Annotated in this window: 75 protein-coding genes and 4 pseudogenes (1 of these 79 only partly in view); 63 read left to right on the top strand and 16 right to left on the bottom strand. The window is 45.4% G+C overall.

The annotated features are described in order from the left end of the window. From PAV_RS10435 to PAV_RS10475, 8 genes are all read left to right on the top strand, one after another. Positions 1-414, top strand: a 414-nt coding sequence (locus PAV_RS10435) for a hypothetical protein (RefSeq protein WP_040735784.1), incomplete at its 5' end; no start/stop codon positions are given. A gap of 11 nt (positions 415-425) precedes the next feature. Then, positions 426-1,277 carry a distal tail protein Dit gene (locus tag PAV_RS10440; RefSeq protein ID WP_005545855.1) on the top strand — a complete coding sequence of 284 codons (852 nt, stop codon included), beginning with the start codon at positions 426-428 and terminating at the stop codon, positions 1,275-1,277. Between the two features lie 10 nt (positions 1,278-1,287). Further along, entirely contained in the window at positions 1,288-1,950 is a 663-nt protein-coding gene (locus tag PAV_RS10445; protein WP_005545857.1) for a hypothetical protein, read from the top strand. 1 nt (position 1,951) lies between these two features. After that, positions 1,952-4,093: a siphovirus ReqiPepy6 Gp37-like family protein gene (locus PAV_RS35630; protein ID WP_005545858.1), complete on the top strand. Its 2,142-nt coding sequence runs from the start codon at positions 1,952-1,954 to the stop codon at positions 4,091-4,093. A 13-nt stretch (positions 4,094-4,106) separates the two neighbouring features. Continuing rightward, positions 4,107-4,796, top strand: a complete 690-nt coding sequence (locus PAV_RS10460; RefSeq protein ID WP_005545860.1) for a hypothetical protein — start codon at positions 4,107-4,109, stop codon at positions 4,794-4,796. Between the two features lie 46 nt (positions 4,797-4,842). Next, positions 4,843-5,307 carry a phage holin family protein gene (locus tag PAV_RS10465; RefSeq protein ID WP_040735786.1) on the top strand — a complete coding sequence of 155 codons (465 nt, stop codon included), beginning with the start codon at positions 4,843-4,845 and terminating at the stop codon, positions 5,305-5,307. Continuing rightward, positions 5,300-6,529, top strand: coding sequence for a glucosaminidase domain-containing protein (locus PAV_RS37200; protein ID WP_005545865.1), 1,230 nt, complete (start codon positions 5,300-5,302; stop codon positions 6,527-6,529). The genes PAV_RS10465 and PAV_RS37200 overlap by 8 nt, the downstream gene beginning before the upstream one ends. 63 nt (positions 6,530-6,592) lie before the next feature. Next, on the top strand, positions 6,593-7,261 hold the full coding sequence (locus PAV_RS10475; protein WP_040735787.1) for a DNA-methyltransferase: 669 nt from the start codon (positions 6,593-6,595) through the stop codon (positions 7,259-7,261). An 86-nt stretch (positions 7,262-7,347) separates the two neighbouring features. On the opposite strand, the gene PAV_RS10480 is transcribed toward PAV_RS10475, so the two are convergent. The 5 genes from PAV_RS10480 to PAV_RS10500 form a co-directional block, all read right to left on the bottom strand. Further along, positions 7,348-7,902 (bottom strand): hypothetical protein, encoded by a 555-nt coding sequence (locus PAV_RS10480; RefSeq protein WP_005545869.1) that lies wholly within the window; start codon positions 7,900-7,902, stop codon positions 7,348-7,350. A gap of 22 nt (positions 7,903-7,924) precedes the next feature. Continuing rightward, the gene (locus tag PAV_RS10485) at positions 7,925-8,140 is read right to left on the bottom strand and encodes a hypothetical protein (RefSeq protein WP_005545870.1); all 216 of its coding nucleotides are present in this window, start codon (positions 8,138-8,140) and stop codon (positions 7,925-7,927) included. Positions 8,141-8,251: 111 nt separating this feature from the next. Further along, positions 8,252-8,569 carry a hypothetical protein gene (locus PAV_RS10490; protein ID WP_040735788.1) on the bottom strand — a complete coding sequence of 106 codons (318 nt, stop codon included), beginning with the start codon at positions 8,567-8,569 and terminating at the stop codon, positions 8,252-8,254. A gap of 53 nt (positions 8,570-8,622) precedes the next feature. Further along, complete coding sequence (locus PAV_RS10495) at positions 8,623-8,880, bottom strand: hypothetical protein (protein ID WP_005545873.1); 258 nt, start codon at positions 8,878-8,880, stop codon at positions 8,623-8,625. Between the two features lie 172 nt (positions 8,881-9,052). After that, positions 9,053-9,199 (bottom strand): hypothetical protein, encoded by a 147-nt coding sequence (locus tag PAV_RS10500; RefSeq protein WP_157266767.1) that lies wholly within the window; start codon positions 9,197-9,199, stop codon positions 9,053-9,055. Positions 9,200-9,342: 143 nt separating this feature from the next. On the opposite strand from PAV_RS10500, the gene PAV_RS10505 reads away from it, so the two are divergent. From PAV_RS10505 to PAV_RS10515, 3 genes are all read left to right on the top strand, one after another. Beyond that, complete coding sequence (locus PAV_RS10505; protein ID WP_005545875.1) at positions 9,343-9,567, top strand: helix-turn-helix domain-containing protein; 225 nt, start codon at positions 9,343-9,345, stop codon at positions 9,565-9,567. 21 nt (positions 9,568-9,588) lie between these two features. Next, positions 9,589-9,912: a hypothetical protein gene (locus PAV_RS10510; protein ID WP_005545877.1), complete on the top strand. Its 324-nt coding sequence runs from the start codon at positions 9,589-9,591 to the stop codon at positions 9,910-9,912. Between the two features lie 104 nt (positions 9,913-10,016). Then, complete coding sequence (locus PAV_RS10515; protein WP_005545879.1) at positions 10,017-10,598, top strand: hypothetical protein; 582 nt, start codon at positions 10,017-10,019, stop codon at positions 10,596-10,598. A gap of 41 nt (positions 10,599-10,639) precedes the next feature. Here the strand turns inward: PAV_RS10515 and PAV_RS10520 are convergent, their stop codons facing one another. From PAV_RS10520 to PAV_RS35535, 3 genes are all read right to left on the bottom strand, one after another. After that, on the bottom strand, positions 10,640-10,957 hold the full coding sequence (locus tag PAV_RS10520) for a hypothetical protein (RefSeq protein ID WP_005545881.1): 318 nt from the start codon (positions 10,955-10,957) through the stop codon (positions 10,640-10,642). Between the two features lie 4 nt (positions 10,958-10,961). After that, complete coding sequence (locus tag PAV_RS10525) at positions 10,962-11,552, bottom strand: ImmA/IrrE family metallo-endopeptidase (protein WP_005545883.1); 591 nt, start codon at positions 11,550-11,552, stop codon at positions 10,962-10,964. 93 nt (positions 11,553-11,645) lie between these two features. Then, positions 11,646-12,380, bottom strand: coding sequence for a helix-turn-helix domain-containing protein (locus PAV_RS35535; RefSeq protein ID WP_274517668.1), 735 nt, complete (start codon positions 12,378-12,380; stop codon positions 11,646-11,648). A gap of 243 nt (positions 12,381-12,623) precedes the next feature. On the opposite strand from PAV_RS35535, the pseudogene PAV_RS37205 reads away from it, so the two are divergent. The 29 genes and pseudogenes from PAV_RS37205 to PAV_RS10665 form a co-directional block, all read left to right on the top strand. Continuing rightward, positions 12,624-12,761: pseudogene (locus tag PAV_RS37205) on the top strand (helix-turn-helix domain-containing protein); the annotation flags it as partial. An 81-nt stretch (positions 12,762-12,842) separates the two neighbouring features. Further along, complete coding sequence (locus PAV_RS33305; protein ID WP_040735846.1) at positions 12,843-13,655, top strand: phage antirepressor KilAC domain-containing protein; 813 nt, start codon at positions 12,843-12,845, stop codon at positions 13,653-13,655. A gap of 102 nt (positions 13,656-13,757) precedes the next feature. Continuing rightward, complete coding sequence (locus PAV_RS10540; RefSeq protein ID WP_005545890.1) at positions 13,758-13,949, top strand: hypothetical protein; 192 nt, start codon at positions 13,758-13,760, stop codon at positions 13,947-13,949. Next, positions 13,946-14,188, top strand: coding sequence for an AbrB/MazE/SpoVT family DNA-binding domain-containing protein (locus PAV_RS10545; protein WP_005545891.1), 243 nt, complete (start codon positions 13,946-13,948; stop codon positions 14,186-14,188). Before PAV_RS10540 ends, PAV_RS10545 begins: the two co-directional genes overlap by 4 nt. Before the next feature lie 16 nt (positions 14,189-14,204). Continuing rightward, the gene (locus PAV_RS10550; RefSeq protein WP_157266769.1) at positions 14,205-14,456 is read left to right on the top strand and encodes an AbrB/MazE/SpoVT family DNA-binding domain-containing protein; all 252 of its coding nucleotides are present in this window, start codon (positions 14,205-14,207) and stop codon (positions 14,454-14,456) included. A gap of 3 nt (positions 14,457-14,459) precedes the next feature. After that, on the top strand, positions 14,460-15,965 hold the full coding sequence (locus tag PAV_RS34180; RefSeq protein WP_005545896.1) for an AAA family ATPase: 1,506 nt from the start codon (positions 14,460-14,462) through the stop codon (positions 15,963-15,965). Positions 15,966-15,968: 3 nt separating this feature from the next. Then, on the top strand, positions 15,969-16,436 hold the full coding sequence (locus tag PAV_RS10560; RefSeq protein WP_005545898.1) for a hypothetical protein: 468 nt from the start codon (positions 15,969-15,971) through the stop codon (positions 16,434-16,436). Between the two features lie 33 nt (positions 16,437-16,469). Beyond that, the gene (locus tag PAV_RS10565) at positions 16,470-16,664 is read left to right on the top strand and encodes a hypothetical protein (protein ID WP_005545900.1); all 195 of its coding nucleotides are present in this window, start codon (positions 16,470-16,472) and stop codon (positions 16,662-16,664) included. 105 nt (positions 16,665-16,769) lie between these two features. Further along, entirely contained in the window at positions 16,770-17,027 is a 258-nt protein-coding gene (locus PAV_RS10570) for a hypothetical protein (RefSeq protein ID WP_157266771.1), read from the top strand. A 58-nt stretch (positions 17,028-17,085) separates the two neighbouring features. Next, on the top strand, positions 17,086-17,244 hold the full coding sequence (locus PAV_RS35255) for a DUF6906 family protein (RefSeq protein ID WP_005545904.1): 159 nt from the start codon (positions 17,086-17,088) through the stop codon (positions 17,242-17,244). Positions 17,245-17,248: 4 nt separating this feature from the next. Next, positions 17,249-18,169, top strand: coding sequence for a RecT family recombinase (locus PAV_RS10575; RefSeq protein WP_005545906.1), 921 nt, complete (start codon positions 17,249-17,251; stop codon positions 18,167-18,169). Continuing rightward, the gene (locus tag PAV_RS10580; RefSeq protein ID WP_005545908.1) at positions 18,166-18,915 is read left to right on the top strand and encodes an MBL fold metallo-hydrolase; all 750 of its coding nucleotides are present in this window, start codon (positions 18,166-18,168) and stop codon (positions 18,913-18,915) included. Before PAV_RS10575 ends, PAV_RS10580 begins: the two co-directional genes overlap by 4 nt. 16 nt (positions 18,916-18,931) lie before the next feature. Continuing rightward, a complete protein-coding gene (locus PAV_RS32295) occupies positions 18,932-19,765 on the top strand; it encodes a hypothetical protein (protein ID WP_005545910.1) in 834 nt (277 codons plus the stop codon). After that, positions 19,737-21,053 carry a replicative DNA helicase gene (locus tag PAV_RS10595; RefSeq protein WP_005545912.1) on the top strand — a complete coding sequence of 439 codons (1,317 nt, stop codon included), beginning with the start codon at positions 19,737-19,739 and terminating at the stop codon, positions 21,051-21,053. Before PAV_RS32295 ends, PAV_RS10595 begins: the two co-directional genes overlap by 29 nt. Further along, positions 21,050-21,283 (top strand): hypothetical protein, encoded by a 234-nt coding sequence (locus PAV_RS10600; protein ID WP_040735791.1) that lies wholly within the window; start codon positions 21,050-21,052, stop codon positions 21,281-21,283. Before PAV_RS10595 ends, PAV_RS10600 begins: the two co-directional genes overlap by 4 nt. A gap of 5 nt (positions 21,284-21,288) precedes the next feature. Beyond that, complete coding sequence (locus PAV_RS35260) at positions 21,289-21,429, top strand: hypothetical protein (protein WP_005545916.1); 141 nt, start codon at positions 21,289-21,291, stop codon at positions 21,427-21,429. After that, the gene (locus PAV_RS10605; RefSeq protein WP_005545918.1) at positions 21,426-21,662 is read left to right on the top strand and encodes a hypothetical protein; all 237 of its coding nucleotides are present in this window, start codon (positions 21,426-21,428) and stop codon (positions 21,660-21,662) included. Before PAV_RS35260 ends, PAV_RS10605 begins: the two co-directional genes overlap by 4 nt. Positions 21,663-21,664: 2 nt before the next feature. Further along, a complete protein-coding gene (locus tag PAV_RS10610) occupies positions 21,665-21,847 on the top strand; it encodes a DUF6877 family protein (protein ID WP_005545921.1) in 183 nt (60 codons plus the stop codon). 1 nt (position 21,848) lies between these two features. Then, on the top strand, positions 21,849-22,274 hold the full coding sequence (locus tag PAV_RS10615; RefSeq protein WP_005545923.1) for a hypothetical protein: 426 nt from the start codon (positions 21,849-21,851) through the stop codon (positions 22,272-22,274). A 36-nt stretch (positions 22,275-22,310) separates the two neighbouring features. Next, the gene (locus PAV_RS10620; RefSeq protein ID WP_005545925.1) at positions 22,311-22,565 is read left to right on the top strand and encodes a hypothetical protein; all 255 of its coding nucleotides are present in this window, start codon (positions 22,311-22,313) and stop codon (positions 22,563-22,565) included. Then, positions 22,546-23,157, top strand: coding sequence for a hypothetical protein (locus tag PAV_RS10625; protein WP_005545927.1), 612 nt, complete (start codon positions 22,546-22,548; stop codon positions 23,155-23,157). The genes PAV_RS10620 and PAV_RS10625 overlap by 20 nt, the downstream gene beginning before the upstream one ends. A 58-nt stretch (positions 23,158-23,215) precedes the next feature. Next, entirely contained in the window at positions 23,216-24,280 is a 1,065-nt protein-coding gene (locus PAV_RS10630; protein ID WP_005545929.1) for a phosphoadenosine phosphosulfate reductase domain-containing protein, read from the top strand. Beyond that, the gene (locus tag PAV_RS10635; RefSeq protein WP_040735852.1) at positions 24,277-25,050 is read left to right on the top strand and encodes a DNA cytosine methyltransferase; all 774 of its coding nucleotides are present in this window, start codon (positions 24,277-24,279) and stop codon (positions 25,048-25,050) included. The genes PAV_RS10630 and PAV_RS10635 overlap by 4 nt, the downstream gene beginning before the upstream one ends. 3 nt (positions 25,051-25,053) lie before the next feature. Continuing rightward, positions 25,054-25,668, top strand: a complete 615-nt coding sequence (locus PAV_RS10640; protein WP_005545933.1) for a hypothetical protein — start codon at positions 25,054-25,056, stop codon at positions 25,666-25,668. Positions 25,669-25,729: 61 nt separating this feature from the next. Next, complete coding sequence (locus PAV_RS10645) at positions 25,730-26,194, top strand: ArpU family phage packaging/lysis transcriptional regulator (protein ID WP_040735792.1); 465 nt, start codon at positions 25,730-25,732, stop codon at positions 26,192-26,194. Then, a complete protein-coding gene (locus PAV_RS10650) occupies positions 26,181-26,390 on the top strand; it encodes a helix-turn-helix domain-containing protein (RefSeq protein WP_005545936.1) in 210 nt (69 codons plus the stop codon). The genes PAV_RS10645 and PAV_RS10650 overlap by 14 nt, the downstream gene beginning before the upstream one ends. 112 nt (positions 26,391-26,502) lie before the next feature. Beyond that, entirely contained in the window at positions 26,503-26,745 is a 243-nt protein-coding gene (locus PAV_RS10655; protein ID WP_005545938.1) for a hypothetical protein, read from the top strand. A 5-nt stretch (positions 26,746-26,750) separates the two neighbouring features. Next, positions 26,751-27,869 (top strand): site-specific integrase, encoded by a 1,119-nt coding sequence (locus PAV_RS10660; protein ID WP_005545940.1) that lies wholly within the window; start codon positions 26,751-26,753, stop codon positions 27,867-27,869. Between the two features lie 395 nt (positions 27,870-28,264). Continuing rightward, positions 28,265-28,847 (top strand): annotated as a pseudogene (locus tag PAV_RS10665) (alpha/beta hydrolase). A gap of 285 nt (positions 28,848-29,132) precedes the next feature. On the opposite strand, the gene PAV_RS10670 reads toward PAV_RS10665, so the two are convergent. The 3 genes from PAV_RS10670 to PAV_RS10680 all read right to left on the bottom strand — a co-directional run bounded on the left by PAV_RS10670 (position 29,133) and on the right by PAV_RS10680 (position 31,232). After that, positions 29,133-29,753 carry a hypothetical protein gene (locus PAV_RS10670; protein ID WP_005545946.1) on the bottom strand — a complete coding sequence of 207 codons (621 nt, stop codon included), beginning with the start codon at positions 29,751-29,753 and terminating at the stop codon, positions 29,133-29,135. Positions 29,754-29,857: 104 nt separating this feature from the next. Further along, positions 29,858-30,649 (bottom strand): tetratricopeptide repeat protein, encoded by a 792-nt coding sequence (locus PAV_RS10675; RefSeq protein WP_005545948.1) that lies wholly within the window; start codon positions 30,647-30,649, stop codon positions 29,858-29,860. Then, the gene (locus PAV_RS10680; protein ID WP_005545950.1) at positions 30,636-31,232 is read right to left on the bottom strand and encodes a hypothetical protein; all 597 of its coding nucleotides are present in this window, start codon (positions 31,230-31,232) and stop codon (positions 30,636-30,638) included. Before PAV_RS10680 ends, PAV_RS10675 begins: the two co-directional genes overlap by 14 nt. 300 nt (positions 31,233-31,532) lie before the next feature. Between PAV_RS10680 and PAV_RS10685 the strand changes: the two genes are divergently transcribed. From PAV_RS10685 to PAV_RS10705, 5 genes and pseudogenes are all read left to right on the top strand, one after another. Then, complete coding sequence (locus tag PAV_RS10685) at positions 31,533-32,876, top strand: phenylacetate--CoA ligase family protein (protein WP_005545952.1); 1,344 nt, start codon at positions 31,533-31,535, stop codon at positions 32,874-32,876. Between the two features lie 77 nt (positions 32,877-32,953). Further along, on the top strand, positions 32,954-34,195 hold the full coding sequence (locus tag PAV_RS10690) for a phenylacetate--CoA ligase family protein (RefSeq protein WP_005545953.1): 1,242 nt from the start codon (positions 32,954-32,956) through the stop codon (positions 34,193-34,195). Between the two features lie 53 nt (positions 34,196-34,248). Continuing rightward, a pseudogene (locus PAV_RS10695) lies at positions 34,249-35,258 on the top strand (bifunctional 3-deoxy-7-phosphoheptulonate synthase/chorismate mutase). A gap of 81 nt (positions 35,259-35,339) precedes the next feature. Next, positions 35,340-35,954 (top strand): chorismate pyruvate-lyase family protein, encoded by a 615-nt coding sequence (locus PAV_RS10700; RefSeq protein ID WP_005545958.1) that lies wholly within the window; start codon positions 35,340-35,342, stop codon positions 35,952-35,954. After that, positions 35,947-36,231 carry a hypothetical protein gene (locus PAV_RS10705; protein ID WP_005545961.1) on the top strand — a complete coding sequence of 95 codons (285 nt, stop codon included), beginning with the start codon at positions 35,947-35,949 and terminating at the stop codon, positions 36,229-36,231. The genes PAV_RS10700 and PAV_RS10705 overlap by 8 nt, the downstream gene beginning before the upstream one ends. Positions 36,232-36,458: 227 nt before the next feature. Here the strand turns inward: PAV_RS10705 and PAV_RS10710 are convergent, their stop codons facing one another. Continuing rightward, on the bottom strand, positions 36,459-36,737 hold the full coding sequence (locus PAV_RS10710; protein WP_005545963.1) for a hypothetical protein: 279 nt from the start codon (positions 36,735-36,737) through the stop codon (positions 36,459-36,461). 27 nt (positions 36,738-36,764) lie between these two features. Then, positions 36,765-37,037 carry a hypothetical protein gene (locus PAV_RS10715; RefSeq protein WP_005545965.1) on the bottom strand — a complete coding sequence of 91 codons (273 nt, stop codon included), beginning with the start codon at positions 37,035-37,037 and terminating at the stop codon, positions 36,765-36,767. Positions 37,038-37,157: 120 nt separating this feature from the next. Between PAV_RS10715 and PAV_RS10720 the strand changes: the two genes are divergently transcribed. From PAV_RS10720 to PAV_RS10750, 9 genes are all read left to right on the top strand, one after another. Then, on the top strand, positions 37,158-37,940 hold the full coding sequence (locus tag PAV_RS10720) for a CPBP family intramembrane glutamic endopeptidase (protein ID WP_005545967.1): 783 nt from the start codon (positions 37,158-37,160) through the stop codon (positions 37,938-37,940). A 226-nt stretch (positions 37,941-38,166) separates the two neighbouring features. Then, positions 38,167-38,331, top strand: coding sequence for a hypothetical protein (locus PAV_RS37210; RefSeq protein WP_157266773.1), 165 nt, complete (start codon positions 38,167-38,169; stop codon positions 38,329-38,331). A 284-nt stretch (positions 38,332-38,615) separates the two neighbouring features. Then, positions 38,616-38,780 (top strand): hypothetical protein, encoded by a 165-nt coding sequence (locus tag PAV_RS34590; RefSeq protein ID WP_005545969.1) that lies wholly within the window; start codon positions 38,616-38,618, stop codon positions 38,778-38,780. 69 nt (positions 38,781-38,849) lie between these two features. Continuing rightward, complete coding sequence (locus tag PAV_RS10725; protein WP_005545971.1) at positions 38,850-39,746, top strand: helix-turn-helix domain-containing protein; 897 nt, start codon at positions 38,850-38,852, stop codon at positions 39,744-39,746. A 173-nt stretch (positions 39,747-39,919) separates the two neighbouring features. Continuing rightward, a complete protein-coding gene (locus PAV_RS10730; RefSeq protein ID WP_005545973.1) occupies positions 39,920-40,297 on the top strand; it encodes a cupredoxin domain-containing protein in 378 nt (125 codons plus the stop codon). Between the two features lie 176 nt (positions 40,298-40,473). After that, positions 40,474-40,902, top strand: a complete 429-nt coding sequence (locus PAV_RS10735) for a DUF86 domain-containing protein (RefSeq protein ID WP_005545974.1) — start codon at positions 40,474-40,476, stop codon at positions 40,900-40,902. A 91-nt stretch (positions 40,903-40,993) separates the two neighbouring features. After that, on the top strand, positions 40,994-41,635 hold the full coding sequence (locus PAV_RS10740; protein ID WP_005545979.1) for a helix-turn-helix transcriptional regulator: 642 nt from the start codon (positions 40,994-40,996) through the stop codon (positions 41,633-41,635). 310 nt (positions 41,636-41,945) lie between these two features. Continuing rightward, positions 41,946-42,386, top strand: coding sequence for a hypothetical protein (locus PAV_RS32300; RefSeq protein WP_005545981.1), 441 nt, complete (start codon positions 41,946-41,948; stop codon positions 42,384-42,386). Between the two features lie 15 nt (positions 42,387-42,401). Next, complete coding sequence (locus tag PAV_RS10750; RefSeq protein ID WP_005545983.1) at positions 42,402-42,773, top strand: YtxH domain-containing protein; 372 nt, start codon at positions 42,402-42,404, stop codon at positions 42,771-42,773. A 98-nt stretch (positions 42,774-42,871) separates the two neighbouring features. On the opposite strand, the gene PAV_RS10755 is transcribed toward PAV_RS10750, so the two are convergent. Further along, positions 42,872-43,819 (bottom strand): phosphodiester glycosidase family protein, encoded by a 948-nt coding sequence (locus PAV_RS10755; RefSeq protein ID WP_005545984.1) that lies wholly within the window; start codon positions 43,817-43,819, stop codon positions 42,872-42,874. 428 nt (positions 43,820-44,247) lie between these two features. On the opposite strand from PAV_RS10755, the gene racE reads away from it, so the two are divergent. The 6 genes and pseudogenes from racE to PAV_RS10785 form a co-directional block, all read left to right on the top strand. Next, positions 44,248-45,060, top strand: coding sequence for a glutamate racemase (racE, locus tag PAV_RS10760; protein WP_005545987.1), 813 nt, complete (start codon positions 44,248-44,250; stop codon positions 45,058-45,060). 195 nt (positions 45,061-45,255) lie between these two features. Further along, on the top strand, positions 45,256-46,461 hold the full coding sequence (locus tag PAV_RS10765; RefSeq protein WP_005545989.1) for a M14 family zinc carboxypeptidase: 1,206 nt from the start codon (positions 45,256-45,258) through the stop codon (positions 46,459-46,461). 96 nt (positions 46,462-46,557) lie between these two features. After that, positions 46,558-46,836, top strand: coding sequence for a YkvA family protein (locus tag PAV_RS10770; RefSeq protein WP_005545991.1), 279 nt, complete (start codon positions 46,558-46,560; stop codon positions 46,834-46,836). Positions 46,837-46,961: 125 nt separating this feature from the next. Further along, positions 46,962-47,186 (top strand): YuzB family protein, encoded by a 225-nt coding sequence (locus tag PAV_RS10775; protein WP_005545993.1) that lies wholly within the window; start codon positions 46,962-46,964, stop codon positions 47,184-47,186. Between the two features lie 104 nt (positions 47,187-47,290). Continuing rightward, positions 47,291-47,572: a hypothetical protein gene (locus PAV_RS10780; protein ID WP_005545996.1), complete on the top strand. Its 282-nt coding sequence runs from the start codon at positions 47,291-47,293 to the stop codon at positions 47,570-47,572. Positions 47,573-47,782: 210 nt separating this feature from the next. Beyond that, a pseudogene (locus PAV_RS10785) lies at positions 47,783-49,081 on the top strand (glycine betaine uptake BCCT transporter); the annotation flags it as partial. On the opposite strand, the gene PAV_RS10790 reads toward PAV_RS10785, so the two are convergent. Further along, on the bottom strand, positions 49,071-51,290 hold the full coding sequence (locus tag PAV_RS10790; protein WP_005546000.1) for an LTA synthase family protein: 2,220 nt from the start codon (positions 51,288-51,290) through the stop codon (positions 49,071-49,073). The pseudogene PAV_RS10785 and the gene PAV_RS10790 sit on opposite strands and share 11 nt — an antisense overlap. A gap of 372 nt (positions 51,291-51,662) precedes the next feature. After that, the gene (locus tag PAV_RS10795; RefSeq protein ID WP_040735794.1) at positions 51,663-52,826 is read right to left on the bottom strand and encodes a THUMP domain-containing class I SAM-dependent RNA methyltransferase; all 1,164 of its coding nucleotides are present in this window, start codon (positions 52,824-52,826) and stop codon (positions 51,663-51,665) included. An 82-nt stretch (positions 52,827-52,908) separates the two neighbouring features. Here PAV_RS10795 and PAV_RS10800 point away from each other — a divergent pair, with 82 nt between their 5' ends. The 3 genes from PAV_RS10800 to PAV_RS10810 all read left to right on the top strand — a co-directional run. Next, on the top strand, positions 52,909-53,544 hold the full coding sequence (locus tag PAV_RS10800) for an O-methyltransferase (RefSeq protein ID WP_005546003.1): 636 nt from the start codon (positions 52,909-52,911) through the stop codon (positions 53,542-53,544). Positions 53,545-53,655: 111 nt separating this feature from the next. After that, a complete protein-coding gene (locus tag PAV_RS10805) occupies positions 53,656-55,002 on the top strand; it encodes a sodium-dependent transporter (RefSeq protein WP_005546005.1) in 1,347 nt (448 codons plus the stop codon). 77 nt (positions 55,003-55,079) lie between these two features. Continuing rightward, positions 55,080-55,416: the start of a sodium-dependent transporter gene (locus PAV_RS10810; RefSeq protein ID WP_005546007.1), read on the top strand. The gene runs 1,004 nt beyond the window's last position; only the first 337 of its 1,341 coding nucleotides appear in the window; it begins with the start codon at positions 55,080-55,082; its stop codon lies off the right edge, out of view.

Below are 55,416 nucleotides of genomic sequence, written 5' to 3' on the forward strand. Positions count from 1 at the left end.
CATTACAACCAACTGTTATCGGCCAAGAATTTGCAGGCTGAAGCTGAGAAGATGATTGTCCAGAATCAGCAAGAGGACATTATTGAATTGCTAAAGGGTTTCGGCGACTCGTACAACATCACGGGGCAAACGCTCGGGGAAAAAATGTACAAAGGGTTCGCAGATAAAGTAAGTCAGATCCAGACGCTGATCGATAACATCAACCGACAAATCGATTCAGCAAGAAGTGCAGCTGTATCAGCTCTTAGCTCGGTATCTTCGGGGAGATCGTCAGGGAGCGGATCATCTGGCAGCAAGTCAGATCCCGAACCAGTTCGCGGTACTGTTTTTTCGGTCACGAACAACTTCAATACTCCTGTTACAAGTCCTAGCGACATTTCACGGGCTAACCGCAAGCTTGCACAGATGCTTTAGGGGGTGATTCCGTGCAGATACTCAAGTACACAAACGACCGAGGCGAGAGCATCACCTTCGGATCGTCAGGGCCATTCATTCTGACAACCGTTGAGGGATTAGGTGGAGCGGATGCCGAAATCTACAAGACTCGAAGCCCGTATCAAGACGGTTCCAGCGTTTCCCGCGTTGCGATCAATGACCGCATGATCACCCTTCGCGGGGCGATCATCGCTAAAAATCAAGAGGAAATGTACATGCTACGTCGCCAGCTGTCACGGGTGCTAAATCCGCAGGCTGGCGGTAAATTGGTGTACAAGAATGACTTTAAAAGTTATACGATCGGCGCAATAGCCGACGAAGGTCCAATATGGGGAGAAAGGCACGTGAGCCACCAGTTGTTCAACGTGTCTTTTTTATGCCCAGATCCATTCCTATTGGACGAATTCGAGGAAAGCCAAGTCATTGCGACCTGGATCGGTGGCATGACATTTCCGCTCGTACTCCCCACGATCTTTGCGGAGAGTGGGCCAAAAACGATAAACATAGTGAATAACGGGGATGTGGATACTCCTATCCGTTGCGAGTTTAGAGGGCCAGCCGGAAACCCGCGCCTAACGAATCGAACAACAGGTGAGTATATCCAGATTAACCGTCGACTGCTCGCATCCGATAAGTTGATAGTCACAACGGAATTCGGCAATAAGCGGGTAGAAGTGGAGGATGCAGCTGGCAATCGTACCAACGTGCTGTATTGGATCGACTACGGCAGCAGCTTCTGGTGGTTGCGGGTAGGAGACAACATAGTTTCATATACGAGTGATGACGAAGTGGAGCCTGCATCCGTCATAATCAGTTATCGTAATAGATACAACGGGGCATAGGAGGGGGATTATGGAGAAATATAGGTTTTTCAACTCGACGGCAGATGATCGGCGGGAGTATCTGGCGAGCGACTTCGCCGAATACTTCAACCGATTTCTATCAGATGGATTGTATACAGAGAATGGGAATGTAGGGTTGCGAGTCGTGCCGGGATCCGGGCTTGGTATCGTCGTCCACACGGGTTACGCCTTCATCCGGGGGTATATGTATCACAATGATGCAGAACTTCCGAAAGCGTTAGCTCAATCTGACACAATGTTAGATCGAATCGATAGGATTGTTTTACGCTGGGACGAACCAGCGCGGAAAATTAGTGTAGTTGTAAAAAAGGGCGAATTTTCGAGTACGCCAGTCGTTCCAGGTTTGGAAATCACAAAGACTGTTAAGGAGTTAGGGCTTGCGCAGGTTCGCATCCGAAAAGGGGCGACGAGCATCGCGGCAGGAGACATTACGGACGAGCGTCTGACAGCAGCGTGTGGGCTTGTATCGAGCCTTATTGATATTCCCGTCCAAGAAATGTGGCGGGTTTGGAACGGCTCCCTCGATCAAATAAAGGATGCGTGGGACAAATGGTTCGGGAGCATTCAAAACAAAACGGGGCTACGCGTTATGATCGGCCCGACAGAGCCGCCGGACATCGTTGCCGGTGATCTATGGCTAAAGGTGATGTGATATGCAAGCCATACGAATAATCGACACAAGCTTTAATCTCTTGGGGGAGATCGACAACTATGAAAGCCTTCAATTCATAAGGAGGTTTTTTGGAACCGGCGAGTTCGAGCTGCATATTAGTGTGGGCAAGCAATATGCCGATACCCTGCAAAAAGGCAACGTGATTATGCTGGTCGGCCATGCGCACAAGTCAGGAATTATAACAAGCCGTCAAATAACACTCGGGGAGGACGGGACGCAGACTGTTGTCGCAAAGGGAACCACCCTTGAAGGTGTATTGGATCGCCGTGTAACGGTCACGCAAGATTATGACCGAGTGCGCGGAGCTGCTGAAACTGTTATAAAGCACTATGTCAATCAGCATATATCAAATGCAAGTGATCCGGATCGCAAGATCCCCTATTTTATTTGTGCGCCGGATCAGAAGCGCGGCAAAGAAACACCTTGGCAATCACGCTTTGAACCTTTACACGAAGTTGTCGAGAAGATCGCGAAATTCTGCGACATTGGGTACTATGCTTACGTTGATATCCCCAGTCGTAAATGGGTATTCGATGTAATGACAGGCCGTGATCTTACTACTGGTCAAAAGGTAAACCCTCCTGTTATTTTCTCGACCCAATTCAACAATGTGCAGAGTCAGGAGTTTGTGGAGGCGGATTCCTCATATAAAAATGTCGGCTACGCTGGCGGCAAAGGCGAGGAAGAAGAACGGCTTATACAGGTCGTGGGGAATGTGTCCGGTCTGGAGCGACGGGAGGTATTCATGGACTGTTCCAGCGCCGAGGACGCAGTAGAGCTGTCGGAAATGGGAGCACAGAAGCTCGCAGAGTACGGTCAGATCATCACCTTCGATGGGCGCGTGTTGGATACACGCAGTTTCCAGTACGAACATGATTGGGATCTCGGGGATATTGTTACACTTCGAGATGACGAGTGGGGCGTAGAGCTTAATTCCCGCATCACGGAGGTTCGGGAAATTTACGAGCAAGATTCCAAGATCGAAATCCAGTTCGGGGATGAGATACCGACCGTCACCAAAGCTGTAAAATCGATGCAAAATCAAATCGACCGTCTACAGACGAATAGTGGATTGGCCGAGGTAGTAAAGCGGCTCGACAGCGGCGTGCTGTTGCGGGACAACTATTTTAATATCGCTACGATCCATACGATTCGCAGCGGGGTTGAAGTACAGGAGTTTTGGCTTTTGATTAACGCTAGATACGACCATGCTACAAAGCGTTTCAAGCGGATCAATCTCGATAACTTTAGTTTTGGTTGGCAAATGCAGGCCAACGGCACATACCCCGGCGAGGAAAACATCGGTGATTTTGTTAATCAAGGCATGAACTTATGGAAAGCCAACGGTAAAAAGGCGTACGCCGTAGGTGATCCAGCGCGTGAGCAAACGGGTGAGGACATCGGAGCTTATCAACCGGACGGCAGTTGGCGAGAGTTCGGCATTATGCTGGGGTGGAACAACCACTTTATGTGTGACGCATACGGCGGTATGACCATCGGCGGCGCTGGCTTCGAGATCGATGGAGCGGGTACATCGCCATTCTGTCGCTTGTCACTTGGCAAATTTAGCGGCGGCAGCTCAGTGCCGAATCGTCCGGTTCAGGATTACATGTTTACGTACAATGGGACGTGCTGGAACACTCAACACGGGTTATGGAACAAAGACGTGGACGACATAAGCGGATTCTTCTATGGACTGAAAGCACCGGTAAACTTTTACGACACACCGGATGGAAGCTTCAACCCGTGGTCAAACCGCGCGGACATGGACAAGGCCGAATTTGTTGTGATGAAGCTGCCAGGTGGCAAGTCGCACCACGTTGAAAACTGGGAGCATCTTGTTCAGATCACGAGCAGCGGGAAGGCAAAGATTCACGGCCATGACGTACCGATTAGCAGCGCAATTACTGTAGAACTCAACGAGAGCAATGCCGCGAACGTATTTTATCCGTCAGGATGGACAAAGGACAATACGTTTATTACATCAATCAAAGGCATAGCTGCTGATGGTGCTATGAAGCCCGTAAACAACTATGATGCGACATACCTGGACTATGGGGTCTACTTAGGCATGCCAGCAGGTTATAAAAAGGCAGTCGTGCTCTTATCAAAAGCTGGTTAAGGAGGGAAAGATATTGGCAAAGAAAATTGAATTGAATCAAAAGCGAACTGATGGCGGGTATGACATATTGCACCCAGTCACGAGTGTTGAGTATGTAATTGGTGCGGAAACGCCCGCAGGTGCCCAAGCAAAGGCGAACCAAGCGGAAAACAACGCCAAGGGGCATGCTAATTGGCTTGTAGGGGATCTCGGGCAATTGCAAACGTCCAATAAGTCCAACGCGGTTGGCGCAATAAACGAGGTTTTTCAATCTGGCGTTGACGCAAAAAGTAGAGTGGTTGCCGAGCTTAACGCCAAGAAGATACCGGCAACCATGAACGACCCGTGGGCTACTTTAGCATCGAAAATAGGCCAAATTAGAACAGATATAAAAATGGCAACCGATGGAGGAGTAGCAGAAAAAACGTTAGACGTGAATAATTTAAATTTCGAACCAATTATTGTTTACGTAAGAATGGGCTTGAGTGGACAAGGTGAAGGATACTGGATTACGAGTTCACAGGGGTTACTTTTCGTTAAGGATAACTCTTCTCTTTCGCAAGAATATGGGGAAGTAAAAGCATATATCCGCATGGAACATTATCTTAATGGATCAGCTCGAGTTACATGGAAATCAAATGGTTTTTCGTTGGATGCGTCTGTATCAGGATCACATGATATACAAAATTTCGGGATCAGCAGATGGTGCGCATTTGGTATTTAGCCTCACGGCAGCGTGGGGCTATTTTTATTTCAAAGGGGGAAATGAAGTGGAAGTTAAAAGCTTGAATTGGTTTTCAGGTATCGGCGTACTTGTAGTGCCTCCTCTTCAATTTTTGTATGGCAGTGGTCAAGTTGTTGCTGGGGCAATGTACGCATTGTTATTTTTCATCGCGATGGACTGGTTGTCCGGAATCAGCGCCTCTCGAAAAGATGGTTCGTATGCGAGCAATTACGGTTTGGCAGGGATTCCGCGAACTTTCTTTATCTTATTACTCCCTTCTGGGGGTCATTTGCTGGATGTCGCTTTAGGCATTCCAGATATCATCTTTGGGCTATTCGTATTTGGCGTGTTATATCACACGATCCAATCCATGACTGCGAACGCACTTAGGGCTGGCTGGGGCGGATATTTCCCTGATTGGCTCGTTACTAAGTTAATGGAATGGGCTAAGTCGGAACTTGAAAATAAATTAGCGCGTGCAACCAGCAGAAAGGATGCGAAGAATGGTTAAATGGAGCGATTATGGTTTCACCGTAACAAGTCCATTCGGGAGTCGACGAGATCCCATTAATGGCAAAACAGCAGAACATACCGGTATCGATCTTGTAAAGGCGCATAAAGCGCCTATTTTTGCGTTTATGGCCGGCGAGGTTGTCCATGCCCGAGAAGGTCAATCAGGTACGGGGTTCGGCGGTTTTGGTGTTGTGGTAGCCATAAAGGACGAGCACGGCGCGTTACACTGCTATGCCCATTTAAATAGTTGTAGCGTATCCGTAGGGCAACGCGTGAAGGCTGGGCAGGAGATAGGTAAGCAAGGAAACACAGGCAGAACAAACGGTAATGGCGCTTCTAATGGAAAGGGATCACACCTTCACTATGAAGTACGGACAAAGGCCACGCCATCATATGGATTCGGTAGCCATACCGATCCAGATACTTATCTATCCAAATACTTAGAACAGGGAAAGGGGACAAGCAAGATGAAGCCAACAGATTTCATTGCAAAGATCGCACCTGCGGCCGTGGAGGATATGAAGAAAACAGGCGTACCGGCCTCCTTGACGATTGCGCAAGCTGCACTCGAAAGCGGGTGGGGAGGTAGTGGACTGACGGTAAAAGCAAACAACCTATTCGGTGTAAAGGGAAGTGGACCGGCTGGAAGCGTAAAGATGCCGACAACCGAATACCGTCCGGACGGAACATCGTATCAAATACTTGCTAATTTCAGGGTGTATCACAACTGGGCTGAGAGCATTGAGGATCATTCCAAGTTACTTGTAAACGGAACAACGGACGATCCAAAGAGATATCACAAGGTTCTAAATGCGGACTACAAAACCGCATGCGTTGAGGTATGGAAAGCAGAATATGCAACTGAACCTGACTATCCAAAATTGTTAATCGATATAATTGAGCAACACAAGCTAGATAAGTACGATCAAATGGGCAAGGTTGAAAAAGCTACAGTAGAGCTTAACGGCAAGAAAATTGCCGAGGGTACATTCCTGAACGGGCTTGTCACAGTGCCGATACGAGACATGGCCGAAGCACTAGGTGCTAAACTTGTATGGGACAACATCAAGAAAATAGCAACGGTAAACGGGAAGAAGATTGTTGGGACACAGGTAGTAAATGAACGAGCCATTGCGCCTGTCCGTGAGGTTGCAGAGGCAGCGGGTTACCGCGTAACGGGATGGGATAGTAAGCAGCTAAAGGTGACTATTCAGAAGTAATATTGATCTACTGAGCCGCAAGGGATGCTTGCGGCTCTTATACTTTTTAAGGGAGATGACATCATGATCTACAACATGGACTGTATTAAAGGGGCACAAAAATATATCGCGGACGAATCGCTAGATCTCATTATTTGTGATCCACCGTACAATCTTGGATTCGGTGGTACGAACATGACCAAGCACAAAAAAGCACGATTCGCCATTATCGCTAATGACAACCTTTCGCGACAAGAGTACCAGCGGTTTACATTCCAGTGGCTGCACGAAGCATATAGAACTTTGAAAACAGGCAGGCATATCTATATTTTCATCGATTGGCGTATGTATCCGCTTATGGCTCTTTGGGTTCAAATGGCAGGATTCGTTATCAAGAATTGCATTGTATGGGATAAAGAACGCATGGGTATGGGGTGGCAGTACCGCTATCGCCATGAACTAATCATCATGGCCGTGAAAGGAAAGCAAAAGGTGCGCCGTATCTCGACTCGTTCGGATACAGACGTATGGCGTATTCCACGCATTCCTGGCGCGAAGACGATCCACCCGACAGAAAAGCCAGTTGCACTCATGGAACGTATTATCCTGAATAGCAGTGAGGAAGGGGAACTAATAGGGGACTTCTTCCTTGGCTCGGGACCGGTAATAGAGGCGGCGCATCTGCATGGCCGACTCGTCACCGGATTCGAGTTAGATACAGTACATTTCCAAAATGCTATAAAGCGTGTATAATGGAGGCGTGTTAGGCTATGCCTACGCAAAAGAGAGCTGTATGGGAGGGCATCCCTGCAGCTCTCTTGTTATTTTCATTTCTAATCTTAGTAGACAATATGTATCGACCCATCTTTGAAAATTTCAATATGCGTAGAATCTCTAAGAAGTCGATCCATCTCCATAAAATCCTCTGTAGTCAAATAACCACCGTCAGGGAGTGGTTCTTCCCTATACGTCCTCTTTTTAAACTCGAAGTATCGAACCGGATTGTTAACGAAGTAGTATGCTTCCCAATCACATTCTGGATCAGGATCATGGTGAAAGCCTGCCTCGAACATTTCATAGCCGTTGCGTTTGAACCAATTAATTATATTGGCACGGGTTTTGTATTTGGACAAAATGTACTCAACCACGAATCTATCCGTCGCAAGGTTTCCGATCCGGAAATCAGGAAAACATAATTTGCAAATACCTAACAGTTTCGGGGGAGTAAAGAAAGAGAACTCCATTTCGTGCTCTTCTCGAACTTTGCCGCAATAATAGCAGTTCGCCTCTGGGTGCTGATCCATCCATTCGAAAATGTTTACGTACTCATTCTTTACGTATCTGAAATCCTTTGGAGGAACGTAATTCTTCATGTCGGAACTTGCCCATTTCATATACAAAAATCTCCTTTCAATATTATTTATACGACCCAGAAGAAGCCTTTCCTTCCACAATAACGCGATATGCGTAATCAAGAGCAGTAATTTTTTTCAGCTGTTCTGAATCGGACAAGTCTGTCCACCCAAGGATGATTCCCACCTGGCTTACATAGAATTCACGCGACATGTGCTCCAATTCTTCCGGATCTAAGGCTGAAGCATAAAAGGCAAATACTTGTTCATATACGTTCAAGCACCCATCCTCCTTCGAATTTATGCTGCACATGCTCGGAACATGTACAATGGATATCCGCGACCATCGCCCCGTAGGACTAGGTTTCGGCTGGTATCCCTCCAGCCATCTTCAGGCGGTCTTCCGATTCTTGTTCAATCCTTTGACGACTATCCTGCACTTACGTATGAAATCCTCTGCAAGATCTTTATCAATAATCTCGAAGTACGCGATACAATCATGGTACAAATGCTTGCCGAACTCTCCGCATTCCTCCGCCGGACACCCAGCTACATCAAGTTCTAGCCCTTCCGTCTCCAGTTCACTAACGGTTTTGAAGAATTCGGCTTCGTCTCTGCACTCCAGGCCAACGCTGATGCCAATTCTTTTATTTACCCACTTAGCGCCGCGATATTCTTCGACCGTGTCGTAATCTACTAAGATTCTCATAATCTTTACACCTCGCGTATGCCCGCCGGCTATTTGAGAGGGGCAACAGCCCCTCATGCTGCCAATCTAAGAGCCATATCAACTATTCGCTCATTGAAATCATGATGTGTCCAGTTCTTTTTGAGAACCTCAATGTCTTCTTTCTTCATAGCTCTCGTTTGTTCTACGACCTCGAACATCCAATTCACTAGTGCCATTTCAGCTTGTACATATGGTTCAGCTAATTCATCTGCAAGCTCCCATTTCTTTTCCTTCATTGCCGTTTCATGTGCTGCTCTTGCCTTGATGTAATCTTTTTGAAGTTGATTCATTGTTTACTTTGCCTCCCGTGTTCATTTATTTTTAAGTACACGTATCAAACCAATAATGGTCAAAATTAACGCTACAAGTGATAACCAGGTGATCAGCTGCTCCATGCTTGTCCAACCTCCCGTATATTGTTGCGAGGTGAAAGCTGTGATAAGATTGGGGTGAAGGAGGCCGTCATGCCGGACGACCTCCCAAGGTACTAACGTTTACGCTGCCCGCGTCGATTAGTACCTTTTTCTTTTTACGGCAATTTTGCTTCAAGATGATTAATGCTGTAATGCTCTGGATAAGTGCCGTAATAAGTTGAACCCAATCCTTCACGCCTTCACCCCTTTTCGGAAGCTTATGTTTCACTTCCTGAATATAATATATCATGAACGGAATGTGATTGCAATAGAAATCGGAATAATGTATTCTAAAAACAGAAAAAATATTCAGGAAGTTGAATATTATGGAGGTGCGCCATGGGTTTTTCATACAAACCGTTGTTCAAGTTGCTAGTGGATAAAGAAATGACCAAAGAGGATTTGCGCGTTGCATTGGGGTTCGGCAGAAATACCATAGCTAAGATGGGGAAAGGTGAATACGTATCATTAGAGGTCTTAGACAAGATATGTACTCATTTTGGCTGCACACCAAATGATGTAATCGAACATGTGACAGTAAATGAAGAAGAGCCAGAGGAATAGGGAGATGATCGAGGTTGGTTTATGCCAGTACATAAAAGTGAGCATCTTAGTGAAAGCCTTGTAAAAGTAATCGTCCGCCACATGCAGGTGTCGAAGATATGGGAAAACTGTACGGAAGACGATATCTTTGAAGCAGCAGACAGTATAGGGCAATTAATCACATGGAGCTTTGATGCTCAAGCTTACCTAAAAGAGGGGGACTTCGTGGACAGCTTAGATGATATCCCTAATCCAACAAACGGACAGCGTGCTAATATACGAGAGGTCGATGGCGTGCTAAGATATGAGTGGCGTAATGGACAATGGTGGGATATCGGGGATTTGCCTGATAAAACTTTCTATTAGGTCTTCGCAAATAGCGGAGGCCTTTTTTTATTAGTTTGAACTTCATTTTCGTCTCCGAAAACAAATATGTGGTAACATATACCTAAAACAATGGAGGTGCAGAAATGAAGTATTTTCGATTATTTTTACCCCTATTTGCAATGATCATATTAGTAGCATGCGGTAGTGAATTTAAACCAGATACATTGTCTAAAAAAGATATAGGGATTGTGAAAATAGATGATTCAAATGCATCTGTTTACCACGGAATGAAACAAGCTGAAGCAGAAAAGATATTAGGACAAGGAAAAGGGGACTTAAAGTCAATTATAAAATACGATTACGGTGTATCGGTAATCTATAGGGAGCTTGACGGTAATGCAACAGTTGCGGCCATATACCTAGATAAGGATGCAGAAAAAGTATATAAAACTGCTAGAGGTATAAAGATAGGTGATACAAAATCAGATGTACATAAGGCGTACGGGGAGAAATATCCCATTCCAACTAATCAGATTAACAGAGATATTTCTTATGTGTATGATCTGACGAATAAGATGTTCATGGGGCAAGTTTCGATTGAAACAGAAGTAAAGGACAAGAATGAGTTATATGATCAAATTGGTGTAGATTTTATTTTCAATGATGATGGATTTGTAGACCGGGTAATGCTCTATGATAGATATGCCGGAATGTATTTCAACTAACACTACACAGAAAAAGCCCCGGCTGGGGCTTTTTCTTCTTGTTATGCCATAATAAGAATGTCTTCGACATCTGACAATTGTATGTATAACTGCTCGATCTCATTAAATCCGGATCGGAATGCAATTTGTGGCAGATTGATCCCAAACTGTCCAGGTGCATTTCGATTTATAATCAAATCTTCAAGCAACACTGAAGCTCCTATAACATCTCCGAGATCAAATGGTTCAATCTGTTCAAATGGCTGAACAGGATACACGAACAGTGGCTGTGTCCAGTCCTCAGTTCCATCTAGTTTTATTAGCAAAGTTAACGGTTTTATGTCGTCTGTATAAAAGTCCGATATAACTCCTATCCGCATACTTTCATCCTCCGAATTGTTGTTGTAGTTGCCTTAAAATCCGCAATGTTTCTGGTGTCCATTTATTTTCATTAATTTTAGTCGGCATTAATGTTTTGCAATTCTCTTCCCACAGCATACTGTCAAATATTCGGCGTTGAATTTGATGAATCCGTTCCTTTGCAAACTTATGTGAAACTCTAAATTCTTGTGCTAAAACATCAACAGCTTCCCGCTGAGTTTCCGGCAGATTTATTGTCTCGATCATGTAGAATGGCATAGCTGCATAATTCTGAAACCAACCCGATTCCATCTCCTGTCTTTGCTCAAATAACTTGGGCATTTTTCGCTGATCACCAGCGTGGCGTAGAACATGGCACAGTTCATGAAAAAATACATCACGTTGCTCTATAGGATCCAAAGTCTTATTTAAAAAAATTACCTTGGATACATTGCATGAAAATGAATTGTGATCGCAGTAAACTAGGTCGACACCAAACGCTGAAGCTATACAATCAATATCACTTAAGTCAGAAGGATTCATGAATCCATTTTTACGGTACTTCATATAAATCCACTGTTCTAATTCTGTTTCTTTATATAGCGTGAAATCCACAAAAGCTCCCCCTAAAGTGCGAATATATGTTCTGTTTATGGGTAAAAATAAAGCCCGAATTGGGCTATTAGTAATCAACATATATTTGGGCTGTTACATTTTATTTAAAAACTTCTTCTTCTGCTCGCGGTAAGCTTTTAGAGCAGCTTCCATAACCTCGATTTCATCCTGGGTATATTGTTCGGATCCTCCATAGAAGTTCATTCCTGTTTCTCTTACGGATGTAATGTTCGTCTTGTCAGTTACATATGATGGGAAATGCGTTTTCGCTAAATCCTCTAACTTCCACAATAAGCGTTCTCTTGTTTCAGACCCTAAATGTTTCAAAGCACGTTTTATAGCAGAGTAGTTGTACATTTTATTAAATCCTTTGAATGCGTGCTCCTCATCGTATGAAGATACGTCTTCTTTGTCGGTTTGTAAATATTGTTTATAGAAATGATCAAAGTCTACTTCTTCACCAGTAAATGAAATATATGAGTAAAAAATATTAAAGATATCGTTACGGTATTCTTCAAGAATAAAGCCTTCGTCATCCGTGAACTGCTTTATCGATTTAAGTATTGAGTTATTGATTTCTTCATCTGAGACATAATAACTAGCCAGTCTGTTCGCTTCTTCTAACCCGACGTCCTCAACCACGCCAGCTTTTTCGAGCATCGTAGCAATTGGCACATTTAGAACCTTAGCTAGTTTAACTAGTGTTGGCATTTTCGGTGGATTTCTATCTCCGCTCTCCACACGGGAAAGATGGGAATGATTAATTCCAACTTGCTCGGCAACGGAGGTGACGGACATAGACTTAGATTCTCTTGCTTTTTTATAAATTGACCAAAATCACTCATTCTTTTCCCATCCTTTCTATCGTAATTTTGCCCTTTGACACAGCAATTATACATATAATCTTGTCAAAATGCAAGGAATCATAAGGATCGCATGTGTCAAATGACACAAAAGAGAAAATACGTTCGTATAAGCTTGAAAATCGGTAAATACGGGACTTTGTCATTTGTCACAAATGGAGTAAGATAAATGTGTCAAATGACACGATAGATTGAAGGGGTTGAAGGTATGAAAAGAGCTGTTATTGACACAGATAAACTCGTTCTATACTTGGATGAAAAGGGGATGAATATGACCTCATTCGCCAAAAAGATTGGGGTATCTCCATCTTGCGTTTCGCGACTATTGAACAACAAAAGAGAAGCAAGTGGACCTGTATGGAGTGGATTATTCGGGCTTATGGGCAAAAAGGCTTTTGAATATATTTTTTTGAAACGGTTGTGTCAAATGACACGAAAGGCGGTGAGTCCAAAGGTGACAAATAGATTGAGAGTAATCGAGCACAACAATCAGTGTGTACTGATGACAGTTCAATTGGCTGAGTCATTCGGCACAACGCCGCAAATCATCACGAATAACTTTAACCGCAACAAGGAGCGTTACACGGAAGGTAAGCACTATTTTGGATTATCAGGTCAAGAGAAACGCAATTTTCTCAACCAACATCAAAATGATTTAAGTTTAAAAAACGCCGCTGTTCTCTATCTATGGACTGAAAAAGGGGCATGGATGCATGCCAAGTCACTCAATACAGATCAAGCATGGGATGCTTACGAAATGTTGGTTGATGAATATTACCGCCAAAAAGAGAACGTCCAGATGATCCCACGTTCTTTTCCTGAGGCGCTCAGATTGGCGGCGGAACTTGCCGAGAAGAACGAAGCTCTCTCGTTACAAAATGCTCAGAAGGAACAGATCATTTCAGAACTAAAACCAAAAGCTACATATTACGATTTGGTGCTTCAGACTAAATCGGTGCTTGCCATCAGCAAGATCGCCAAAGATTACGGCATGAGCGCAACGGCGATGAACCGATTACTGCATGAACTCGGTGTCCAGTACAAGCAAGGTGAATGTTGGCTCCTCTATCAAAAACATGCTGATAAAGGTTATACGCAAAGTAAGACGCAAGTGATAGATGAAGAACGGAGCAAGCTTCATACTTACTGGACACAGAAAGGCCGGCTTTTCATCTATGAATTGTTGAAGCGCGAAAGAGGGCTGCTGCCAATTATCGAACGGGAAGGAGTAACAGAATGACATACAAAGAGAAGATGGAGTTTATCCGCCTTATGTTTACATTCATCGTTGGATTGGTACTCGGTGCAGGCATCACAAATATTCTGATTGGAGGTTGATGGTATGGATCGTTTCGAGCGTGGTCTTCCGGATCCACAGGAAGCAAAAGTAGTTGATGAGTGTTTGGAATGTGGGGCAGAAATCTTCCAAGGTCAAGGTGCAGTCAAAGCTGGTGATGGCTACTGCTGTAACTTTAAATGTTTCGCTTTGGCGCTTGGTGCGATTGAAATCACAGTTGGGGAGGAAGGCGAATGAAATCGACAGGTATTGTAAGACGAATCGATGAGCTTGGTCGTGTGGTAATTCCGAGTGAGCTTCGCCGTACGATGGGTATTGGCGAAAAGGAGCAGATGGAAATCTTCACTGATGGAAACCGAATCATCATTCAGAAATACGAGACATGCTGCACATTCTGCGGAACATCGGAAGAGGTGAAAGAGTTTCGCAAAAAGACAGTGTGTACTCGGTGCATTAAGGAATTGCACGAAGTGTAGGAAAGGGGTAATGGGATTGACTAAGATGACAGGCTTTGTCCGTAACCTCGATCCGGTTGGGCGTGTCGTTATTCCTTCGGAAATGCGTGAAACGCTCCATTTAGACAAGGGTGTTCCATTGTCTATTACATCGGATGGCGTAAGCATCACGATCCGAAAACACGTTCTAAGCTGTACTTTTTGCGAAGGGTTAGAACACTTGGAATCATTCATGGACAAGAAGGTTTGCCGCAAATGCAAGGACAAGCTCATGGGAGGATGTGAATAGAAGTTGCATATTAAACTCAAGCAGTTGCGCCTCTTTTGCTTCAAGAATCATAGAAAATTGAACGTAGATTTCTCGGAAATCACACGCATCTTGGGGCAGAACGGCGAAGGGAAATCAACTATCGGTGAAGCTGTTACTTGGCTGTTGTACGGTGTTGACACATTCGGCAGTAAAACGGATCCGTCACCAACTACATATGAGTTCGATCAAGTAGTAGTTCATTTGCTTCTGACGGTTGATGACAAGCAGGTACTTTTAAGCAAGGAGCTTCCAAAAGGAAAGGCGGCCAAGTACTACATTAACGAAGTTCCTAAGAAAGCAAAAGAATATGAATTATTCGTTGAGCAATTGTTCGATAAGCATTTATTCCTTTCATTGTTTACGCCAACCTATTTTTTCACGCAGCATTGGGAGGAACAGCGGGCACAGCTGCTGCGGTATGTTCTGCCGCCAAGCAACAAGGAAGTGATAGCACAATTACCGGAGCCGCAGGCAGAAAAGTTGGCAGCACTGGTCAAGAAGAAGCTGCTTGATGATCTGCAGGCGCAGCATGCGGAGAATCGCCGCAAACAGGACAAGGCGCTAATTGCTGCAAAATCTCGCACGAAAACGCTAGAAGAACAGATTCAATCCATGCCGGACATCGATGGTAATGATGGAGTGGAGATTGCAGAAAAACTGAGCGAAATCACAGGGAAAATCAGCGTTCATGCAAACGAAGTGGCAGCAGCTCGGGAGAGTAATGGCAGGCTTGAGCGACTGAAAACGCAGATTCGCGCCACATATGATACCGCAAATCAAGTGCGAAACGATTATACCAGCTTGAAAGAAGCGCCAATCAAGGATACATGTGACGCTTGTGGTCAGATGTTGACGGGTGAAGCCCTTGAACATACAAAGCAGCATCGGCAAAGGCATTTAGACGAACTTAAATACAAGTACAAAACAATGTCGGAGCAATACAGTCGGATGAAAGAAGAATTCGAAGAGTTGCGAGTGGTCGAGATCAGTGACATATCAGATATGCTTCAACAGCGTGTCGAAATCGAAGCACAGCTCAAAGCGATAGAATCGCTGGATCGTCTGGCTATCGCTATCGAAGAGGCCAAGCAAAACGAGCGGGATATCCATGAAAGCTATACGGAGTCGGTGTTCATCCTTGACGCTATCAAAGCATTTCGTTCCAAGGAAGCGGAAATGATGGCCGAGAAGGTTGGTGGTTTGTTCGAGAGACTAACACTGAAGCTCTTCATTGAGAACAAAGGTGATGGGGAACAGAAGCCGAACTTCGAAATTGAAATGGATGGGAAGCCCTACAGGAAGTTATCTACGGCAGAAAAGATCCTTGCAGGGCTCGAACTTATCAGCGTTCTCTCAGAGCAAAGCGGTGTTACAGCACCGACATTCATTGACAACGCTGAATCTATTATCAAGTATCAAGCACCGTCCGGTCAACTTATTGAGTGCCGCGTGGCGGATATGCCGCTGACGGTTCAGGAGGTGCAATAGCCAGTGCAAGACATAAAGAGTTGCGTTGCCTGCGGTTGGGGTAGAAGCTTTACACCGCAACAAGAAATAGATCAACAGGAACAGAAGCACGGCGAATACATCTGTGTGAATTGCGAGGAAGTATTCGAAAGCATTCTGAATGCTCCAAAAGGTGAGAAATTCACGATTAACAAGGGGTATGGATTTCCTTGTGAGACTCTTATTACAGATACAAACATCTATTATTTCGAGGGATCGAGAGTGGCCGATCCAAATAGCAGCTTCCTTGGATTCGGAGGATGTTGGTTTTTAGTCACCAAGACATATCCAAATGAAAACGGGGAGTACCGTCAGATGATGGTCACAAATAACCTTTGGCATAGCAGGAGAGTACCTGTGAGCTATCGTGAGCGACTACGGCAGGCAAACAAGATTGATTCGACAGTTGTCGGTATCGAACGCAAGCGGTTAATGGAATTAAAAAATCGCTGAATGATATTCCGTATCTCAAGGACGGTGAATGACATGAAAGCCAAGGAAATCACAGTTGGATATACGTTCACCAAGAATCTCGGAAACTATCAATCGGTGAAAGTAGACGCAAGCGTGACAATGGCTGTAGATGAAGGGGAATCCCCCGAAGTGGTTGCAGCTACTGGATATAAATACTGCCGTGAACAAGTCAAGAAAGGCATTTCTGAATTTGGAAATGGGGTGTGACCAATGATTAAAACCGCTGATGGGTCGTACACACCGTCAGAACGAGATAGTAGTGAGCCACCACCTCTCAATCAAATTGCTCATAAACTGTTTAGTTTGGTGGAAATGGGTAGGACTACTGAGGAGTTAATCGAGATTGGGGCATATTTCGGAACGTATGCATACAACATCGCCTCCGGATGGAGAGAAAAGTCAGAGTATAAAGCAGATCCCGATAGTGAGCTGCCTAATATGAATGCATTTTTCGCTGCCAGACATCTTTACCATATGGTAGCAGAAGGTAAGACAACTGATGATCTACTAGAGATCGGTCGGCTGATTAAAGGGATCGCCAAGGAAAAAGAACGTGCCCTTCAACCATAGTCACATGACGATTGTGAACTGGCACGACCATTACAGCTGAAGAACGGGGGAGAACGCTTTGAAAAACGGAAAGAATCCAACGCGCCGCCAGAAGATCGCAATTAAGGCAGCGGGGCTGACACCTGAAAACTGGCTTGTTATGAAGGTGGTAGGCGGCATGCTCCACCTTGTTCACCGCCATGCAAATACACAAAAGCAAATTCCAATGGGGGAATAAAAATATGAGCACAGCAGTTCAAAACATAAATACACAAGCCGTTGTAGGCAGCTTCACACAGTCTGAGCTTGACACTTTGAAGTCTACTATTGCGAAAGGGACATCCAACGAACAATTCGCACTATTCGTTCAAACATGTGCTCGTTCCGGACTTAATCCATTCCTGAATCAGATTTACTGCATTGTGTACAACGGTAAGAACGGCCCAGTGATGAGCATCCAGATCGCCGTAGAAGGTATCGTTGCCTTGGCTAAAAAACATCCACAATACAAGGGATTTATCGCCGCTGAAATTCGCCAAAACGACCATTTCAAGGCAAAGATTCATACCGGAGAAGTAGAGCACGAACCGGATGTAATGAATCCAGGGGAAACGATTGGCGCGTACTGTGTTGCATATCGAGAAAATGCACCAAATGTATTGGTCATTGTACGGAGGGATCAGGTCGAACATCTGCTTAAAGGACGTAACAGCGATATGTGGCGGGATTACTTTGACGACATGATTGTTAAACACGCTATAAAAAGGGCGTTTAAACGTCAGTTTGGGATTGAGGTATCGGAAGATGAATACGTGCAACCGAATTCTATAGATAACACTGCATCATACGAGACACGAAAAGACATTACAGCGGATGTGGAGAGTGGTACACCTCAATTGCAGCAACCATTACAAAATAGCCAGAACGGTGAAAATGGCGAAATCAAGAAGGTACGCCGCGATATTAGCGCTGCTTTTAAGAAGCTTGGCATTACTACTGAGAAGGCCATGACTGAGTATACAATGGCGCGTATGAAGCAAAAAGGTGATAAACCTACGCTTCAAGAGCTCACTGGCCTCCTGAAAGTGATGCAGCTTGAAATTGAAGAGAAGGAAGTGTTTGCAGACGGGGCGAGCGAAGCAGGCTTGGAGCCGCTGGAATGATTGAGGTCAAAGTCCTTGCATCCGGCTCTACTGGAAACTGCGTCTGGCTCGGAAACGGAGGGGTCAGCATCCTAGTGGATGTCGGCCTCGCCAAAACAAAACTTGAAAAAATCTTGCTGCAGCAGGGGATTGATCCATCAAAGCTGGATGCCATCTTTATTACCCACGAACACGGGGATCACGTTAAGGGCATCGGCCTGGCTGACAAGTACAAGATTCCGGTTCGTGCAAGTGAGGGGACATTGAAGGATTTAAAACTGGAGACGGCAACCCCAATGAAGCAGGATACACTAATCGGTTTCAATGTATTCGAGGATTCAATTATGAACGTTCAAGCTTTTCCGGTGTCACATGACGCATATGAACCGTATGGATTCACATTCAGGGACAAGGATACAAAGGTCAGCGTCATGATGGATACCGGAATCGTGAACAGTGAAATGTTGAAGGCCATGGAGGGCAGCGACATTTATATATTTGAGTCGAATCATGACGTGGACATGCTGCAGAGTGGCGATTATCCAGAGATTACGAAATCTAGGATTCTATCAGATAGTGGACATTTATCGAACCATGATGCAGCGGCTGCGCTTGCTCGGCTGGTCAGGGGTAAAGGCGAGCATATCTATTTAACTCACATGTCAGCAAGTAACAACATGCCAGCATTGGCAGAAATGACGGTCAAGCGGGCGCTGATGAAAAAGGGATTCAAAGCGGGAGTACATTATCATTTACACGTTGTTTAGATGGGAGGGGTGAGCGGTGCAAGGCTGGATCAAGATACATAGGAAGATAGGCGACAACCAGATATTCAAAGATCCATTCTTCCTGAAATTATGGATGATGTGCCTATTAAAAGCCGCTCACAAGCCCTATCGCCAGTTGGTAGGACGAAAGATGGTTCCTGTTGGAATAGGGCAATTCATTACTGGTGTAGGCTCAATTACGGATGAATTTAACGATGGGATAGTTGAGAAAAAGCATAAAAAGAGTAGTTCGACTGTCTGGCGCATGCTGCATGTGTTGGAGCAGGAGCAGATGATCCAGATCACTAGCTATACAAGATTCAGCATTGTGACAGTAGTCAATTGGTCGGAATACCAAACGGAAGAAGCGGAAAGCAAGCCGCAGCAGCAAGCACCACCTCCACCGCCTACCGAGCCGCCTAAGAAGAAGCCGAAGAAGTTTGCGGAGGACAGCACTTATTACAAGATGGCTGTTTACTTCAGGGGCAAGGTGGATGCCATGGCAGCAGATCATGGGCTGCATAATGTTACGAAGCGAGCCAACATGCAAAGCTGGGCGAAGGATTTCCAGTTGCTTGTTGAACGTGATGGTCAAAAGGACAAACATCTCATTTTAGCGGTGATGGAATGGGTTGTACAGGATGATTTTTGGATGGATAAGGTTTTGTCTGCAAAGAAATTTAGGGAGCAGTTTCCCAAGCTTGTACTAGCTATGCGTAAGCAGAAAAAGAAGCCTAATATGCCGACCACAGAGGAACGGCAGAAAAAGCAGGATTTCGATGATAAATTACGGGAATGGGTGATGGAGGGTGGAAACCCCGATGATTTCAGATATGACGATTCTTCATGATTTGCAAGCAGAACAAGCGGTGATCGGATCTATATTCCTTGATCCAGCAGCAATCAATGACGTGATGTTCCTGTCAGATAGAGACTTTGCAAATGCACAGCACAGGTTGATTTTCCAAGTCATGCTCAACCTATCAAAAAGGGAAATTCCCATCGACATCATAACCGTCACTGAAGAGTTCAAAAAATTCAACCGTGTTCAGGATATGGGTAGTGTTTCATATCTTTCACATCTAGCAAATTCAGCTCCAACCGCTGCCAACATTCAGTATTATGGTCAGATCGTTCGCTCCAAGGCTATCAGACGACGGGCAGTGGAGTATGGGAACAAGCTTATTAATATGGCAGGTGAAGACTTCGAAACGGACGAGGACTTTCTTGCTGCGGTAGAAGAAGAGGTTCTCGAGCTTCGACCGATATCATTCTCACGTATGCGCAGCATGAAGGAATCGAAGAAGGATTATTTCGAACATCTGAAAACGAAGGCTGCCAAACTTCAAACTGGATTGTTCAATCAGTTCGACGAATGGGCGCAATTGTGGCGGGGATGGCTTTATGTATTAGCAGGGCGTCCTGGTGTTGGGAAGACGGCCAAGGCTTTGATGCTCGGATACGGTATAGCAAAAAATAACCCTGGTGCGGGCACAGTAATGATTTGGTCACAAGAAATGGACGAAAACGAGGTCAAGGATCGATTGGTATCGATGATCGCAGGAGTCAATTATCCGCGACTAATTCGAAAAGGCGGGGACGATGGCTTTACTCCAGAAGAGTGGAAGAAAATAGACGCAGCTTATTCAGAAATTGAAAAGCTTCCGTTGTACATCCAGGACAGTGCCGGAGTAACCATTGATGAAATACGAGCAACAGTGAAGCAGTTCAAGAAGCGTCATGGTAAGGTGGCAGCTGTCATTGTAGATTATCTTCAGATCATGGAGATACCACAGAAGAAAAACGAGACACGCGCCCAGGCAATCGGCAAAGTAACCCGTACAGCGAAGACACTGGCACGCCGAAACAAGATGGTTTTCATTCTTCTGAGCCAGCTGGATCGCAGTGTAGACAATGAGGAGCCGAAGCTTCGCCACCTGAAAGAATCCGGTTCTATTGAGCAGGATGCTGACGTTGTGGAGTTCCTTTGGTACAACCACAACGACCAGCCTGAGAGAAACAAAAAGATAATAGATTCTATCTTCGCGAAAGGACGGAACGTTGGAACCAATCGCTTTAGGCTCGACTTCCAATGGTGGTATCAAAAATTCGTAGAGATACCGAAGAAGACGCCATGAAGATACAAACCGAAGAGGAATATCAGCAGACGATTGAACGGATTATCAAAGGCGCGGAGATGATAGACCACCCTTTGACCACGCCCGAAAAACGCGAGAAATACATGCAATTATACGATACATTGGTCGCCGCGGCACGAGAATACCTGATGCGTGAATGTGCCGAGAAATTCCCGTATTTGAAGCAGATTTATAGTGAACATGGGCTGCTTCCGAATGAAGGGGTGTAAACGGAATGAGTGATTATTATCTGATCGGAGAAGTCGAAAAGTGTACTGCATGTAATGGAAGAGGATATACATCTTCGGAGAACCATCCTGATTGTCCAGTGTGCAGCGGTGCAGGATATGTAGAGATTGAGGAGGGGACGGATTGAAAGAGATAAAGATCAAGCTTAATCCTGAACAACGGTTTTTGATAGAGTCGCAGAACGATTGTGCCATTTTGCTTGCCGATGAAATTGAAATAAGCCCTAGTCATTCACAAGTGATCTTGTCCGGTGCTTGGGTAGATTATGACCCTGAAAAAGTGGAGTTCAAACCAGGCAAACGTCACAAGATGCTGCTGGATGTCAAAGAGAGCGACGTTTGGCCAGAGGACGACGAATAGAAATGACCAGTCCACTCCATGAAATCATGATGATATCTCATTTGCTGCCGACAGAAGTCCTGGCTGACATTAATCAACGCATTGGTGACTGGCTGGCAATGGGCGGGAATGAATCAGATACGTACATCGAGCAGCAGTTGAACTTCGCAAAAAGATTTTTACCATCACAAAAAGGAGATGTTTGAAATGCAAATGCAAAAATATATCGTTGTGGCACTTCCAGTAATCGATTATCCGGTGAAAGGTTACGCTCCGAATGATCAGCGTCTGAAGCTTCATGAAGAAATTCAGGAGCTTTGGAACGAAGCTGAAGCTGGCAAGATGGATATCCGCAAGCTGCTTTCGGAATATATCGATGTCGGTCAGATGATCGCCGGATTGATTCGCAGCCAGGCGAAAGATACGCTCGCCGGACAAGCCATTGAGGATGTTGTTCATGATGTCTTCCGGAAAGCAAATATCGACCATATGAAGAAGATGGAAAGATACGCCGAGGAACGGGGATGGGCTATCTTGTCTGGAAATCACGCTCAACCTAGCTTTTCTACAGGCGGTAAGCTTGTGATGGATAAATCCATTCACCCATTATCTAATAGTCCGATTTATCGCTAGAAACGCCAAAAAATCAGCAATGATAGGGGTGATAGCATGGCGTATCCGAGAGATGAACAGGAAACGTCAGCAGTATACGATCCAGTAACAGACCAGTGGACGGTGTACAGCACATTGAAAAGGCACATTACACGACTGCAGAAAGTCGGGGGTGAGCCGGTTCAGAAAGAAGTCGAGGACGGCAGGATCATAGCTGGCAAGTGGGTGCTTGGCGGGAAGCAAGTTAGATTTGCAAAGCCGTATGAGCCCAAGGAAAAGGACGGTGACGGCGATGCGGTATGTGGGGATTGACCCGAGTACTAAAACCGGATTCGTTGCACTTGATCAAGCGGGGAATGTATTGGTTGAGAAAGAGTTGACCGGAATCGGGAAAGAGGACCCAAAGAGAATGGCTTCCATGATCCGCGAGGTGATTGCTTATCTTCGGCGTGACGACGTGGTGTGCATAGAAGGATTCGGCTTTGCATCTCAGCAAGCTGTCCAGCTCGGTGGCATCGGTTGGGGAATTCGGATAGCAATGTACTGTCGGGGCATGGAATACATCGAAGCTGCCCCAAGCCAGTTGAAGAAATTCGCAAGCGGTAAGGGCACGACGAAGAAGGACGAACTTGGCATTCATATATACAAGCGTTGGGGATACGAGCACAGAAGCGATAACGTTCGGGATGCTTACGTACTCGCGCGGATTGCAATGGAAATCGACGAAGCTCAAAAAACGGGGTACATCAAGAAAGTACCAATCCATCAAGGCGAAGTTGTTCAAGCAATATTGCATCCACCAGAAAAGAAAAAGAAGAAAAACGAGCATAGCCCGGTCATGCAGGCGCGGGATGGGATACTCCTGCGCCTAAAACAGAACATGTATTCGCAAAAATCAATATAAGGCGGATGCCCTGTGCGGGTGGGTAATGGACGTCCGCCCAGGGAAGCGAGGGGATAGAATGAACAACACAGTTAACGTCATGAACATATCTTTCGGCAAGGATAGCACGGCCATGTGGATTTACGCGCTGGAGCAAGGCGTGGATATCATGCCGGTGTTTTGTGACACGGGAAACGAGCATCCATTGGTATATGAGTATGGGGAGTATTTAGAAAAGCAGCTCGGGCCCATTCGGCGGATCAAAGCTGATTTCTCAGAACAAATAGCACGAAAGCGTGAATATGTACAAAAGCACTGGCCCCAAAAGCTTACTACCGACGTTCCCGGGCACTGGCACTATATCGGACCAGTGGGAGAGCGAGAGGCTGCTGAAGAGCCCCCGGAAAAACCGGATGATCCGAGTAGGCAAATAGAGATTGGTCACTGGAGATGGTACCCGGAGCAAAAAGGCATGTCGGACAAGGAGGCAGCCGAGGTTATTGAGACGGCGTTGAGCGTACTGCATCCAACCGGAAATCCGTTTTTAGACCTTTGCTTGTGGAAAGGGCGCTTCCCATCAACTCGACGGCGATTTTGTACGGTTGAACTGAAAGTAAGGCCGACGGAGGAACAGGTTTATTTCCCACTGCTTGAGGCGGGGCACGAGGTTGTGAGCTGGCAAGGCGTACGAGCGCAGGAGAGCGCGGCCCGGGCAAAGCTGCCGGAACGGGAGAACACGCCAGAAGGATACGAGATATACCGACCGCTACTCCGTTGGGCAGTGGATGATGTTTTCGCAATACATCGCAAGCATGGGATTGAGCCGAATCCTTTGTACAAGCTCGGAATGGGAAGAGTAGGTTGCATGCCATGTATCAACTGTAATAAGTCCGAGTTGTTTGAGATAGCCCGCCGATTCCCTTCCGAAATCGAAAGGGTTGCAAAATGGGAGCAGCTTGTAAAAATGGCAAGCAAAAGACAGGGTGCATCATTTTTCCCAACAGCGAACGGGAATGGAGACGGAATTCAAGAGGTTGTCGAGTGGTCTAAAACGGCATACGGCGGTAAGCAATACGACCTTATCAAAGCATTGGAATGGGAAGACGTACCGCAATGTTCAAGCGTTTATGGGTTATGCGAATGAGGAAGCTTAGTTTATTCAGTGGAATCGGCGGAATCGACCTTGCTGCGGAATGGGCAGGCATGACAACAGTCGCCTTCTGCGAACGCGAACCATTCCCGCAAAAGGTGCTCCGTAAACACTGGCCTAATGTCCCAATATACGACGATGTATGCACGCTAACAGCTGAGAAGCTAAAGGAGGATGGAATCATTGGCCCAGGTAGAACAATTGACATTGTTTCAGCCGGATACCCTTGCCAGCCTGAGAGTGTTGCCGGGAAGCGACGAGGCAAAGAAGATGACCGCTGGCTCTGGCCGCAAGTTGCTCGCTTATTACAAGAACTCAGACCCCGTTGGTTTGTTGGTGAGAATGTTGCTGGGCACGCAACGATGGGGCTCGACAAAGTGCTTACTGACTTGGAGAACCTATCATACACCTTCCAAACGTTTGATATTCCAGCTGCAGCCGTTGACGCGGACCATGAGAGAAGAAGGTTATTCATTGTTGCCCACTCCAACGGCGAGCGATCACAAGGGGGGGCGTTCTCCAGAAGCAGCGGCGAAATGTGGAAGAGGGCCCAGAAACAATTTTCGAGACTACTGCCGGCAAGTCCACAACCTAAAGTATCCACCGCCGACTTTAGTAGAGAAGGTTATGGGCTTTCCAGAAGATTGGACGAAGATCGAATAAAAGCATTGGGAAATGCGGTATATCCGTATCAGATATTCCCGATTCTAGCAGCAATAAAAGCAATAGATGACTATATGGGCAAAGCCCAAGGGGAGAGGTAAACAATGATCCAATTGAACGTACTTTTCAAGAAAATGCAGAAAGACGACAAAAAAGAGGTGCTTGTATATGAGGTTAAGGGTGATGACCTTCCGCAAGCACATACCCTCGTAGAAATGGCCGGAACTATCGTTATTTTGGCAGCAAGTGCGGCAGGTAACAAAACCAGTGAGATTCAGGCAGAGTTCGCGACGCTTCAACGTGATTCGAAAAAAACAGCTCTCAAATTCAACATCAAAGGTGACAATGAGAAAGCTTCTGCAGAGTTCTATCGAATGGCTGGTATGAACGTGACGCTATCATTGCAGGCTTCGCAAATGAGCATCGATGAATTTTACGATGATGACCACGAGGGTGTGCAGTACACAATTAATCCAGACGGAACGGTAGACATGGATCCGAATCAAATGACCATAGATGAGGCTGCTGCAGCTGCAGAACACCAGCAGGAGGAAGAAACGGAACCGGACAAGGAGCCTGAATCTGAGAAGGTGGCTGACATCACAACAGCTCGCAAGCGTCGTGGTCGTCAGAAGAAAGAAGAACAACCTGCAGCACCAGAATCATCCGGCGAAGACGAATTGCCACCGCTCGCATCAGATGATGATCTTCCGTTCTAATCTCACAGCGCCCCGGTTCGCCGGGGCAATCCTATTACAGTGAGGTGAGGGGATGCAGCAGATGTCATTCGAATTACCAGAATTGGATCGTAAGAAAACGCAGGCGGCAGTTGAAGCGACGTTGGAGAAATATCGTATTTTCAAGTATGTAGCGTTCGAGGAAAGGGAAGCAAGCATAACCGCATCATATAGTGACATGCCACGGGGAAATACAAATGTCACGAGCGATCAGACGGGGAACATTGCTACTTACAACGTCGACACGCAAGCGGCAAGGAAAACTTACTGTGATCGGATTGAACGGGCGGTACGGCGATTACCGAGGATGGAACGGTTCCTTATCGAAGAACGTTACATGAGCGATGATGCGGAGTATATGACCGATCTCAAAATGTACAGCTTCAAGTTTCAACCGCCAATCAGTGAGCGAACATATTCAAAAATACGCTGGAAGGCTTTTTATAAATTTGCATTGGCGATGGACATAGCAGTCGAAAAGGAAGTGAAAAACGATGACACAGACTAGTGAAAACTCTACTTTAGAATCGCTTCCAGAAGTCCTCACCCCTGAACACGTCAAAGTTTATTTAGACATTGGCAGGGATAATGCATATGAACTGTTTAATTCAAATGCGTTCCATGTTGTCAAAGTCGGAAGACGGAAGTTTGTTCATAAGGATGTATTTGTAAAATGGTTGTTAGGTAATGAGATGGGGGACTAGGTTCCTCATCTTTTTTTTATGGTTTACTATCGTCAATCTGAAATGTATAATGGATTATCAAGGAGGTGACAGTTTAAGTTGTTAATTCTATCTGCAACGGAGTTGATGCCCAGTGAAATTAAACTTTGAATCAAAAGAAGAGATATCGAAATTTATAGCCGATGAAGTGTTGTCAACCAATGAAGCGTTACAACTCCTTGGCGGGACACGTCAAAATTTACATAAATCAATAAAGCTAGGGAAGATACGTCCAATTAAAGCAACTGAGAGAGAACGATGGTTCTTCAAAGAGGATATCTTAAGCCGTAAAGCCGAAATCGAGAAGTATCATGATAAGAGAAATAAGGATGTGTGATACTGATGACAGTTTTCAAGGATGAAAGTTTGAAGAAAAACCAGTGGTACTACGTCATTGAGGTGCGCGAGAACGGGAAAAGAAAACGTGTTAAGAAACGAGGATTCAAAACAAGAAAAGAGGCAGAAAAGGCCGAAAACGAAGCACAAAACAGATATAACAACGGATTAAATATTAATGCATCCAACGTCACTCTAAAGGAGTTACTTGAAACCTGGCTTCAGTCTAAGGAATACTCAATCAAGAAGGTTACCTATAACTCATACGAGTCACATATAGTAAATCACATCGTGCCATGTATCGGAAAAGTTCAGATATCTAAATTAACGATCATCCACTGTCAAAAATTAATTAAACATTTGCATGAGGAAAAAGGTCTATCAATCAGAAGTGTGCGTGACATCTTCAAAACATTGAAGTGTGCATTAGATAAAGCAGTAGAGTGGGATATGGTTACTAAGAATGTGGCTGCTCTTGTGGATCTTCCTAAAGAGCAGAAGAAAGAAATACAGGTTTGGACTGCAGAGCAATTACGGGAATTTGACTCTTTGATCAAAAATCACCGCGAGTATGTTGCTTTTCTGCTGGCATACACAACAGGGATGCGAAAAGGGGAAATACTTGGCCTTAGATGGAAAGATGTTGATTTAGATGCACGAACGATATCAGTGGTTCAAACACTTGAATCAGATGGGAAAACGTTAGCTGCTGGAGCTAAAACAGCTGCAGGTAATAGATTAATTTCCATTGATGATCGTACGGTTGCTGAATTAAAAAAGCGTAAAATAATGATGTCAAAAGAAAAGCTAAGTGCTGGGGCGGTGTATCAAGACAATGACCTAGTAATAGGGACTTCAGTTGGCACACCTATAAGCCCGCGAAACCTGCTAAGAACGTTTGAACGGTTTTTAAAGAAGAGTGAGCTTCCAGTAATAACGATTCATGATCTTCGCCATACTCATGCTAGTTTGCTTCTAAAACAAGGTGTTCACCCTAAGATTGTTTCTGAACGACTTGGTCATTCAAGCATCAAGATTACGCTGGACTTATATAGTCACTTGCTGCCGAATATGCAGAAGGAAACAGCGGATCAATTTGGTGCAATGCTGTTTGGAACTAAATAAAATTGGTGCCCTTTTTGGTGCCCGAATAGATATAATTACTTAGAATTAGGCAGGAATACTATACGTATATGATGGCTGAAAACCCCTATTATCAAGGGTTTGTCAGGTGAACTCAGTAATACTCAGGAATGCTGCATATAACTGGCAGCGAAGAGGTCAGGGGTTCGATCCCCCTTGGCTCCACCAAAATCAACAAACGTACACGATCCTATGGGTCGTGTTTTTTGCATTGGTGGAGTATAACAGGGGGGAGCGAACCCGGGTTCGCCCGCGCGCAGGGAGCCAAAGGCGAGAGAGCACGGCATCTCATTCAACTAGTAAGGTAGTCATCGTCGAACGAGCTTCGACAGCAAGATCAATCAAGAATGGGAAATTTCTGTACTTATTTATCTGGAATGATCGGTTCAGAAATGTTATCACAATTTCCAGGGTTTCAATTGGAAGAAAATTTAGAGTGGAGCAGAAATTTAGTGTCGGTTCCTCCTGTGAGAAGGTCAGAGCAAGTAAACACGACCAGTCGAAAAATTTGAGGTGCTGCAGGAGAGACTGGTAAAAATTTATGAACCTGGCAGGAGATATGATGACAAGCTTCCAGCCATGTTGTGGATTCACGGGGGTGGATATGTGCTGGGACATCCTGATATGGACGACGAGTTGTATGAACGCTTCGTTCAGACGGCTCGATGTGGTGTCGTGGAGAACCATTCCAGCGGGATATCACCCTATGCAGTACCGACGATAGCGGAGAACTTGGCAGGGCTGCCGCCAACCTATACATGTGTAGGTCAGCTCGATCTGTTCCGAGATGAAACGATCGAATATGTAACAAGACTTGCACAAGCAGGTGTAAATGTCGAATTTCACTTATATCCCGGATGCTTCCACCTTTTCGAATTTTTTGTTCCAGAAGCGGAGGTAAGTCAACGCGCCGCTCAGAGCTATATGGAGGCGATGGCCCGGGCACTTCATTTCCCTTAATTTTTATAAAAGGATTAGACATATGAGTGCAAGCTGACATGCATAACTAATTGTTGATTTTTTATCTTGGTAAATGGAGTTAACCGTAAGAATATGAAAAAGCCCTAAGCCTTCTGGGGCTGTTGACAAACATAAGGTTTTTGCAAAGACTTCGCTGGACTGGGGACTAGATCCTCAACCCATTGTCAACAACTCCTCCAAGACTTGGGGCTATTTGCGTGAAACTCCTATCAAATACCTCTGTCTATTTGTGTGAAATATAGGGGGAATCCCATATGTTTCAAGTTAATTCTTAAGCTGATCAAGTTGAGCTCGCAATACTTCTTGGCCAGTTGCTACGGCACCACTCTTAAGGGCAGTTGCGATTCTCCCTAAAATAATTTCAGCGGGTTGGTTTTCATCATTTACTGCATTTAGAAGTTGTCTGCCGAAATTGTTAGCGCCGCTTTTTAAAGCTGTTTCAAGGAAACTCTTGAAAAATTCGCTGTGTTTGTCAGACATGTATCTCACCTCCTTCCGAAAGTACGCTAATCCCCCCTTGAAGTAAAGTCTAATATGAATTCGACTTATCGCTAGCACTGACCAACTAACATCAAGGGGGGTTAGAAGGAGAACATGTTTCTTATCTAATGGCTGTACGGTAGGCCTTGTTTTTTGATTTCGTCTTGATTTTGGTTTTACTACTTCTTTAGCTTTAGGTTTTGACTTAGCAAGCGGTTTACCTTTTCGCTTTGTGATCAGTTTAGTTTTTGGTTTAGCTTTTTCTTTTGATTTCTTTAAGGCCATTTTCCTTAGTTCCTCTATTGCCACTTGTCTTTCTTTCTCTAAAGCCATTTCTCTTTCTTTCTCTAGTGCCATTTGTCTTTCTTTCTCTAAAATCAATTCTCTTTCTTTTTCTAAGGCCATTTCCTCAGCCTTTTTCTTCGCACGTTCTTTCGCTTTTTCAATCGCTTCTTCTTTCGCTTTTTGTAAAGCCCGTTTTTTAGCCCGTTCTTTTGCTTTTTGTTGGGCTATCTGTTTCTTTTTTCATTATTAATCCAGATAAGGAGGGCATTCCCTACAGTCCGAGTAGCTTCAATCAATAGGGTAGTGGGAATGTTGTTTGGTATTTTCTCAAAAGCCGGTTTTCCTTCTAGCGCTTGCAGTTTTTGCTTGGATAGCTGCTGCCATGCCGAATTTTGTGTTTGACTCTGCAATCTTCTAAAGTGCGCAGCCGCATCTTGGTTTCGACCTATCCTGGTGCAAGCCTCACCCAGTTCATAGATGAGTTCTAATTGTGTATCAGTATCAAGCGTATCAGATTGTGTATTGAGGAGGAGGGTGAAGTCTTCAATCACCGTCTTCGTCCGATGAAAATATTTCTCTGGGAGATTGTAAGAGGACTTGCCGCGAAGCAGTCGAATCGTACTGTCGTGTGGGTCGGCGGCTACCGCATCATCGAGTATTTTCAATCCTTGATTTGACCATTTCAATTTATCAGAAGCCTCTGTTTTATCCCTTGCAATCAATATCATTGTGCTGCCATAGTAAGCATCAACAAGAGGATTATCTGGATAATCAACACGCAGTTGTTCTAAAATCTGATGTGCTTCTTGAACAGCCGCTGCATTGCCAGCTATGCCATCCTTATGAAGTTGGACAGCTAGGGTGAATCTCTCATTAAAGGGGTCAGGTGGAGTAGACACCGGAACTGACACGGAATTTAGGTTGCTTTCGGTCAATGAATTCGGATGATCATCGCTTGATATAGAAGTTTCAATCAAACTTGATCCTTCCATATCACTGGGGTTAAGGTTTGTCACTAAATTCATCCTCTCTGTATTCATGCATGATCACATCGATCGCTTGCATGGTTCTAATCATCTTTTTCTTCGGATGCATGGAGGCAAGAAGCTGTAAGATTTCATTCGATTTGACCTGATTTCCGATATTTAGGTAGGCTTTACTCAGCTTTCGAAGTACTTCTCTGACTTGTTTTTGGGTTAGGTAATTTGAACCTTGTTGATAACGGTCAAGGAGGAACGTGAAGTCCTCGATCGCTATTTTCGAACAATAGAAATAAGACTCCGGCAGATGCAGGCAGACGCTTCCGCGTAAAAAGCGAATTTCTTTTTCATTTGGATCCCATATAACTGCTTGATTCAATGCCTCCAAACTCTCTAGTGCTTTTTCTTCTTTCTCAACAAGGTTAACGGCATCACGTGATAAGAGGGCTAATGAACTACCGTAATAGGCTTCAATAAGCGCATTATGAGGCTGGGTCTCACGTAGTTTTACAAGCTTCTCATTCGCTCTTTTCGCTGCCTTTTTGTCTCCTTCAACCCCATCTTGAAGGAGCTTTTTTGCGATCTTGAATTGTTTATCAGGATTGCTGTCAGATGACAAGTTTACCTCACCTCCAATTTGCTTCGCCGTTATTTGAAAGCCGAGTTTCTCTACGTCAACTTCTCATGATTTCAAGGGCTATATACTTGTTACGATATGTGAATCCCTACTGCAATGATTGGATGAAAAAATCACTTTTCAGAAGATATACGGCTGTCCGAGTCAAGGCTGACTTTGCTTGCATTTCATATTAGGGTGACTAGGAGGGCGAGCAGATCAACTACTTACAAATAATCATGAGAGAACGCTAGATGAATGACATGCCGAAGGATTGGATTGAAAATGGTTAGGAGGATCTTTATGAAAGCGCAAACCCATAAAATGAAGGTATCCGTGGACGAACATACATCCCATTTAGAACAATTCAAAGCTTTTTTTGAACAATTGGATGAAAATGGAATCACCATTGAGAAGCTGCCTCGGCAAAAAATTGAAGATTATCAGTTAAAAGCGATTAACGCAACACTTACTCATATTTGGAACCGCAATGAATATTATCGTTCAAAGCTGGAAGAGGCAGGCTTTACAGTGCCAGAAATTGAAAGTCTGGAGCAATTAACAAAGGTACCGTTTTTGAATAAAGACGTCATCCGAGGCGATAAGCAGAAAATCTTATGCTTGGATCCAAAGGAAATCGGTCAGGTTCACCTCACGAGCGGTACTTCGGGCAAACCTATTTATACCTCGTACTCCTTAGCTGATCAGTATGTCTATGATTTGCTGCCTAAATATTTGGAATTGTTTAAGGAAACGGATGTTGATGTGGTGGCTGTCGCCTTGCCTTATGAATTTGCTTTGCCTGGACTTGGATTTCAGCGGTTGTTTCAATTTGCTTTTGGAACAGCGGTGCTGTCACTTGGCAAAGGCGGTTACATGGCTCCCGTCGATAAGTCATTAGAGTTGATGAAGGAGTTCCAAGCTACAGTTCTGACTACGACCCCCTCCTATGCGGCGCTTTTGGCCGAAGAAAGCGAGCGGTTCGGCATCAAAATAGGTGAAGATATACGGTTGAAAAAAATAGTGCTTACAGGTGAAGGCTGCTCCTATAAATTCCGTGAGCGTTTGGAAAAATGGTGGGGATGTGAAGTGTCCTTCTTCTACGGATCGACCGAATGCGGCGTCGTTGCGGTTGAATGCAGTGAGCACAAAGGTTATCACGTGATGGAGGGACATGTAAAAGTAGAAATTATTAATCCAATTACGCTGGAAAAGCTCCCTTACGGCAAGACGGGAGAAATCGTTGTCACGACGTTGTTGCGCGAGGCCATGCCAATGGTGCGTTACCGCAGTGGGGATATCGGGTATTTACAGAAATCCAAATGTGATTGTGGTCTCACAATGGACGTTCTTCATTTGAGAGGAAGAATGGAGAACATGATTCGATTAGGGGATGAAGACTACTCACCGTTCATACTAGAACAATTTTTGATGGAAATTCCAGATGTGGGTATGTGGTATCACTTCAAATTGAATCAGGGATCTTTCAAAATTGAAGCCGAACCGTTCCGGACGGAATTAACAGACGAGCAATTGGCAACGAAAATTCGAAAGCATATGGCAGATCGGATCGGGATTGATTGCGAAGTGGAAATCAGACACGATATTCCTCGTACTTTTGGCAAAGCAACGCGAATCATCACGTAAGGCGGCTAGGAGCATGGGGCCAAGGATTTGCATTAGCCATCCCAAAGCGCCGTGTAACGCCGAAAGGAGGTGCCCTGATGACCGATATTCAGAGGGAGCGGGAGGAGAAGTTCAAGAATTTATTACTACGCCTAACGAAATCCCCTCTATATAAGGATCGATTAGCGAAATATAACATCGATAATATGGGAATGAAACACATTCAAACACTGCCATTGACAACGAAAGAAGATCTCCGGAATGCCGGCGCTTTCGGACACCTAGCTGTCGAAATAAGTAAGATTGCCCAATACCACGAATCTACGGGTACAACCGGAGAACCTTCCGCTTCTTGGTTCACGCAAGAAGACATCCGAGTTGGCGGAAGACAGCTGCAGGAGTGTGGAGTCCGATTGACAGCGGATGATCTTGTATTGATTCGATTCCCGTATGCCTTGGCGCTGCCCGCCTTCTTAATGCAGCAAGCTGCCTGGCACACAGGAGCGGGGGTTGTACCTGCAAGCGGACGTACGGTAGTTACGCCATACCCGAAAGTATTAAGTCTAATGAAGCGCCTGCAAGTCACAGTATTGGCAGGACTTCCGCGCGAGATGGAGCTTCTGGCCGAGGCGGCGCGTCTCATTGGTTTGGATGTGAACGAGGATTTTCCAGCGCTGAGGGCCATTTGCGTTGCCGGTGAGTTATTGAGCGATAAACGCAAAGAGCATATCGAAAGGCTGTGGGGTGTACCTGTTTTTAATATGTATGGTTCGACGGAAACTGCGAATATTGCAACCATGTGTGAGTATGGCTCGATGCATATCGTGGAACGGGATTTTTACGTAGAAGTGCTGCATGAAGACGGTTCGGGCCCTGTTACTCAAGGAGAAAGAGGGTTTGCGGCAATCACAACACTCTCTCATCAAGCTTCTCCGTTGTTGCGTTACTTTAATGACGATATTATCTCCCTTGAACCTTCCAGGTGTGCTTGTGGGCGAGTAACGGGCAAGTTGGTGCATTACGGCAGAAGTAAGGATCGAATCGTGATCGGTGATACCATTCTAGATGCTTATGATATCCAAGAGGCCGTCTATTCGTTGACACCTGCCCCAGATGCATGGAAGGTATTGGAGCAAGAAGATGGTTTGTATGTTCTTCTTGATTCGCACGATGCTGGACAATGGAGTAGGGAGGACATCCAAACTCAATTATCTGAAAAGCTTCATTTGCCTGTCACCCTTCAAATCATTACCGACGCAACGCTTCTTGATCGAGTGGAGCTCGTGAATAACGTGCCATCGACCAAACCGGTATATATCCAGAAGCGAAATAAAGTGTAAGTCTGGTGAAGGAAAGGCTGCAGTCAATTGTGAAAAAGAGGGGTGTGCTCGTTGTGAGCGACAGATGGAAACAATTAATCACGCAATGGGATGGAATTAACCAACAATTGCTCGATCTGATGAACGAACGTGCACGAATGGCTGCGGAAATCGTTCAAGAAAAGAATAAGCAGGGTATTTCACAAGCGGAGCCAGTTGGCAACCAACAACTACTGAATGAGCTTGCTACCCTTACTTTTGCGTCCGAAATAAAAAAGAGGCTCCAGCCGAGCGCAAGCTTCTTGTTAGCCGCCGGCATAAGAGCGAGGATACGATTATTCAAGTCAAGCATGCCGAAATCGGCGGTTCTTCGCCTGTCATCGTCGCTGGACCCTGCTCAATTGAAAGCAGAGATCAACTGCTAACGGTTGCTACTGCGATGAGGAATGCCGGCATTACCGTCTTACGAGGAGGCGCGTACAAACCGAGAACATCACCGTATGATTTTCAAGGCCTTGGCGAAGCAGGGTTGAAAATCATGAAGGAAGTGGCTGATGAAACGGGGATGGTGACGATAAGTGAAATCATGAGCCCTATGCATATCGACATGGCAGCTCGTTACATTGACATCTTTCAGATTGGTGCCCGCAACATGCATAACTTCGATCTGTTGAAAGCCGTTGGCCAAACCCAGAAGCCTGTCCTGCTGAAACGAGGCCTTTCCGCTACACTCGAGGAATTTGTGTTTGCGGCTGAATATTTGCTATCCAGCGGGAATAACCAAGTCATGTTAATCGAGCGCGGAATTCGCACCTATGAAAGATGGACGCGCAATACACTCGATATTTCTGCTGTTCCGATATTGACTCATCTTCCGGTTCTCGTAGATGTTACCCATGCCACTGGTCGAAAGGACATTATGCTTCCATGTGCGAAAGCAGCACTAGCGGCTGGCGCAGACGGTATTATGGTCGAGGTGCATCCGAATCCGCGGGTTGCACTTTCTGATGCGAAGCAGCAGTTGAATATTGATGAATTTCACAAATTTTTGCAGGGGATCCGCGATTCCGGTCTCTATCGTTAACAGCAGGTTATCATAACAGAAGTTCCTGTACACAGGTTATAATTCAACACGAGCTGACATACGGCTAATGGAGGAAACTGTATGACAGATACCAATGGCAAGGGCTCGCGGCATGCGGGAGAGGCATTGGACTTTTTGCAGAAACTAATATTCGATTTGTTGCTAGTGACAGACGGAAGGACGACAGATTTGCTAGAAACCTTGTTGAACGAAAAGATGTGTGTAACGGTCATTCGGCAAGAGCAATTGAAAGAAGAACATGCGGATCATCAAGCGGAGTCCTCCGGCGCTCCTTTATATGTGAGAGAATCGATTTTGATAAGCGACAAAAGTGATTTTATCGTTTCTCACAATATTGCCATTGTGAACTCAAAGTACGTACCAGAATCTTTATTTGAGAAAATTGCTCACAAACAAGAGGGAATTGGCAAATCAATCAGCTCGATGGGGTTACAATCCTACAGAAAAGTGGTTGACTCTGGGCTTAAGGGTCAAGAAGAGGCTGTTGATCTGTTCCAAAAGCCAATCAATCTTCGTATCCCTGAACGGCACAGTAAAATTCCTTACAAGAGATACGATATTTTTTTTCAGTCAGTGCCAGGAATTCATATGCTTGAATATTTTAATCCAGAAGTTGTCAGATACCGTTTAAACAAGGTTAACCAATTCCAAAATGGAGGGATAAAAGATGAGTGAAGAAATGAAAGAGCATAAACCAAGTAAAAAAGAGGTAAAGGAACAAGCGAAAGAGCAAGCTAGACTTGAGAAACAAGCGAAAAAAGTAGAAAAAGAGAAACGGAAAGAAAAGAAGGAACTTGAGGAACTAGCAAAGAAAAAAGAAAAAGAGCAAGCGGAAGAGAAAGCAAAAGAACAAAAAGAGCTTAAGGAACAGCAAGAAAAAGAACAAAAAGAGCTTGAAAAACAGCAAGAAAAAGAACAGAAAGCAAAAGCAAAAGAAAAAGACAAGGAATAATAAAAGAGTTATAAATAAAATGAAAAAGGGACTCCTTCCTTATTTTGTTAAAGGGAGTGGTCCTCCGTTTTTTCAATCATTCAAACTGTACTCAACAGCGCAAATGCGCGCCCAACTCAAAAAAACCTCTGGTCAATAACGTAAGTTCATCAACCAAGAGGAGAAAACATGAAACAGAAAACCTTTTTATTTAATTGTATTAAAATGATGGATGTTAATTTCTCTCCTTATTGCTTTTTTTGACTGTTTTTCATGTGTTCAACGAATTCCGTACCTGAATTCACCATATGTTCACTGGCATGTTGTACGCCAATTTTAACGGCTGCGATCAGCTTTCCAGCAGAAATATCAGATGGCTGATTCAATTCCTCCATCGCTTCAATAATTTGCTTTCCTGCCACATTCGCGCCACTTTTTACTGCTACAGAATAGGTATTTGCGAAATGTAGAAATCCATTCTTCATATGACTAAAGAACTTTGACATTCCTTGATTACTCGTTGCCAAATGCGTCATCTCCTCTCTAAAAATTACCTAATTCGGTGGTCTTTCTTGCTCATTATTAACCTGCAATACTTTATCTTCAGATAAATGCTTAGGCGTCGAAACGCTTTCCAAAGGTGGCCTAGGATCATCTTTTAGCATTGGATCTGGTTGAACCTGAATGGCTCGTTCCTTTTTGTCCATATAAAATTTTAATACTGCAACAATGACTCCGACCAGAAGGACAAATGTCAGTACACCGGCTAAGGTTAATCCGAGAATAAAGATTACGCGATCTGCAAAGCCCATTTCCTTCATACCCATGTCATTTCTCACATCCTCTCACAATAATCCAGTATATGTATGGAGTTCCCCGATAATATGGACACTTGAGTACCTTTCAGCGTAATTCCACGTTCGTCTAATCCATAAGGAGGATAAAGAATGCATTTCACGTTACTTCGAAATTTAGCTTGTCTGTTCTTAGTTGGGTCACTTCTTATCTCCCTCCAAACGCATAACTACGTATTGATGTGTTTGTGGGGAGGTTGTACCGGATTGCTTTTCATTTACAAGCCAATGCGGCCATTTCTTCTGACAACGATAGGTTTGGGTGTCGGATTTGCTATTTATCTATTCATAAACTCAAGTTGGATCCTCGATTTGAAGCCCAAAGAATGGCATATCTTACTAAACAGATTGTCATTGATTTGTATCATCATTCCCTTGCTTGTCATGGCGTTTGTTCAAAAATTACCTTTCATGCTGTATGCGAAAAAACCGCATTGGAACGAGCAGATAGGGATACCATTTATTTGGTCAGGCTTCCGTCAGTCAAAAGTTAACGTTTTCTTACTTATCGCAATTGCTGCGGTTTCTTTAGCTTTTATGCCATTTGTTATTCGAAACGAATGGGGCAACGTGCAAGGAATTTGGTTATTCACGCTTGCTTTTTCTATCATAAACGTGTTGGAGGAGATCATCTGGCGAGGGGTGCTTCTTAGTCGGTTCTCCGAACAATTAGGTGATAAGTGGGCGGTAATTGTGACCAGCGCAGGGTTTGGTTTACAGCATTATTCCCTTGGATTCTCTTGGGGCATTTGCATCGCCTTTGCACTGGGAGGGTTGTATTTCGGAGGAATTACGATCAAATCCAAAAGTATCATTCCCGTCGTGATTTGGCATACATGGATTAATGTTCTGATGATTCTCAGCGGTTTCTTGTAATTCAGTCCAAAATGGCAAGTGCAGCTAAATTAAAAAAACCTTAAAAATATTGAGAGCTTGTCTAATTTCACAATAAATAAATGGTATAATTAGGTTGGAGCGAGGAGCTAGTACGAGGGGGAAGCAGTGATGGAGATCAAACAAAAAACTCCCTTTTCGCAATAGGCGAATAGAGAGCTTGTATGCTGCTTATATTCAGTAAACGAGTTCGAACGGTTGCATCGTTGTGCGACTACTTAGCCAGCAGTTCAGGCAAGTTGATTTGTTCGTCAAGCTGGTCTGCGAAGCGACTCATGCATTTGCAAATAAAGTCTTTGCGGCAAATCGGGCATGGAATAGTAAGCAGTCTGCTAACATGCTTGGCACCGTGATTATAAAAGACGCGGCATAGCGTACCATCCTGCAGTTTTACTTTTACTTGATAAAGGTTATCGGCATCGTTGCGTTCGATTAACGTTTTTCCTTTACAATCGGTTCATAGGTCACGTTGGCTTCACCTGCATCCTTAAATTTTTTGCAAGTAACATATTATGTTGTTTGGGCTCGTTTGTCAATTTATTTCTTCACGATCCAGAGAAAATCCATATTCCCAAAATTAATCATTTTCATTTGCCTCACAGATGGTGATACATATAGTGAGCGATTGACTTTACGACCTAATTGGAGGATGGAACCATGCATGACGACAACTCAGAATTCAAGCAGCTAAGCGAACTCATTGCCAAAAGAAACGAGTTGCAAACGGAGATTAACTCCATTCTTGCGCGAATGACGATGAAACAGGAGGAAAGAGTGTCCAAGCTTGCTGAGAGCCTATCCGATTCATCCAAGCGCAAATAAGTCTTTTCATAATCTTGACCAATGTTCACCTCTATATTCATGGTAGGATGACAGGAGGTTCATGTTCATATGAAACGGTATACCGCTGTACAATCGTCCGTTAATACTTTATTTGAAGTAGATACAGGGCAGAAGGAGTTAATGATACCTAAAATTGAGAAGATGGTGCAGGGCAATCATCCGAAATTAACACTGGCACATTGGCATTCGCATTGGAAGATCAATTATGTAGCCGGAGGCAGCGGCCTTTGTATCATCAACGGGACAACGTATACGATTCAACAGGGTGACATTGTGCTCATCCCGCCACAGCAATTGCATCGGGTGTGCGGGACAGATCAGCTTCTGATGGAAGCATTTCATTTTGAAGTGTCTATCCAACTCAATTCATGGTGGGGCCAGGAGACGAGTTTCTATCTCCATCATATTGGACAAGCCGTACCGCATGTCCTGCAGCGGTCTTTGCTGCAATGCGGCCTGTTGTCTGATATGCTAATGGACATGAAGAATGAACTCGATCAAAGAGAAGCTGGGTTTGCAACAATTGTTCAAGCCCAATACATACGCTTTTTTACGCTGATCAACAGATATGCAAGCAGGCCGCACGCTGCATTTTCACCATCGCCATCTAGAGGAGTACAGACAATTAAAGAGGTGATTCGCGTCATGGAAAGTCAGCTAGCTTATCCGTGGACGCTGAAGAAACTCTCCGACTTGGCCCACCTAAGTCCTTCCCGATTCAGTGCATTATTCCAGCAGACGTTAGGCACATCTCCACTCGATTATCTGATCAGACTACGATTGGCCTATGCGGCTCAGCTATTAACTTCTTCGACAGAGAAAATTATCGAAATCGCCGCTGAAAGCGGCTTCCGCAACCTGTCCAACTTCAATCGATTATTTAAAGATCACTTCCAAATGTCGCCTAGTGAATTACGTGAATTGAATGACCAGCTTCAGGCATAATACTTGGTTCTCTTCCTATTTTTATAGGGTTGCCGTAGATGTCTGTTGTTCAATGAATTGTCACAATTACAAAATTTGCTTCCGAAATTTGCAAGAAGGTATTGAGAGAAATAGGAAAGATTTTGTAATATGAGAAGTGATGAATGTAACTGACAAAGGGGCGTAGAACAGTTATGCAGAAATGGGCTATGTTCATTTTGTTCAGCATCGCGTGCCTGCTTGCCGCTGGGTTGATGCTGTTCAATATGCCAAAGCCGGAGGTCGAGGAGGCAGCTCCTGAGGGAGTCACTCTCGTTAAACTTATCGCTACAAGTGATTTTAAGTTCGACCAACCGGAGTATAAAGTGAAGGCCGGGGATAAGGTTCGCATGAAGCTTGTGAACAAATCCGGGTTGCATGGTGCTGAAATTAAGGAATTGGGCATTAATCTGCAAGATGGCCAAATGGAGAAGGACGTTGTATTTGAAAAACCGGGCAAGTATGAGATTTTGTGTTCGGTCATGTGTGGAACAGGCCACGATGATATGAAGTCGGTTCTTATTGTAGAATAATACGTTTCAGTTGAGAGAAGGGGCTGACAAGCTCCTTTTTTTCATGTTGCATACAGGGAACAGGAGATTGGTTACATATGCCGAATGTAGTAGAAGCGGGAAAGATACCAGGCCTGTTCGAGAATGGTATCGCAACACCGCTTCCGAGCTAGACCATCACAGGGGAGGGCTAACGAATGTACTATGTGAACATGGAGCAGATTGAGCAGCGGCTTGATTTTATACCACAACTGATAGAGACTGTTGAACAGATTATGGTGAAATGGGACGGAAGCTTGCACTACTCTTATGCACAGGAGCGGGCGCTTCATATCGCGATCGAGATCATCACAGATGTAGGCAGCTTGCTCATAGACGGTTTTCTAATGCGTGATGCAAGCAGCTACGAGGATATTGTGGAAATTATCGCACAAGAGCAGGTTGTATCGCCACAGCTCCATGCGACATTGCTTCAGCTAGTGTCTTTGCGCAGACCGTTGGTTCAGGAGTACATGATATGGGAGAGAGATTCCATTCATTCGCAGCTTGCACACCTGCCTAAGTGGCTGCCGGAATTTGCTCAGTCTGTCCGTCAATTTGTAAGTAAGGAACTTGCGTTGAAATGATTCCTGCCTTCAACTGGGGCAAGGTTGTTGTCTGTAAGGAAGTGATGCGTTACAATGACGGTACGATGACAACCAAGGTTAAGGTGGTTACATGAAGCAACCAGTACGCAAATCATCCACACGTGAAGAGATTATGAGCTTACTCAAAACCAATGGGGCTATGTCTGTTGCCCAGCTTGCCAAGCAGCTGGAAATGACAGAAATGGGAGTAAGACGACACCTATATGCCATGCAGCAGGAACACATGCTGGATACGGAAATGGTTCGACAGCAGATGGGACGTCCCTTGCAGATGTATCGCTTGTCGGATACAGGAGATGAACAGTTCCCAAAGCAGTATCATCAACTGATTTTAGATCTGCTTCAGGAAATGGAATCTTGGCAGGATGAGAATAGTGTCCATCGATTATTCGAAGGAAGAAGACAGTCCATGCTGGAGAAATATGTGCCGCTCGTCCAAGGCAAAAACTTGGAGGAACGAGTTGAAGCGCTTGGTCACATTCAAGATTCAAACGGCTATATGGTAGAGACGGAGAAGGCGGACGATGGCAGCTGGCTGCTGCATGAGTACAATTGTCCAATTGCACAGGTTGCTCAGCATTATAAGGAACCGTGCGCATGTGAACTTGCCTTATTCCAAGATTTACTAGATAGCGATGTAGAGCGTACAGAATGTCTTGCAGAACGCGGGCAGCGCTGCACGTATAAGATTCGCCCTCGGACTAACCAGTAATACTTGTACATTGCAAGATCATTCCCTGTTCGAATGATCGGGAAGGCTGTCCATAATAGCTATGGGCAGCCTTTTTCTGATCGGTGGGAAAACGAATTACGACGCGAGTAAGTTTTGCAATTTTATCTCATTGATTTTGCTTCCCAAATTCAGGTCGGCCTCACAGAGGTTCGGTCTATTTGCACTGATTAGGGACAAGCGGGCAAAAAAAGTACAAGGTAAGTTGTGTCAAAGCGAGCCCCATCTTCCTATACTGTCAATACGACATGGGCATACGCCCGGTAGATCTTGCAGCTAAGGAGGGGAGACGATGATTGAATGGAGCATCTTGCTGGCTGCTGTAGCGTGGAGTGCTGTATGTACGGCGACTGTCCTGCTCATTGTCCGAGGAATGCGTACCTTGAGAAGGGCGGATTCATGTCTTGAGGAAGGGCAGAGACTGAGCCACCAACTCCAAGTATTGACGCGTCGAGCTGACGAAGTGTTGAAGCAGTCCGAAGAGACCGTGGGGACGATTAACGAGTGGGCACAAGAATTGAAGCGTACACGCAGAGTATTACAACGCGGAAATGACGTGTTGGAACGTATCGTGGCTCAAGTTAGTCAGCGGAATGCGAATAATGCATCTGATCAGCGGCTTACGGATATGCTTCAAATGTTTGAACTTGGCTATTCAGTATGGAGCTCGATTCAAGCAAAGCGCGCTATGTCGTCTCCCCCTTCTAGTGCAAAGAATACCGGGAATGAGTGATGAGGAGGAAGAACGATGAGCAGTAACAAAAAGTCTTTTTGGGTAGGGGCATTGATCGGAAGTGTCATTGGTTCGGTATCTGCATTGCTATTCGCACCAAAGAGCGGACGCGAGCTTCGTAAAGATATTGCAGAAGGAGCACAGCAGGTTAGTGAACGTACTCAGCAGTGGGCGAAGCAAGTTGGTGACCACACAGAAGAATTGATCACTTCTGCTAAGGGAAAGGTAGCATCCTTCAAGCAAGGCTTGAATTCATGGAGACAGCAGGACTCTGATGAAGCACAGATAGCCGCCATCTCCAGCCTGCAGGAGCCCGCTGCCGATTGGGATGAGGAAGTAACTGCGGATGTGAAAGTAAAGGATGGAGAGATTAAGGAAGCTCGATAAATATAAATATCCCTACCACCTATGTGCGTAAGCAGACAGATGGTAGGGATATTTATTGTTACCGTGTAATTATAAGCGAATGAAATAGGATTGCGAGATTACCATTTGGAAGGATCAATATCGCTAGGTCTCATCCCTTCCCAAATGTTCGGGATATTTGCGTCTTCAGGATGCTCGAATACAAGAAATGCAGTAGGCAAATAACGTTCTCCGTATTGGCTTGATGGCGAATTTTTAATGACGCCGTCTTTTTCCACAAGCACAGTAGACGAACCGCCGTCCAAGTTAGCTGCAATCACTGCGCCGTTCTCAAGCATAATTTTCTGGCAGTCATATAAATCTGCTCCAATGCTGTGAGGCTGGCGGCCATCAATAACAAGGAATAGAATGGCTCCATCCTTGCGTTGTCCCATTACAGTTCGAGGTGCAATACCCCAGCCATCTGCATGATTGCGAATTTGCCCTTTTCCGTTAACGATCATGCGCGGCTGGAAGGTAACAGCTTCCTTCACGCCCATTTCGAGCAGCTCGCTAACCTTGAAATTACCGGCTACCATTTTGCCATCCTTATCAATACCAACAATTTGCGTATTTTGCTTGCCTACGCCATTATAATACATCTTACCGTCGTTAATGACGACACCGATGGGTTTAAACCCATTGCCTTCCCAGTTCGGATCTGCGAATCCACCGCCATTGACGCCTGCCAATGCGCCAGTGCGCTTTACCATGCTTGAGACTTTCTCGCCTCGTCCCACTTTGCCGGGAACGCCAATCCGTATTTTGGTGGGATCATTTACAATCATTAAATATCCGCTGAATGAGGCGCCTGTAGCACCAGTACCGCTTACTTCCTTATACTCGACGAGCGGCTTTTTGGCCTGCTCAGCTACAGAAGGCTTATTAATATCAATTGTTGATTTCTCGTCGCCCATTCGTTCAAATCTCGCCCAATACTCTTGTACACGCTTGTCTAATTCGGCTTGGCCGATAATGTACTTCGCCCAATGTCGATGCTGTGTTGTGATTAACGTATCCGCGATCAAGAACCGCATCTCTGTACCGGAAGGAGTTAGGAATAACCATCCGGCGCCAAGGGAGCCAACTAATAGGAAGATAGCCGCAACTATGCGAAAAATACGCCAAACCGAGCGTTTCTTCTTTAGCTTTTTTGCTTCCCTTGCTTAGGGTTGTTAGTCCGATGGCTTGTACGGACCACATTGCGCGGGGGTAACGCTCGCATATTATTCTTTTTATTAATAGGACGTTCCGTTTGCATCTTTTTCAACCCTTTCTATTTGTCTCCACATAGTAATGACGTTTTTTGGAAGTGAAAAGTTTCCTCCGAGTTTTGCCAGTTGTGGATGACTTGAACCTTGTCCAACTTACTGATAAGATCGAGGTACGTTTTAAATAAAGAATACATATGTTAAGTAAGGTCAGTCAAACAAGAGACGAAGGAAGCGGTGTATTCGTGCAGCAAGCTATAGCTATGCTCGATTCGGGTGTTGGTGGGTTGACAGTCGTCAAGGAAGTAATGCGTCAACTGCCGCGGGAGAAAATCATCTATTTTGGTGATACAGCCCGTTCGCCTTATGGTCCTCGTACTGCTGAGGAAGTAAGGTTGTTCACTCGCCAAATCGTAGATTATCTTATTCAATACCAACCTAAAATGATCGTATTTGCATGCAATACAGCGACAGCCGCAGCATTGGAATATATTCGAGCTTACGTGCCGATTCCGGTAATCGGGGTAATTCACCCGGGTGCTAGAGCAGCCCTGTCCGCCACAAACAGCGGCTATGTTGGTGTCATTGGAACAGAAGGCACAATTCGCAGTGGAGCATATGAACAAGCGTTAAAGCGGCTGTCCCCCCACGTGGAAGTGGTCAGTCAAGCTTGTCCTCGTCTGGCACCTCTCGTGGAGAAAGGGATGTTCAGAAATAGTGCGTCAACATCCGATGTCGTTCGAGAATCACTCGAACCGCTGAATAGTGTCCCAATTGACACCCTCATTTTGGGATGTACCCACTATCCCTTTCTAGCGGATTCGATTCAGGAAGCGATAGGGCCTAAGGTTCAGCTTATTAATTCAGCAGAAGAAACAGCACGAGAAATCAGCACCATTTTACAAGATAAAGGTCAGTTAGCGAACACAGAAACAGTTCCCACTCATCAATTTTTCTGCAGCGGAGACCCGGAAATGTTCCAGAAGATTGCCTGCTTGTGGCTCGGCGAACACATTCATGCTAATCCTGTAATCTGGCAGATTTCGAAAATTATGTAATGGCTGAACTCATTCACTTGGATTCACGAACTTATACGATATTGATAATAGAGAGCGTTCCGTGAGCAGCAAGTCTGCCAGGGAGCGCTCTCTTTGTATTGTTTAGTATCATTTTCAGGTGAAATCCTGAAAGTTATGAACGTCTATGCCGCCGCATATGCTTCAACCAATAGCAGATTGGGAAAGGAGCGACAAATGGTGGCAGTTCCTTATGTGGTGCAAAAGGGAGATACCTATCTTCGCATTTGCGCGCGTCACGGTATTCAACTGCATGCTTTGCTTAGTGCGAACCCTCAGCTGCGTGCGGATGGATATGCTGTACCCGGACAGGTAATCGATATTCCAGATCCCCCCATCAATAAATATGTGGTGCAGGCAAAAGACAGGTTTTATCACATCGCGCAGCGATTTCAAGTATCAACACAGCGCCTTGCAGAGGCAAATCCAACGCTTGATCCGAGAAGATTGATACCTGGACAGCTTATGTTAATTCCTTTCGAATACAGTACGCAATGGGAAAGGAAAACGGCAGAATACGGATATGCTCAAATGATGAGAGATATTGGTCAACTGCAAAATAGCCATTCCTTCATTCGAGTTGAGCAGATCGGGAATAGTGTGATGGGGAAGCCGATACCTGCAATTATTATCGGTAAAGGCACCGTTCCCGTGCATGCCAATGGTTCTGTACATGCGAATGAGTGGATTACATCAGCCTTATTAATGCAATTTGTTGAAGATTATGCGAGGGCGTATGACAGCGGAGAGGCATGGAATGGCTGGGATGCGCTTGCTGCCTTTGAAAGAACGACATTATGGATGGTTCCTATGTCTAACCCCGACGGGGTAGAACTCGTTCAAGAGGGGATATCGCCGGAGCATCCACTTTACGCCTCCATAATGGAATGGAATCAGGGATCGCGCAAATTTCAGCGCTGGAAGGCGAATATTCGAGGCATTGATCTTAATGATCAGTTCCCGGCTTACTGGGAGGAAGAACAAGCGCGAAGAGGCGTATATGCGCCAGCACCACTTAATTACGGTGGGACGAGACCGCTCACTGAGCCGGAAGCAATCGCGTTAGCTGAATTATCAGAACGAATTCCTTTTGAAATGGCACTGTCCTTCCATACCCAGGGACAAGAAATTTATTGGAACTATCGAGATTATGAGCCAGATGATGCATGTAGCTGGGCAGAACGGTTTCAAAGGGCGAGCGGATACCGGGCCGTGAAGCTGTCGGGAAGCGATGCCGGCTACAAGGATTGGTTCATACAGCGCTACAGGAAGCCTGGATTCACTATCGAGGTCGGCAATGGCGTTAGTCCGCTGCCGCTGGATGACTTTGATGCCATGTACCGGGAAGTGGCTGCAATTATGAAGGAAGCCCTGCTTCCATAAGACTAGAAGGCTTAGAAAATAAATGGGACGCGCGTGATTCACTCCTGCATGTTCTAGAATTCGCTACGCACACTAATGAGTAGGAGGTGTGCAAAATTGGCGAATCCCACTTCGAGAGGCCCATCTCAAAAACCACGCCCTAAGCGATCTTGGCAGAGGTTGTGGTTGCTGCTCAGTTCAGTGCCAAGACTGTTGACATCCAAGCGTGTTCCTTTTTGGGAAAAAGCAATATTTGTAGGTGTAATCGCTATTTACTGGATAATCCCATTTGATTTAATTCCCTTTATGCCGCTTGATGACATTATTTTTACCTTAATTCTGTTGCCTTGGTTTTCCAAGCGTGCTCTAAAATATGAAAATGCGAACCAAAAATGACGGAATGTGACGCAAAAGGTTGCTTCTCGCCCCGGGTTCCCGTACAATGACATAGAGGTTGGCGAACGCAACAATTTCATTGCGAAAGTACAACAAGACAATGGGGTAAAGCGGAGTGAAGAACAATGGCGAACGATATTCGTATTTGTGATAAATGTCGGCATATCAAAATGAAGACTTTTTTACCGAAAGTCAAAGGTCTGGATCCGGAAGCGGATATCAAGATTGGCTGTAAGTCATACTGTGGGCATTGCGCCAAGCGAGTGTTCATCTATATCAATGGTCGGTACGTAATTGCTCCGACAGAGGATGAAGCAATTGAAAAGGCAAAGCCTTTTGTCAAAAAGTAAGTTTTTAACCGCATAGAAAAAGCTGCGAAGCGATATCCTAATCGTTGGAGACTACTCCCTGTTTGGGAACATTCCATACTCTGGCGAAGAAGGAGGCTCGCAGCATGTCCAAATATGACTCAAGCTTGCAATCGCAAAATCCGATTTCGCAAGCGCAGAACGCAGTCAAGACAGCGCACAACGCTGTATCTCAAGCAATGTCACATCCTTCGGACCAATCCGTCTATCAGGCGGAGCAATCTCTTCAACATGCTGAGCGCGCCGTACAACAGGCCGCAGACAGCGATAATCCACATCCGGTCCAATTAGCTGAAGAAATGCTTGCAGCGGAGCAATCCCGGCTGAATTCCATTGGCGCAGACCAACTGGATTCCTTTGAGGGATAGGTGTACGCAATTTTATTGTCTTTATCGTCATGATATTTGTTCTTGTCCCGGACTATGTCTGGGATTTTTTACCCTTCCACCGCCGACATCAAGTCTTAGCATCTGGGAGTGAGGTTATGGTATTTGGTATATCAGTAGTCGTTATTTTAGCGTTTGTCATTTGGGGGTTCCTTTCTCCGGAAAAGCTTATCCACACAATCCAGCGCGGCCTTGTCGTTTACGACTGAACGTTTTGGATGGTTCTATTTGATTACAGCGTTAATCATCTTGGTTTTCTGTCTTTATCTTGCTTTTGGGAAGTTCGGACATATCACATTAGGCAATGATGATGATGACCCGGAGTATTCCAATATATCTTGGTTCGCCATGCTGTTCAGCGCAGGGATGGGGATCGGGCTTGTATTCTGGGGAGTGGCCGAACCTATCAGTCATTACATAAATCCGCCAACGTTGAAAGGGATGACGCCTGGTGCAGCGAAAGAAGCGCTGCGGTACTCCTTCTTCCATTGGGGATTGCATCCTTGGGGCATTTATACGCTTGTCTCGCTGGGAATAGCCTACTTTACTTTCCGCAAAGGTCATAATGGGTTAATTAGCTGGACCTTTGAGCCGCTGCTTGGTGAGCGAGTGAAGGGGCCGATTGGGAAGACAATCGACATATTGGCTATTATTGCAACGGCCTTTGGGGTGGCAACATCACTTGGGCTTGGAGCCATGCAAATCAATGGCGGGCTTGCGCATACGTTCGGCATACCGAGCAATGCAACGGTGCAAGTCATTATTATTGCGATTGTAACCGTGTTGTTCCTTACTTCTGCAGTGACGGGACTGGACAAGGGAATTCGTATTCTTAGCAATGTGAATTTGCTGATCGCATTAGGCTTGCTTTTGTTCACGTTGCTACTCGGACCAACTTCATTTATATTCGATTCCTTTACAACGACGCTTGGCGGGTATTTGCAAAATATTATTCAGATGAGTCTGCGGTTGACTCCGTTCACCGAGGATTCGTGGGTAGCGAGCTGGACCTTGTTCTATTGGTCCTGGTGGATTGCATGGGCACCATTCGTTGGCTCTTTTATCGCGCGAGTCTCTAAGGGAAGAACGATCAAGGAGTTCGTACTGGGAACAATGCTGCTGCCAAGTGGATTCAGTTTCATATGGTTCTCTGTTTTCGGCGCAACCGGACTTAAGCTGGAGATGTTCGATGGTCTGCCGATCGTAGAGTCGGTTAAAAAGGATATTACATCTGCGCTGTTCGTAACGCTGGATGCGCTGCCAGGCGGCAGTTTTATTGCTATTCTAGCGACGCTGCTCATTATTACCTTCTTCGTTACGTCCGCGGATTCGGCAACATTTGTCCTGGGAATGATGTCAACGAACGGGGATCCGAATCCGAGCGCGCCGATTAAAATAGCGTGGGGGTTATTCCAATCGCTTATCGCTACCGTGCTGCTGCTGGGAGGCGGTTTGGAGGCATTGCAGACCGCATCTATCCTCACAGCGCTGCCGTTTGCGGTAATATTGCTTGGCATGTGCTTGTCGATAACAAAGGCGCTACGGAAGGAGGAACGGGATTATCGCTTGAAGGAAAAGCGCAGACGCCGTAAAGTGGACAAGCTGCTGGAACAGGAAGATTTATGATAACAGGTCGTGGGTGCACGGCATTTCTGAATAACAAGGTGATAGAGGAAGAGCCGCTTGCGTATATGCAGCGGCTCTTTTCTTTGTTTGTGTTATTTTTGCGTTCTCGCAACTGCTGAATGGCATTGTTCATAATGACCTTATCGGAAATTTGCAGCCGATTATTCGCCTCTGCTGCGAACGGCTGGCACGCTGCTGCATCTGTTGGTTGACGAGTTCCATAATCGTAGCAGGTTCCGTGTTCGAATAAGCCGTCAGCAGACGGTACATAAAATACTTTTCCGTTTGTGAAGGAGCCATTGCGAAGTACGACTAATCGATTCGCCGGATTCAGCAAATTCTGACCCATGAGGTGCTTGTCGCTCGAATCGATTCCAAGCCAGTGCAGGAGTGTCGGTTCGATATCGAGCTGACCGCTTACAGTATCATAGGTTCCTGCATTTGCCCCATCAGGCAAATGGACGATGAGTGGAACTTGATTTTTCATCTCCAGCATATCCAGATCACTAATCTCATGGCCCAGCATTCGAGCAAGCGGTTCGCGATCATCAATGGAATTGTCGTGGTCTCCATACATCATCCATATCGTCTTGTCCCATAGACCACGCTGCTTCAAATCTTGAATCATATCACCCAGTGCCGCATCTACGTAATGAATAGCTTGCAAATAGTCGCCGAAGATGGTGTCCTGATACGGTTCTACATTAAGCTCTTGTTTATCTGCAGGCAGCTTGTACGGATGATGGCTGGTCAGTGTAATCAAGAAGCTGTAAAATGGCGATTTGTTATCCGCCATATGTGCCACCGATTGTCGAAGGAACGATTTATCACCAAGAGACCATCCAAGCGGCTCGTCTATTTTATAGTCAGTGCGGCTCATGAACTTATCGTATCCCATATTGCTGTACATGATATACCGATTCCAGAATCCCGCATCGTAGGCATGATATGCACCTGTAGAGTAGCCAGATGATTTCAAAATAGAAGGCAGTGAATCATAGGTTTGACCTGGATACCGGATAAAGACAGAACCAGTTGGCAATGGGTGAAGGCTTGCATTTACGCCAAAGTCCGCATCTGAAGTGCGTCCTTGTCCGGTTTGATGGAAGAAACGACTAAAATACATGCTTTCCTTCAGCAATTTGTTCATATTCGGTGTAATCTCTTGCCCATTGTAGGATTTGCCGATTACGAAATTCTCGAAAGCCTCTGCCTGTACAATGATGACATTGCTGTCTTTGTATTTGCCGAAGGAAGCAGGCGGGCCTTGCAGCTTCGCGCGATGATCGTCAAACCACTGCCCGACCTTATTCAATTCTTCTTCGCTTAGCTTATTTCCGCCGAACCAATTCAGCTCAGCATAGCGGTACACATCATACCCATGAAAACCGAACAGCCCAGTTATGTTATATATGGACGCATTCCACCAATTGCCCGTGAAGACGCCTGAGGCCCAGGTCGTCGTTGCTTGATGGATGGGCAATGCCATCACCAACACGCCAATAACAAGGCTGAGCGTACTAGTGATTAAGCGGGTAACCCAAGCGGGACGACGGCGACGCTCACCGCTAAGCAAATATCCGCCTCTATGTTCTCTATGTTCCTTGGACTGTGCTCGGAAGTACATAATGGACAACGGTATCACAATGATCCAGTCTAGGAACAGCCAGATGTCACCGAGATGGATTAGGGAAGCGATACTGTCCCCAAGCGAGCTTACCTGTCCAGCTTGCAGCAGCACCGGAACAGTGATGAAATCTTGGAAATAACGAAAATATACCAAGTCCGAAAAAATAAGAATTGTGAGTAGTACATTTAACACCAACAGTACAATCGTACGCCAGCGCTTTGACAGCCAGAACGTCCACCCAGCTATGATAAGTAATGTGCCTAGAGCTACAAAAAAGTCAGGTGTGCTCATTGTCATATATGGAATGGATAATGTGCGATCGAACCAAACGAGCTTCCACATCATTAAGGCGATAAACCATACCATAGCGAATCGTCCGAATATGGACGGGACAGTGAGACGATGGCTGGAGCTATTATACGAGCCATACATAGACGAATTCATACTTCCATCCTTTCTGTACATCTTCTACAAACACTCTACATCATACCAGATTTTACGAAAATGTAATAATTGAAAAAGAAGGTACCCGCGATAGAGGCTATATGATTTTGTTGATTCACCAAATTTTTAAAAACAAAGGCGTAATTGTTTTTTAACTATTTTGTTTAGTAAGTAGTCAAAAGGGGCTGCCATGTGAATACATATTGTATGGTATCGAGAGGAAAAACCAATCCGCGCCGCGAATCATACATGTTATAGGAAAGAGGCTGTTCGATGTGTTGAACAGCCCCTTGGAAATACTTATATAGTGGTTCATGTTCATGCCATCCTGTAAGTCAAATAAGAAAGCATAGTACATGCACCTGATTTGTATTAGGCCTGAGTAGACTCGTCTGTCCGCGGTTTGCGAGGAGGAAGAGGGCCTAAGTATTGATACAATTGGCATTCGATATTGCCGTTGTACAGCTTGCGCCGCTTCGTAGCCGGATCGCCGATTCTATGCTCGAATTGGCGGTTCGGACTGATGACGAACATTGACCAGGTCGGCAGCGTCTTATAAAGGAAGCCGAGCTGACGAATCATGCGGTCGACCTCATCCTGTTCATTCAAGCGTTCCCCGTATGGCGGGTTCGTAAGAATGACGCCGTAATCCCCAGTTGGCTTCGCTTGAGCAACCGGTGCCACATGGAACTGTATTTCACGTCCGAAGCCTGCGCTCTTCGCTGCTGCTTCTGCTAAGCGGATCGCTTCTGGATCAATATCTGAGCCGGCTATCTGCAGTTCAATATCGTCTCGTACCGCATCGAATGCCTCGTCACGAGCTTCTTCCCAAAACGATTCACCGATGATTGGCCAAGCTTCGCTTGAGAAAGAACGGCGCAGTCCAGGAGCAACATTCCATCCAATCATAGCTGCCTCGATAAGCAGTGTACCCGATCCGCAGAATGGATCATATAGCGGGCGTTCAGGATTCCAGCGGCTGAGCTGAACAAGTGCGGCAGCCATTGTTTCCTTCAATGGGGCTTTGGCTGTCAATTTGCGATAGCCCCGCTTGTGCAGGCCGGCGCCAGTTGTATCTAATGTAATTGTTGCAATATCATTTAACAGGGACACTTCAATCCGGTATAAAGGACCTGTCTCCTCAAACCATTCAATATGATACTGCTGCTTTAATTTATCAACGACAGCCTTTTTCACGATACCTTGGCAAGCCGGCACGCTGGACAGCTGAGACTTATGCGAACGTCCATCGACAGGGAATTCGCCATGCGCTGGAATCCATTCATGCCAGTCAATGACCTTCGTTCCTTCAAATAGATCATCAAAGGTACGGGCAGGGAATTGTCCCATCTTAACGAGGATGCGATCTGCAGAACGCAGCCATAAATTAGCGCGGCACACATCCAGCGGCCCGCCAGTAAAATGAACGCGCCCATTTTCCGTTTGAGTTTCATATCCTAATTGTTGCAATTCGCGGGCAACGATAGCTTCAAGGCCCATCGGTGCGGTTGCGATTAACGACCAAGGTCGACTCATGATAAGCATTCAACTCCGTTTTCTTGTCTGACTTGTACTCATATGGCATTCATCATATCATAAAAAGCAGGAGGTTGTGAAAATGTCTAATGATGCGGTTGAAACCTATTTGGAACAGCTCTATAAGAAGGACGATATCTTAGAGCGGATTAAGGAAAATATTCGGGAAAATGGCTTGCCGGACATCTCGGTGCATGAAGGATACGGAAGATTGCTGACAATGCTTGTCCGTATGATCGGTGCACAGCGCGTTCTGGAAATTGGTGCGCTAGGCGGTTACAGTGGCTGCTGTCTGCTTCGCGGAATGTCGGCGGAAGGCAAGCTGGTATCCCTCGAACTGCGGCAGGATTATGCAGATATTGCAAAGAGAAACTTAACGGAAGCGGGATACGGAGGTCAAGTGGAATATAGAGTCGGTGAAGCGATGCATGCTTTGGAAGAGCTGGAGAAGGAGCAGGCCACGTTTGACTTTTTCTTTATTGATGCGGACAAAGGGAATTATCCGAACTACTTGGAATATGCCATACGCTTGGCTCGTCCAGGCGCCATCATTGCGGGGGATAACTTAATGCTGCGCGGCCGAACGCTCGATGAAGCCAAACAGGGACCAGCTGTACAGGCGATGCGGCTCTTTAATGAAAGAATCGCTCAGGATGAGCGTCTTATTAGCACGCTGCTTCCAGCGTATGACGGTTTGGCACTTGCGATTGTTCGATAACCGTAATTTGGCGTATGAAATCGCTCTGAAGTCCTAAAATCTTGAGTGGTGCCGCACTCTCTTATGTTATAATATGTGACGGCAACTAGACGATGAAGGATGGATCATAAGATGAAATCGGAAGAACAATGGACGTCCAGACTTGGATTTATACTGGCTTCTGCTGGAGCTGCTATTGGACTTGGAGCAATATGGAAATTTCCAAATGTAGTTGCAACGAGCGGCGGCGGAGCCTTTTTCCTTGTATTTATATTATTTACATTCGGTATCGGGCTTCCGCTTCTCCTTGCTGAGTTCCTTATCGGTCGTGGAACAGGCAAGGAGGCAGTCTCTGCTTATCGAGACTTGGCACCGAATAGCCGTTGGCATTGGATAGGGTATTTAGGAATGGCAACGTGTTCACTGCTGCTCTCCTTTTATAGTGTAGTGGGCGGATGGATCGTGCTGTATTTCCTTCGTTCGATTAGCGGCACATTGCTGGAGAACGGACGAGATTACGGGCATCTGTTTTCACAGACTGTGGCAGATCCATGGTTTGCGGTATTGTCCCAAGGAGCCTTTATACTGCTCACTATTCTGGTAGTAGCAAGAGGAGTGAAGTCCGGGATCGAACGGGCAAGTCGCATTTTAATGCCAGGATTGTTTGTACTATTCCTTGTGCTGATCGTACGCTCTTTGACACTGCCGGGCATGTACGCGGGAATTGTATATTTTCTGAAGCCGGATTTCAGCAAATTGACTTCGGCAGCGCTGCTGAACGCGCTTGGGCAGTCGTTCTTCTGCTTGAGTGTCGGGGGCTCCTGTATGGTCACGTACAGTTCCTATCTGAATAAGAAGGAATCACTCGGCAAGCCCGCACTATCTGTCGTTGGGTTAAATGTCATGACATCATTCATGGCAGGTATTGCAATATTCCCTGCGTTGTTTGCGTTAGGAATGAAGCCGGTGGACGGCCCAGGATTACTGTTCGTGACCCTACCGAATGTATTCGAGCAGTTGCCGTACGGCAGTATATTTATCGCGGTATTCCTTGCATTATTCCTGTTTGCAACATTGACATCCGCGTTCTCTTTGCTCGAGATCGTGGTTGCTGCCTTCTCGCATCAAGATGCAGTGCGCAGACAGCGGATGTGCTGGATATTTGGGACGATCATTTTTGTGTTAGGCGTACCGTCGGCACTGTCGTTTGGGGTTGGCAGCGAACTGACCTGGATGAACAAAAATGTATTCGAATGGGCGGACTTCGCGGTAACGAATGTGATGCTTCCGTTAGGGGTGCTGCTTATTTCTGTATTTGTCGGCTTCCGATATCCGCGGGAGCGTTTGAAGGAAGAATGGAGCACGATGCCCTCTATGTGGCATAAGGGATTAGTTGTATATATGGTGCTATTGCGCTACGTATTGCCGATTATTGTAGGTATTGTGTTTTTGCATGGGATGAACTGGCTTCCGTTCTAAAGTACAGCGATTACGAATGAGGCGACATAGAGTAAAAGAGATGGGACAACGAGAAAGAACGGTTGCGGGAGGAATTCATGAAGGCTACAGAACAATGGACATCGAAGATTGGATTTATACTTGCCTCGGCGGGATCGGCAATAGGCCTCGGAGCGATATGGAAGTTTCCGAATGTAGTTGCCACAAGCGGTGGCGGGGCATTTTTTCTATTGTTCCTTATATTTACACTGGGGATTGGTTTGCCGCTGCTCATTGCTGAATTTGTAATTGGCCGTGGAACAGGCAAGGAAGCGATTAGAGCCTATAAGGAAATTGCGCCGGGAACGCGCTGGCATTGGACGGGTTATTTGGGGATGGGAACCTGCTTCCTGCTGCTTTCCTTCTATAGCGTTGTAGGGGGATGGATTTTGCTCT

The organism is Paenibacillus alvei DSM 29, from assembly GCF_000293805.1.
Taxonomy (GTDB): domain Bacteria; phylum Bacillota; class Bacilli; order Paenibacillales; family Paenibacillaceae; genus Paenibacillus_B; species Paenibacillus_B alvei.

Excerpts from the sequence above, each read along its gene's own strand:
- PAV_RS10670 (WP_005545946.1), bottom strand. The coding sequence starts at position 29,753 with ATGGCCTTAGAAAAAGAAAGAGAATTGATTTTAGAGAAAGAAAGACAA.
- PAV_RS10480 (WP_005545869.1), bottom strand. The coding sequence starts at position 7,902 with ATGAAATGGGCAAGTTCCGACATGAAGAATTACGTTCCTCCAAAGGAT.
- PAV_RS10475 (WP_040735787.1), top strand. The coding sequence starts at position 6,593 with ATGATCTACAACATGGACTGTATTAAAGGGGCACAAAAATATATCGCG.
- PAV_RS10580 (WP_005545908.1), top strand. The coding sequence starts at position 18,166 with ATGATTGAGGTCAAAGTCCTTGCATCCGGCTCTACTGGAAACTGCGTC.
- PAV_RS10805 (WP_005546005.1), top strand. The coding sequence starts at position 53,656 with ATGAAATCGGAAGAACAATGGACGTCCAGACTTGGATTTATACTGGCT.
- PAV_RS10735 (WP_005545974.1), top strand. The coding sequence starts at position 40,474 with ATGTACTATGTGAACATGGAGCAGATTGAGCAGCGGCTTGATTTTATA.
- PAV_RS10515 (WP_005545879.1), top strand. The coding sequence starts at position 10,017 with ATGAAGTATTTTCGATTATTTTTACCCCTATTTGCAATGATCATATTA.
- PAV_RS10545 (WP_005545891.1), top strand. The coding sequence starts at position 13,946 with ATGAAATCGACAGGTATTGTAAGACGAATCGATGAGCTTGGTCGTGTG.
- PAV_RS10765 (WP_005545989.1), top strand. The coding sequence starts at position 45,256 with ATGGTGGCAGTTCCTTATGTGGTGCAAAAGGGAGATACCTATCTTCGC.
- PAV_RS10445 (WP_005545857.1), top strand. The coding sequence starts at position 1,288 with ATGGAGAAATATAGGTTTTTCAACTCGACGGCAGATGATCGGCGGGAG.
- PAV_RS10790 (WP_005546000.1), bottom strand. The coding sequence starts at position 51,290 with ATGAATTCGTCTATGTATGGCTCGTATAATAGCTCCAGCCATCGTCTC.
- PAV_RS10660 (WP_005545940.1), top strand. The coding sequence starts at position 26,751 with ATGACAGTTTTCAAGGATGAAAGTTTGAAGAAAAACCAGTGGTACTAC.
- PAV_RS10700 (WP_005545958.1), top strand. The coding sequence starts at position 35,340 with ATGACAGATACCAATGGCAAGGGCTCGCGGCATGCGGGAGAGGCATTG.
- PAV_RS10570 (WP_157266771.1), top strand. The coding sequence starts at position 16,770 with ATGGGTAGGACTACTGAGGAGTTAATCGAGATTGGGGCATATTTCGGA.
- PAV_RS10740 (WP_005545979.1), top strand. The coding sequence starts at position 40,994 with ATGAAGCAACCAGTACGCAAATCATCCACACGTGAAGAGATTATGAGC.
- PAV_RS10510 (WP_005545877.1), top strand. The coding sequence starts at position 9,589 with ATGCCAGTACATAAAAGTGAGCATCTTAGTGAAAGCCTTGTAAAAGTA.
- PAV_RS10610 (WP_005545921.1), top strand. The coding sequence starts at position 21,665 with ATGACCAGTCCACTCCATGAAATCATGATGATATCTCATTTGCTGCCG.
- PAV_RS10750 (WP_005545983.1), top strand. The coding sequence starts at position 42,402 with ATGAGCAGTAACAAAAAGTCTTTTTGGGTAGGGGCATTGATCGGAAGT.
- PAV_RS10490 (WP_040735788.1), bottom strand. The coding sequence starts at position 8,569 with ATGAGAATCTTAGTAGATTACGACACGGTCGAAGAATATCGCGGCGCT.
- PAV_RS10730 (WP_005545973.1), top strand. The coding sequence starts at position 39,920 with ATGCAGAAATGGGCTATGTTCATTTTGTTCAGCATCGCGTGCCTGCTT.
- PAV_RS10775 (WP_005545993.1), top strand. The coding sequence starts at position 46,962 with ATGGCGAACGATATTCGTATTTGTGATAAATGTCGGCATATCAAAATG.
- PAV_RS37200 (WP_005545865.1), top strand. The coding sequence starts at position 5,300 with ATGGTTAAATGGAGCGATTATGGTTTCACCGTAACAAGTCCATTCGGG.
- PAV_RS10650 (WP_005545936.1), top strand. The coding sequence starts at position 26,181 with ATGACACAGACTAGTGAAAACTCTACTTTAGAATCGCTTCCAGAAGTC.
- PAV_RS10725 (WP_005545971.1), top strand. The coding sequence starts at position 38,850 with ATGAAACGGTATACCGCTGTACAATCGTCCGTTAATACTTTATTTGAA.
- PAV_RS10615 (WP_005545923.1), top strand. The coding sequence starts at position 21,849 with ATGCAAATGCAAAAATATATCGTTGTGGCACTTCCAGTAATCGATTAT.
- PAV_RS10620 (WP_005545925.1), top strand. The coding sequence starts at position 22,311 with ATGGCGTATCCGAGAGATGAACAGGAAACGTCAGCAGTATACGATCCA.
- PAV_RS10505 (WP_005545875.1), top strand. The coding sequence starts at position 9,343 with ATGGGTTTTTCATACAAACCGTTGTTCAAGTTGCTAGTGGATAAAGAA.
- PAV_RS10685 (WP_005545952.1), top strand. The coding sequence starts at position 31,533 with ATGAAAGCGCAAACCCATAAAATGAAGGTATCCGTGGACGAACATACA.
- PAV_RS10540 (WP_005545890.1), top strand. The coding sequence starts at position 13,758 with ATGGATCGTTTCGAGCGTGGTCTTCCGGATCCACAGGAAGCAAAAGTA.
- PAV_RS10635 (WP_040735852.1), top strand. The coding sequence starts at position 24,277 with ATGAGGAAGCTTAGTTTATTCAGTGGAATCGGCGGAATCGACCTTGCT.
- PAV_RS35260 (WP_005545916.1), top strand. The coding sequence starts at position 21,289 with ATGAGTGATTATTATCTGATCGGAGAAGTCGAAAAGTGTACTGCATGT.
- PAV_RS10795 (WP_040735794.1), bottom strand. The coding sequence starts at position 52,826 with ATGAGTCGACCTTGGTCGTTAATCGCAACCGCACCGATGGGCCTTGAA.
- PAV_RS10520 (WP_005545881.1), bottom strand. The coding sequence starts at position 10,957 with ATGCGGATAGGAGTTATATCGGACTTTTATACAGACGACATAAAACCG.
- PAV_RS10645 (WP_040735792.1), top strand. The coding sequence starts at position 25,730 with ATGTCATTCGAATTACCAGAATTGGATCGTAAGAAAACGCAGGCGGCA.
- PAV_RS10780 (WP_005545996.1), top strand. The coding sequence starts at position 47,291 with ATGTCCAAATATGACTCAAGCTTGCAATCGCAAAATCCGATTTCGCAA.
- PAV_RS10690 (WP_005545953.1), top strand. The coding sequence starts at position 32,954 with ATGACCGATATTCAGAGGGAGCGGGAGGAGAAGTTCAAGAATTTATTA.
- PAV_RS10720 (WP_005545967.1), top strand. The coding sequence starts at position 37,158 with ATGCATTTCACGTTACTTCGAAATTTAGCTTGTCTGTTCTTAGTTGGG.
- PAV_RS35630 (WP_005545858.1), top strand. The coding sequence starts at position 1,952 with ATGCAAGCCATACGAATAATCGACACAAGCTTTAATCTCTTGGGGGAG.
- PAV_RS10565 (WP_005545900.1), top strand. The coding sequence starts at position 16,470 with ATGAAAGCCAAGGAAATCACAGTTGGATATACGTTCACCAAGAATCTC.
- PAV_RS10575 (WP_005545906.1), top strand. The coding sequence starts at position 17,249 with ATGAGCACAGCAGTTCAAAACATAAATACACAAGCCGTTGTAGGCAGC.
- PAV_RS10600 (WP_040735791.1), top strand. The coding sequence starts at position 21,050 with ATGAAGATACAAACCGAAGAGGAATATCAGCAGACGATTGAACGGATT.
- PAV_RS10595 (WP_005545912.1), top strand. The coding sequence starts at position 19,737 with ATGATTTCAGATATGACGATTCTTCATGATTTGCAAGCAGAACAAGCG.
- PAV_RS10625 (WP_005545927.1), top strand. The coding sequence starts at position 22,546 with ATGCGGTATGTGGGGATTGACCCGAGTACTAAAACCGGATTCGTTGCA.
- PAV_RS10495 (WP_005545873.1), bottom strand. The coding sequence starts at position 8,880 with ATGAATCAACTTCAAAAAGATTACATCAAGGCAAGAGCAGCACATGAA.
- PAV_RS10630 (WP_005545929.1), top strand. The coding sequence starts at position 23,216 with ATGAACAACACAGTTAACGTCATGAACATATCTTTCGGCAAGGATAGC.
- PAV_RS10800 (WP_005546003.1), top strand. The coding sequence starts at position 52,909 with ATGTCTAATGATGCGGTTGAAACCTATTTGGAACAGCTCTATAAGAAG.
- PAV_RS32300 (WP_005545981.1), top strand. The coding sequence starts at position 41,946 with ATGATTGAATGGAGCATCTTGCTGGCTGCTGTAGCGTGGAGTGCTGTA.
- PAV_RS10640 (WP_005545933.1), top strand. The coding sequence starts at position 25,054 with ATGATCCAATTGAACGTACTTTTCAAGAAAATGCAGAAAGACGACAAA.
- PAV_RS10715 (WP_005545965.1), bottom strand. The coding sequence starts at position 37,037 with ATGGGTATGAAGGAAATGGGCTTTGCAGATCGCGTAATCTTTATTCTC.
- PAV_RS33305 (WP_040735846.1), top strand. The coding sequence starts at position 12,843 with ATGACACGAAAGGCGGTGAGTCCAAAGGTGACAAATAGATTGAGAGTA.
- PAV_RS10705 (WP_005545961.1), top strand. The coding sequence starts at position 35,947 with ATGAGTGAAGAAATGAAAGAGCATAAACCAAGTAAAAAAGAGGTAAAG.
- PAV_RS34590 (WP_005545969.1), top strand. The coding sequence starts at position 38,616 with ATGCATGACGACAACTCAGAATTCAAGCAGCTAAGCGAACTCATTGCC.